Consider the following 56571-nt stretch of genomic DNA (forward strand, 5'->3'; position numbering starts at 1 on the left):
TGGCCGTCGATGTCGACGAACCCGTCGACGAGCGACGCGCGTCCCTGGCGCAGCGACTTCACCTCGGTGCCCATCAGGACGAGCCCCGCCTCGTAGGTGTCCTCGATGAGGTAGTCGTGTCGCGCCTTCTTGTTCTGCGCGATCAGCTTGCGCCCGGTCTCCTTGGCCATCCCACCATCTTCTCAGGTGACGGAAGTGGTGTGAGGACGGGACGCCGTCCGCCCGCGACCGCCGTCAGAGCCACTTCATCGGGTCGACGGCGTTGCCGTTGACCAGGATGGTGAAGTGGAGGTGGCAGCCGGTGGACCAGCCGGTCGATCCGACGTACCCGACGACCTCGCCCTGCCGCACCCGCTCGCCGACGCCGACGCGGTAGCCGGTGGCGTGGTTGTAGACGGCGGTGACGTTCTTGCCGTTGATGTTGCCGAGCGACACGTAGAGCCGGTTGCCGTAGACGTCGGACCAGTACTTCGCGATCACCCGCCCGCCGGCGACGGCCTTCATGCCCTCGCCGCAGGAGACGCCGAAGTCGGTGCCGTCGTGCAGGCCCCAGTAGCCGTAGATCGGGTGGATCCGAAAGCCGTACGACGACGTCACCGGTCCGGGCACCGGGCGCATGAGGAGCCCGTTGGTGGACCCGCGGTAGCCGCCGCGGGCGCGTCGCGCCTCGGCGAGGATCTGCTTGCGGACCTTCTGCTCGCGCTGCTTGGCGACCTGCAGGTCGTGCAGGTCGTGCTTGCGCGCGGCCCAGGCGGCCGACTTCGCGCGGGCGCTGCTGACGACGAGCGTGCGCACCTTCGCGAGCGCCGTGCCGGAGGCCTTGCGCAGGCGCTGCATGGTCACCAGGTGCTCGGCCGCGGAGCGGCGCTCGACCTCGACGGCGTCGCGGGCGTCCTGGACCTGTCCCTCGCGCACCTTGAGGAGCACCTCGGCGGCGTGCAGGTCGTCGTAGGCGTAGGCCTCGCGGCCGACGACGGCGGCGTTGTAGGCCTCCTGACGGGTCAGGTCGGTGGTGCTGCGCGACTTGAGGAGGCTCGAGAACGCCACCAGGCCGGGGTCGCCCTGCTCGTAGATGTCGGTGATCGTGTCGGTCAGCGAGAGCCGCTGGGCCTCCAGGGCCGCCTGTCCGTCGACCAGGTCCTGCTGCGCGGTGGCGAGCCGCTTCTCCGCGGTGTCGAGCCGCTTCTGCATCGCGTCGTCGCGCAGCTGCGCGGCGTGCAGCTTGGCGTTGGCGGCGCGCAGGTCGGCCTGGGCCGCCGCGAGCTCGGCGCGCGCCCGGTCGAGGGCGGCTGCGGTGCGGCGCACCTGCGAGCTGGACTCGTCGAGGTCCTGCTTGGCGTGCTGGATCTGTCGCTTGGCCTGGTGCTGGCGGTCCTTGAGGGCCTTGCCGTCCTCGGCCATGGCGATGGGTACGGCGAGCGCACCGAGCGCCAGGCAGCTCACGGCCGTGGCCGCTACCAGGCGACGGCGTGCGGTACGGGGGAAGAAACGCACCGGTCTGCCTTCACGTGTTCGGGGAAGTGAACGGCTCGACCGTAACCCGGGTAGTTCAGACTTTGAGGGATTTGCGGCTCACCAGGAGTGTCGGCACCAGCGTGAGGATCGGCGCGAGGATCGCGACCCGGATCAGGGCGTACCAGAGGTTGGACCAGTCGATCCACGGAATGAAGCCCACCGACTCGCGCAGCCGCTCCTCGACCCCGAAGTACATCGCCGCGGTCAGCGTGCCGCCGACCAGGACGACCGAGATCGCGGCGGTCACCAGCGCCTCGAGCAGGAACGGCAGCCGGATGTAGAGGCTGGAGGCGCCGACCAGCCGCATGATGCCGATCTCGCGGCGGCGGGCGAAGACCGCCAGCCGGATCGTGTTGGCCACCAGCAGCAGGGCCGCCACGACGAGGACGAGGGCCACGGCGGCCGCACCGACCTGCATCAGCCGCATGCTCTTGAGGATCGGCCCGACCACCTCGCGCTGGTCGCGCACGCTGCTGACGCCGTCGAGCCCGATGATCGCGCTGGTGATGCCCTGGTACTCGTCGGGGTCCTTCAGCGTGATCCAGACCGACTCGGGCATGTCGTCGGCGGTCGCGGCCGGGTTGGCTCCCTCGAACTTCTCCGGCCCGAGGAGCTCCTTGACCTTCTCGAAGGCCTCCTCCTTGGACTCGAAGCGCAGGTCGGCGACCTCGGGGTTGTCCTTGATCGCGGTGGCGATCGCGGCCTTCTGCGCCTCGGTGACCCCGTTGGCGCAGGCCGGGTTGTCGTCACGCTCCTTGCAGAGGAACGCCGTGATCTGGAGCTCCGAGCCCCACTGGTCCCGGGCCTTGCCGGACTGCTGGCTCATCAGGAGGCCGAAGCCGACCAGGGTCAGGGAGACGAAGAGGGTCAGGATCACCGCGATGTGCATCGACAGGTTGCGGCGGAGGCTCTGCCGGAGCTCGGAGAAGACGTAGCGCAGCTGCATGGGAGGTGAAGACTCTTTTCGATCAGGAAGGTCGCGGGCAGGTCAGTGCTGGCGACTCAGTGCTGGAACCCGTAGGCGCCCTGCGCCTGGTCACGGACCACGCGCCCGGTGTCGAGCTCGATGACGCGCTTGCGCATCTGGTCGACGATGCCGGCGTCGTGCGTGGCCATGATCACGGTCGTGCCGGTCCGGTTGATGCGGTCGAGCAGCTTCATGATGCCGACCGAGGTGGTCGGGTCGAGGTTGCCGGTGGGCTCGTCGGCGATCAGGATCTGGGGCCGGTTGACGAACGCCCGCGCGATCGCGACCCGCTGCTGCTCGCCACCGGAGAGCTCGTCGGGCAGCCGGTCGCCCTTGCCCTCCAGGCCGACCATCTCCAGCGTCTCGGGCACGACCCGCTTGATCTCGGCGCGCGACTTGCCGATGACCTGGAGCGCGAACGCGACGTTCTCGTCGACGGTCTTGTTGTTGAGCAGGCGGAAGTCCTGGAACACGGTGCCGATCTGGCGCCGCAGCCGCGGCACCTTCCAGCCGGCGAGCCGGTTGATCTCCTTGCCGGCGACGTACACACGGCCGCCGGTCGGGCGCACCTCGCGCAGCGCGAGCTTGAGGAACGTCGACTTGCCGGAGCCCGAGGTGCCGACGAGGAAGACGAACTCGCCCTTCTCGACATCCACCGAAACGGTGTCGAGCGCAGCGCTCGCCTGGCCTGGGTAGGCCTTGGAGACCTTCTCGAATCGGATCACGGGAATCGAGCCTAACCGCCGTTCCTGAGCGTCCTCGGCGCGAGGCCCTGCCGGGCGCGTCGCCCTCGGGGGGCGTGGCCTAGGTTGGCGGTCGTGTTCGTCGTACGCCGTGCTGCCGCCGCCCTCGCCGCCGGGGCGCTCGGCCTGGCGCTGAGCGGGTCGCTGGCGGGCTGCACCAGCGACGAGGACGCCCCCACGGCCGCGCCGACCCCCACCAGCACGCCGCTCGCCGACTACGCGACGGACACGGTCGTCATCGCCCGCGGCGAGTTCTGCGCGCGGGTGGCCCCGCGGGCCGTGACCGAGGCGCTGGGGGCCGAGGCGGCGACCACCGCCAGCTGGGCCAACGGCGACCGGGCCAGGCTCGCCGCCGGGGTGCGCGACGTCGCCCACGAGTACGGCTGTTCCTGGACCGCCGCCGACGGCACCGTCGCGCGCGCCTGGGTCTTCGCGCCGCCGGTCTCGGCCGACCGCGCCGACGCGCTCGTGCGGGACACCGGTCGGGGCAGGCGCTGCGAGAGGCTCACCGACGCGCCGGCGTACGGCGCACCGTCGGTCGCGGTCTCCTGCACGACCAAGCGCGGCGGGCGGACCACGGTGCAGGGCCTCTTCGGCGATGCCTGGCTCTCGTGCTCGCTCCAGGTGCCCGGCTCGCCCCCGGACATCGACCGGACCGGCCGGTGGTGCGTCGCGGTCGCCGAGGCAGCCAGCGCCTGAACCGCGCACGACCCGGGCACTTGGTCGATTACCCCACGCCAGGCGACGCCGGGCCACCAGAATGCCGACGTGACCCACCGTCTCGGGCGATTGCTCGCCCTCCTGCTCATCGCCGTCTCGATGCCCGCGCTGGCCACCACGCGGGCCACCGCGGCGGACGGTCGCGCCGGAGACCCACCCCCGGTGCTCGACGTCGGGGTCGCCGGGACGCCGACGATCGACCTGCCGCGCCCGGTGCACGGAGCGGCCGCCGTCCGCACGCTCGGCCCTGACCTTGCGGAGGCCGCCGAGCTCAACGACCTGACCGCCCCCGAGCTGAGCCGGCTGCTGCGCAGCGACCCGACGATGTGGCTGGACACCGACGGACGGCTGTACGCCGTCGACCCGGCACCGAAGGGAGCCACGACGGCGACGGCGACGCCCCCGGTCTCGGCCGCTCCCCGGCCGCTCGAGGAGACCTTCGCGCTGCACAGCCTGCCGGGCTCCCACCACACGATCTTCCTCGACTTCGACGGCACGACCGTGTCCGGCACGGGTTGGAATGCGGGGGCACTGCCCGACGGGAACTACGAGGCCTGGGACCCCAGGGGCGACGGCCCGGGGTTCAGCGCCGACGAGCGGGCGATGGTCCAGGACATCTGGAGCCGGGTCGCGGAGGACTACGCGCCGTTCGACGTCGACGTCACTACCGAGGACCCCGGCGTCGCCGCACTGCTCCGCAGCGGCGCCGGTGACGACGTCTTCGGCACTCGCGCGCTGATCACGGGGAGCGACGCCGCCTGGGCGGCCAACTGCGATCGCGGCTGCGGCGGCGTCGCGTACATCGGCGCGTTCGGCATGGTCGACAACGGCTACTACCAGCCCGCCTGGGTCTTCGGGATGCCCGGCTGGACGGCACCCAACATCGCGGAGGCGGCCTCGCACGAGGTCGGCCACACCCTCGGCCTCCACCACGACGGGACCGGGGCCGTGGGCTACTACGCGGGCCACGCGAACTGGGCACCGATCATGGGCGTCGGCTACGAGAAGCCGGTCACCCAGTTCAGCCCGGGCGACTACGCCGGGGCCAACAACGCGGAGGACGACGTAGCGATCATCGGCTCGAAGGTGGGCGTCCGCGGCGACGACCAGGAGGGCACCTCGATCGCGGACGCGGTGCCGCCGACCGGCCGGGTCGGCTACATCACCGACCGCAACGACCAGGACGTCTACGCCCTCGGCACCTGCACCGGCAACGTCACCGTGCGCGCCGACTCGACCAACAACTCGCCCGACCTCGACCTCCAGCTCACCCTGCTCGACGCGTCAGGCGGCGTGATCGCGACGGCGGACCCGGTCTCGGGGATGGCCGGCGCCAAGACCGCCACGGGGATGGCCGCGACGATCACCACGGACCTGGCCGGTGTCACCTTCGCCCGGATCGACGGCGTCGGCACGGGCTCGGCGTCGACCGGCTACACCGACTACGGCAGCCTCGGCGCCTACACGCTGACCGTCGCCGGCGACTGCGCGCCGTCGTACCCGGCCGGCTCACCGTCGGCACCCGGCTCGGTCGCAGTCACCGGGACGTCCCGGACCGAGATCACGCTCAGCTGGGCGCCCCCGACGAGCGGCCCCGCCCCGACGTCGTACGTCGTGACGGCGGCGGGCGGGCTCCCGACGACGGTCGACGCAGCGACCCGCAGCCACACCTTCACCGGCCTCGCCGGGGGGACGGCCTACGCCTTCACGGTGCGCGCCGCGAACGGGACCGGCGCCGGCCCCGGCGTGGCCAGGTCCGCGACGACGGCGCCGCCCATCGTGCCCGGCACGGTGCGCGACATCCACCTGGTGTGGGACCCGTCGGTCAGCAGGTTCGGCCCGGCCTGGACGCCCCCCGAGGACGACGGCGGCGCCGGCATCAGCGTGTACTACCTGAGCATCCACGCGGCCGGTGTCGGGACGTACACCTGGACGACCGCCGGCTCGGCGGTGAAGGGCAGCGACCTCGCGTCGTACTTCAGCGACCCGGGCACCTACCCCGCGACCCTCGACGCGAAGAACAGCGTCGGTCGGGGCACGAAGGTCGACTTCAACTACGTGGTGCCCCAGCTGCCGAGCGCCCCGACCTCCCTCACGTCGACGTGGAACGACGCGCAGTCCCACGTCGACGTCGACTGGGACGTGCCGACGACCAGCGGCTACGCCGACCTCAGCTACGACGTGTACGTCGACGACGTGCTCAGCACCACCGTCACGAGCACCGACGCCGCCGTGAGCGGGCTTGCCGCGGGCTCGCACACCATCACCGTGAAGGCGCGCAACGTCCTCGGCTCCGGGCCGGCTGCCTCGAGCACGGTCGAGACGCCGGTCCGGACCGTCGCCCCCGGTGCGCCGACCGACCTGGCCGCGACCTGGAACGGCGCGACCTCGGCCGTCGACCTGTCCTGGACCGCGCCCGCCGACGACGGCGGCGCCGCCGTCACGTCGTACCGGATCTACGTCGACGACGAGCTGGTGGACACCGTGGCCGGGACGACCGCGAGCCTGACCGGCCTCTCGTCCGGGAGCCACTCGGTCGGGGTCACGGCCGTCAACGCCATCGGCGAGGGCGACGCCGCGACCATCGACGCAGAGGTGCCCGCGCCGCCGTCCGCGCCGGTCGAGCTGAGCGCGACCTGGGACCAGGCCGAGCACACGGCCACCCTCTCCTGGAGCGCACCCCTCGAGCCAGGGACGGGCGATCTCACCTACCGGGTCCGCGTCGGAGACATCCTCATCGGCGAGGTGGACGGGACGACGGCGATCCTGCAGGGCCTGACCTCCGGCACGTTCGACATCTCGATCACGGCGGTCAACGCCGGCGGCGAGGGCCCGCCGGTCCACGTCGAGATCGTCGTACCCGACCTACCGGGCGCGCCGACGGCGCTCACGGCCGGCTGGGCCGGCGGGACCGGCGTCACCGCCACCTGGGCGGCACCGGTCGACAACGGCGGCGCGGTGGTGACGGCCTACCTGGTCTCCGTCGACGGTGGCGAGCCCGCCTCCGTCGCCGGCACCACCACCAGCCTCACCGACCTCGCCCCCGGCGGCCACACGATCTCCGTCGTCGCCCGCAACGTCGTCGGCGACGGCCCGGCGGCCCAGACCTCGGTCTCGGTCCCGGGGGTGCCCGCGGCACCGACCGCTCTCACCGCGACCTGGTCCGCCGGGACCGGGGCCTCGACGACCTGGGCGGCGCCCGCCGACGACGGTGGCTCCCCGGTGATCGGCTTCCGGGTCTACGTCGACGACGTGCTCGCGACCACGGTCACGACCGGCTCCGCGCACCTCGGCATCCTCGCGCCGGGCAAGCGCACCGTGTCCGTCGCGGCGTACAACGCGGCGGGCCAGAGCGCCCGGGCGACCACGTCCCTCGAGGTGCCGGTCGCGCCGATCGTCACCGTGCCCGGCGCCCCCCGGATCGGCCCGACGAAGCCGGGCGCGAAGGGTGGGCGGCTGACCGCGATCACGACCTGGCGGCCACCCACGACGACCGGCGGCGCAGCGATCGCGGGCTACCGGATCACCGCGACCCGGGTGGCCGGCAAGGGCAAGGCACCCAAGCCGGTGACCGTCGCCGTGTCCTCGCGGATCCGGCGGGCCGAGCTGCGACTCAAGGCCGGGACCTGGGTGGTCAAGGTCCGCGCCCGCAACACCAAGGGCTGGGGTGCCTGGAGCGCGGCGTCCGCGAAGGTCAAGCCTCGCTGACGGGCGACTCCCCGGCGGCCGCGTCGTGGCGCACCGGGCAGCCGGCGACACCCGGCACCGGGAAGGTCCCGAGCCGCTCGACGTCGTAGCCGTGGGGGTAGCTGCGGATCTGCGGCAGGTCCTCGACCAGCTTGGGCTCCCTGCGCGCGGGGAACGCGCGCAGCAGCAGCCCGCGAGCCCTGAGCGCGCCACGTGAGAGGGCGACGACGGCGGCCGGCGGGTCGTCGTACCCGAAGGCCTCGCGCAGCGGCGGATCCATCAGCGACCGGCTGAACAGGCCCATCACCGGCCGGGCGACGCGCGGCTGGAAGCCGACCATCAGCGCCAGCGTGGCGTCGGCGACCCGGCGTCCACCCTCGTCGTACGCGAAGTGCTCGGCCTCGTAGGAGTCCATCAGCTCCTCGAAGCCGGCGTAGGTCTCCGGGACGTCCTTGATGTTCAGGTGCCGGCCCAGGGTCCGGTAGTACTGCACCGACGCCTCGACCTCGTGGGCGCTGAGCGGGCGCTTGCCGAAGTCGTCGAGCCAGCGCTTGGGCACGACGACGAACGTGCTCAGCACGTAGCGGAGCTCGTGGCCGGGGATGTCGTAGGCGCGGTGCATCTGGTTGATCCGCCGGATCGCGGTCCTGGCCTCGGGGTCCTCGAACCCCAGCCGGGTCGGCGGCTCCAGCAGCAGCGCGGTGTCGTCGTACCGCTTCTGGGTCTGCTCGGTGAACTGGCCGGTCTCGTCGAGGAGCCGGCCGATGCCGGGCACGGCGTACGTGCGGAAGAGCGCGAAGCCGAGCGCCTGGTTCATGTCCCACGGGAACTCGTGGCCGACGACGTTGGCGTAGATCTCGACGAAGTCGGTGGCCGGGTCGAGGGCGTCGTTGCGCCGCCTCCAGTGGTCGCGCCTCATGGATGAGCAAACTAGAGCACCCACTCCAGTTCTGTACAGTGCCTCGGGTGCGTACCCCGGTGCAGACCCGCAGCACGTCGTCCTCCGACCGGATGCTCGACGCGACCCTCGAGCTGCTGGCCGTCGGCGGGCTGCAGGCGGTCACGGTGGCCGCGGTCGCCCGACGCGCCGAGACGTCGAACGGGTCGCTCTACCACCGGTTCGGCGGCCGGGCCGGGCTGCTGCGGGCGGCTCAGGACCGCGCGCTGACGGCGATCGAGCAGGAGACGGCGGCCTCCTTCGCCCGCGCCGACGCCGAGCCGGACGACGCCCGGGCGCTGCGACACCTGGCCCGGTCGGCGTTGGAGATCTTCGCCCGGCACCGCGGCGCGATGCGCGCCTTCCTGGTCGAGGGCCAGGGCGACGCCGCCCTCGAGGCGCGCAACGAGCGCAGCTCCCACCTGCTGGCCACGACGGTGACCCGCTGGCTGCGGGACCGCTTCGACGCCTCGCGCCCCGACGCCGAGGCGGCCTGGCGGCTCCTCTTCGCACTCGGCGCCTCGCAGGCGCTCTTCGACGACGCCCGGGTCTCCCCCGGGTCGATCAGCGGCGCCGACTTCGCGGACGCCGTCGCGCGAGCCGTCGGGGCCGTCGTGGCGGGCAGCCGCTAGTTGGCGTCGGCCTTCTCGGAGCCGCGGCGCCAGCGGATGCCGGCCTCGAGGAAGCCGTCGAGGTCGCCGTCGAAGACCGCGGTCGGGTTGCCCTGCTCGTAGCCGGTGCGCAGGTCCTTGACGATCTGGTACGGGTTCAGCACGTAGTTGCGCATCTGGTCGCCCCAGCTCGCCTGCACGTCGCCGCGCAGGCCGTCGAGGTGCGCCTTCTCCTCGGCCTTCTTCAGGGCGAGGAGCTTGGCCTTGAGGACGACCATCGCGCTGGCCTTGTTCTGCAGCTGCGACTTCTCGTTCTGGCAGCTGACGACCGTGCCGGTGGGCAGGTGCGTGAGGCGGACGGCGGAGTCGGTGGTGTTGACGGACTGCCCACCCGGACCGCCGGAGCGGTAGACGTCGACGCGGATCTCCTCGTCGGGGATGTCGATCTCGTCGGTCTGCTCGAGCACCGGCACGACCTCGACCGCGGCGAAGCTGGTCTGGCGGCGGCCCTGGTTGTCGAAGGGGCTGATCCGCACCAGGCGGTGGGTGCCGGCCTCGACGCTCAGCGTGCCGTAGGTGTACGGCGCGTGGATGGCGAAGGTGGCCGACTTGAGGCCGGCCTCCTCGGCGTACGACGTCTCGTAGACCTCGACCGGGTAGCCGTGCTGCTCGGCCCAGCGGGTGTACATCCGCATCAGGGTCTCGGCGAAGTCCGCGGCGTCGACGCCACCGGCGCCGGCGCGGATCGAGACCAGCGCCTCGCGGGCGTCGTACTCGCCGTTGAGCAGGGTGCGGACCTCGAGGCCCTCGACGACCTTCTGCACGCGGCCGAGCTCCAGCTCTGCGTCGGCCAGCGCGGCCTCGTCACCCTCGTCGCGGCCGAGCTCGACCATGATCTCGAGGTCCTCGATGCGTCCCCGGAGCGCGGTCACGCGGTCCAGCTCGCCCTGGAGGGCGGAGAGGCGGCCGGTCACGCGGGTGGCGTTCTCCTGGTCGTCCCACAGGTCGGGTGCGGCGACCTGCTCGCCGAGGTCGGCGATGTCGCGGCGCATCGCGTCGATGTCGAGCACCTGCTCGATGGTGTGCATCGTCGCCTGGAGCTGGCTGATCTTGGTGTCGAAGTCCGGTCCTGCCACAAGGAGCAAGGTTACGGGTCGCAGGCTGAGCGGCCTACTCCGCAGGCCGGTCGGAGATCGGCAGCTCGGCCCAGACCAGCTTGCCCCCGGTCTCGGCGACGTCCATCCCCCACGACGCGGCCAGGGCGCCGACCAGGTGCAGCCCGCGGCCGTGCTCCTCGTCGTCGGTCAGCGGCTGCGGCTCCGGCGTGCCGGTGCCGTCGTCGTTGACCTCGATGCGCAGCGCCGCGTCGCTCGAGGCCAGGCGGACCCGGTAGGACGAGTGCGCGTGGGTGAGCGCGTTGGCGGCGAGCTCGCTCACCACGAGCAGCGCGTCGTCGAGCGGGTCGACGATGCCCCACGCCGCCAGCTGCCGCTTCACGAAGCGTCGGGCGTCGCTGACGCTGCTGAGGTCGTGCGGCAGGTCGATGATCGCCTCGTTGTCCGCCGTCCGTCCGACGGACTCGAGCAGGTCGACGAGGTAGCCGAGGTCGGCGTCCTTGATCACGAATCCGGCCGCGTTGGCGTCGATCCAGGCACGGTCGACGGTCTCGAGGCCGGAGAAGATCACGACCTTGGAGCCGGGCGACATCTCCCGGACGCGCGAGAGGACCTCCTGCCCGGCGATGTCGGGCAGGCCGAGGTCGAGTACGACGACGTCGGGGTGCAGCTCGGCAGCGAGCTGGACGGCTTCGGCTCCGTCCGCCGCCTCACCCACCACCTCGAAGCCGCCCCGGACACGGAGCGAGGTGCGGACGAGCCGGCGCACCTCCACGACGTCATCCACCAGGAGGACGCGGATCGGCACGCCCGCAGCCTAGGCGGTGACCGACCGTTGTGGGCGCCTATCCGCAGCGCGTCTCAGGTCGCGTCGTCGGGAGCGGTCGCACCCGCGCGGGCGAGCCGGACGACGAACGCGCCGGGCACGTCGGCGACCGGGGGCCGGTAGGTGGCGTCACCGCCGTGGGCGCGCGCCAGCTGTCGGACGATGAAGAGCCCCAGGCCGGTCCCGCCGCGGGCCCGGCCGGTGGAGAACCGCTCGAAGAGCCGGTCCCGCATCTCCGGGGGCACGCCGGCTCCGGAGTCCTGCACCGTGACCACCACGTCGGGGCCGTCCTCCCCGGCCGTGACGGTCACCGGACCGGCGCCGTGCACGAGCGCGTTGCCGATGAGGTTGTCGAGGGCCTGCCCCAGTCGTCCGGCGTCACCGACCACCGCCAGGTCGGCGCCGTCGACGTCGGCCTCGATGACCACCCCGGGGTGCGTACGACGAGCCGCGGCGACCGACTCGACGACCACCCGGGCGACGTCGACCCGCTCGTGCCCGAGCTCGAGGCGGCTGGACTGGAGGCGGGAGGCGGTCAGCAGGTCGTCGAGCAGCCGCCGGAGCCGGGTGGCGCTGCTGCCCATGCCGAGCAGCAGCTCCTCACGCTCGACGTCGTCGAGCTCGGGCCAGTGGGCGACCAGCATGTCCGCCGTACCCCCGAGGACGGCGACCGGGGTGCGCAGCTCGTGCGCGGTGACGGCGAGGAAGTGGGTCTGGTCGTCGGCCGCCTGCTGGAGCCGGGCGTTGGCCTCGGTGAGGGCGGCCGCGGTGCGCTCCTGCTCCTCGAGCATCAGCCGACGCTCGGTGATGTCCCGGGTCACCTTCGCGAAGCCCACGTGCCGGCCCTGGGAGTCGTGCACCGCCGTGATGATGACGTTGGCCCAGAAGCGGGTGCCGTCCTTGCGGATCCGCCAGCCCTCCTCCTCGTAGCGACCGTCGCGCAGGGCCAGCTCGAGCTCGTCCTCGGGGTGCCGCGACTCCTGCAGCTCCGTCGGGTAGAAGGTGCGGAAGTGACGGCCGATGATCTCGTCGGCCGCGAAGCCCTTGAGGCGTTGGGCCCCGGCGTTCCAGCTCGCGACCAGCCCCTGGGGCGAGAGCATGAAGATCGCGTAGTCCGAGACGGTCTCGACGAGCAGCCGGAAGCGCTCCTCGCTGGCGCGCAGGGCCTCCTCCTGCTCACGACGACGGGTCACGTCGCGGGTGACCTTGGCGAAGCCGACATGGCGACCGTCGCGGTCACGGACCGCGGTGATCAGCACGGTCGCCCAGAAGCGGCTGCCGTCCTTGCGGATCCGCCAGCCCTCCTCCTCGTAGTGACCGTCGCGCAGCGCCAGCTCGAGCTCGCGCTCGGGGTGGCCGGACTCCCGGACCTCGGGCGGGTAGAAGGTGCTGAAGTGCCGGCCGACGATCTCGTCCTCGGCGTACCCCTTGATCCGTTGCGCTCCGGCGTTCCAGCTCTCGACCAGGCCCTCCGGGGACAGCATCAGGATCGCGTAGTCGTCGACGTTGTCCACGAGGAGACGGAAGCGGACCTCGCTGCGTCGCAGCTCCTCCTCGGCTGCTCGCTGCACGGTGACGTCCTGCACCTGCACGAAGAGGTAGAGGGGTCGGCGGCTGCTGTCGAGGACGGGCGCGAAGGTCGCCACGACCCGACGTCGACCCGTCGCCCCGGTGACCTCGTGCTCGAGCTGGCCGATCTCCTCGGTGCCGGTGAGGATCCCGCGGAGCAGGGTGTCGAGGGCGCCGCGCGAGGCGCCGGCGAAGGCGGCGTACGACGTGCCGACGAGCTCGTCGACCGAGCGGCCCACGATCGCGGCGAGCGACCGGTTGGCCCGGACGATCCGGCCCGCGAGCGTCACCGTCGCCATCCCGATGGCCGCGTCCTCGAAGACCTCCCGGAAGCGCTCGAGGTGCTCGCGCAGCACCCGGCGCTCGCCGTCCTCGGCCTCGGGCGGCGCCGCCGGGCTGACCGGCGGCGGTGACGCCTGCGGGTCGAGCAGCTGCACCAGCTCGGCCGCGAGGGTGTCGAGCGCGGTGGACTTCTCAAGGAAGGCCGAGGCGCCGAGCTCGGCGGCCCGGTGGGCCAGGCCCTCCTCCTGGAAGCCGCTGTACATCACCACGCGGCTCCCGGGCGAGACCTCGAGGATGCGCGGCAGGGCCTCGAGCCCGTCCATCACCGGCATGGAGACGTCGAGCAGCACCAGCGCGGGCTGCAGCTCGCCGGCGACCTCGACCGCCTCGGCGCCGTTGCCGGCCTCGCCGACGACGTCGAGCAGGCCCGACAGGCGGAGCCGGGTGCGGACCAGGGCGCGCACCTCGGCCGCGTCGTCGACCACGACGATCGTCGGTCGCGTCGTCGTCTCCCCGCCCGCGGCCACGGACGGAACCTAACCCACCACGCCGCCCGCTGTCGTGACCGGATCCGGACTACGCCGCCCAGCGGGCTCGGCCGACCAGCCGCACCCGCAGGATGCGCTGGGCGCCGTCGTTGCGGACGATGACGAGCCGGTCGACGGAGCGACCGGGCCGGGTGGCGCGGAAGACGACCCTGACCCGCAGCCGCTCGCCGGGGTCGAGCGCGAAGTGGCGGTGCGCCCCGCTCACCCGGAAGGGCGCCGCCAGTCCGCCGAGCCGACCGGAGACCCGGTGCTTGCCCGCGTTGCGGACCACGACGGTCCGCACGACCCTCGCACCGGGGCGGGTGGAGATCAGCCTGACCGAGGTCTTCGACAGCGTCAGCGGGACCGCACCCGTGACGCCGGGCGTCCCCTCGCTCGTCTTCGGCACCCGGGCCGCCACCACGACGTCGTCGAGCCCGACCGAGGCGGTGGCACCGTTGGTGTCGGTCACGGTGACGACGAACGAGTAGGCCCTGGCGGCACCCGTCTCGTTGGACGGCAGCTGGACCTGCGCGCCGTACGCCGCTTCGCCTCCGGTGCCGGGCAGCGAGGCGGCGCGCGTGCTGATGTCCGGCCCGGACACCGAGACCCTGACCGTCGAGACGTCGACGTCGTCGGTCGCCCGGACGCCGACGTCGACCACCCCGCCGTGGGCGGGCAGCGTGGTGGGGGTGACCGAGGCGCTGGTGATCTCCGGTGGGTCATCGACCGGCGGATCGGTGGGCGGGTCCGTCGGCGGGTCGGTGCCCGCCACCGTCACCTGCCCCGCGTTGACGATGCGCTCCTGCCCGATGTCGTCCTGGGCGTAGACGGTGATGTCGTAGACGACCGGGCCCGTCGTGCCGTTGCCGGGCGCGACCCAGGTGCCGGCGTACCTGCTCCCACCCCCGCCGGCCAGGTCGACGACGTACTCGCTGCCGATCTGGTCCCTGGCGGTCGCGTGGACCGACGAGACCGAGCGGTCGTCGCTGGCGTAGGCGGAGATGCTGACCGAGTCGCCCCCGGGCCCGACGGCGCGCGGCGACACGTCCTCGCCCCACACGGACGGGAGCTCGTCGAACGGCGTGACGCCCGCCTGCGAGATGTCACCCAGGAGCTCCTGCGTGGTGCCCTCGTGGTCGTCGACGGCCGTGACCTCGACGGACCAGCTGACCGGGGAGTCGGACGGGTTCGACGGCAGGTAGAGCCCGCCGGTCCAGGTGCCGCCCTCCGGCGGCCCGCCGAGCGTGGCGGCGACGGTCTCGCCGCTGTTGCTGGAGTACGCCGTCGCGACCACCGCCGTCAGCGAGCCGTCGGGGTCGGCCGCGGAGACGCTCAGCTCGACCGAGCCCCCGTCGGTGCCCACCGAGCCCGGCGACGCGACGAAGGAGCCCAGCACCGGCAGCGCGTTGTCCGGTGGCCCGTCGGCGAGCGCGGGGGCAGCCGTCACGGCGGCGGCCACGAGCGCGAGCACGACGACCAGCGGCAGCCGAGAGCCTTGAGCAGTCACGGGACCTCCACGGGCGCGGTCCTCCCAAGCTAGCCACGCGGGGAGGGGGCCGCATGACCCATCCGGGCCCCGGGTCGGCGCGTGGGGGCTACCGCCGACCGAACACCTGCGAGACCCACCAGAACCCGTCGCGGTCGCGGTAGGCGCCGATCCCCATCAGCCGGTACTGCGGGCGCAGGATGTTCTGCCGGTGACCCGGGGAGTGCATCCAGCCGGTGTTGACCACCGCCCGGCCGCTCCGGTAGCCGGCCGCGATGTTCTCCCCCGTCCAGGAGGTGTGGCAGCGCTTGGCGATGGCCCCCAGCGACTGGTGCTCCAGCTTGCCCGTGCGGGCCATGTGCCTGGCCCACCGCTTGGCCATCGTCGTCAGGCAGGCGGACTTCTTCAGCCGCACCCGGTCGTGCTTGACCCGCTGCACGTTGGTCGCCTTGAAGGCCGCGTGGGAGTACGTCGCCGCCGGGCTCGCCTTCGCGGCGACGGCCTGGACCGGGACGAGCCAGGGCGAGACCGCGAGGACGGCGGCGGCCAGCAGGAGGGTGGTGGATCGAAGAGCCGAGAACATGACACTCCAGACGAGTCGGCGTGGCGCAGGTGCGTCGTCACGCTAACCCGACTCATCGATCGGCAACCACCACGGCCGACCCGGTCGCGCCGATCGTGGCCACGCCCGGAGACCCCGGGACGGTGAGCGGCAGGTCGAGCGGCGCGGTGACGTGCACCGTCACGGTGGAGGTGGCGGCATCAAGGTCGACGTCGAAGGACAGGCCGGGATAGTCGGCGTACGCACCCGAGCCGGCGAGGAACTCCCGCACCGAGCCGCGGACCCGGTCGACGCTCAGGTCGAGCCGTCCCTGGGGCACCCCGCCGCCGTACACCTCCTCGCCGGTGGCGCCGAGGTCGGCGGCCCGCAGGGCGGCACCGTCGGCGACCGTGTCGAGGCTCTGCCGCTGGAGATACGCCGCCGACACGTCGACGACCGCGGCGACGGCCATCGCCAGGACGAGCGCCAACCCGACGATCAGGACGGTGGTCGCCCCGTCCTCGTCACGGCGCCCCATCGCCCGCCTCCACCTCTCGAAACTGCCCGATCGGGACGGTGTGCGTGGAGTCGAGCGCGAAGCTGGGCGCGCCCCCGCCGAGGATGTCGGGCATCAGCGGCAGGTCGACCCGCGACGCGACGACGACGGTGATGACGGAGGTGCCGCTGTGGCAGTCGCGCGGGTACGGCGTACAGGTGATGCGCACGTCGAGCGGGGCGTCTCGCACGCCCTGGTCGGCCAGCGCCTGGCGAGCCGCGGCCTCGGCCCGCGACCGGCCAGCGGCGTCGTCGGGCGCCTGCGCGTAGGCCCGCCCCGCCGCGCGAGCCGCACCGGACACCGCGAACGCACCGCGCTGGACCTCGAAGACCGAGACCACGATCCACAGCATCGGGACGAGCAGCAGGATGCCCAGCCAGCTCAGCTCGACCAGCGCGCTGCCGTCCTCGCCGCGACGCCGCCTCACGGTGCCTCCTCCTCCACGGCATGCCCGGACACCTCCAGGGCGACGCCCGGCCCACCGATCCCCAGCGCGGGCACCACGGCCCGTACCGTGACCTCGACGCCGGGCGCGCCGTCGACCGTCGCCGGCCGGGCCGAGACGTTGCGTGCGAACCGTCCCGACACGGCGCCGTCGATCTGCTGGCGAGTGCGAGCCGCGCCGTCGGCGGGGCCGCGGTCGAGGGTGGCGGCGTACCGCGCCCCCTCCGAGGCGGCCGAGGCCAGCGTGTTGCGCACGAGCAGCACCAGGGCGACCTGGAGGATGCCGAGGAAGACCGGCACGAGCACGACGAGCACCAGCACGAAGTCGACCACGGCCGACCCGCGCTGGCTGTGCCGCCCGCGCCGGTGGTGCACTACTTCACCTTGTTGAGTGCCGAGGACACCATGTCCTGCAGGGCCGGCCCGGCGATCGCAGTGATGCCGACGACGAGCCCGGCGGTCATCACGGTGATCATCACCCAGCCGGGCACGTCGCCGCGCTCGTCACGCGGTCGCGGTGCCACCACCGTGAGGCAGATCCTCGTCAGCGCGAGGGTGAGGTGTTCCATGGATCGCGTCCTTCCAGGTGAGGGAGTGGTCAGGGAGTGGTCAGGGAGAGGCCCACGACGCCGGGCCAGAAGGCGAAGAGCACGGTCACGGGCAGCACGAGGAACACGACGGGCACCATCATCAGGACCTCCTTGCGAGCGGCGGTCTCGATGAGCTCGCGCCGCCCGGCCTCGCGCACGTCGGCCGCCTGGGCGTGGAGCACGTCGGCCAGCGGGGTGCCTCGCTCGACGGCGACCGCGATGCCCTGCGCGAAGCGCGACACGATCGGCAGCCCGGTCGTCGCGGCCATCGCGTCGAAGGCGGAGCTGACCGGCTCGCCGGTCCTGATGGCGGACAGCACCCGGGCGAGCTCGCGCGAGAGCTCGCCGCCACTGCGGCGCACGACGCGGTCCAGCGCCATCACCGGGCTCTCCCCCGCGGCCACTGCGAGCGCCAGGAGCTCGGCGATGGTAGGGAACTCGGCGAGGATCTGGCGCTCGCGTCGGCGCACCTGGCTGGTCAGGTGGGTGTCGCGGGCGAGCACGCCGCTGACGAACGCGATCGCGCACGCGATCATCCAGAGGACGACCGACCCGGGATGGGTAAGCACGCGGAGCAGGGCGAAGGCCGCCACGGCGCCGAAGGCGACCAGTCCCCACACGACCTGCTCGACGCGGAGCTCCTGCACGGTCTTGTCGATCCCGGCCCGCTCCAGCCGGCGGCGTACCGACGTCGCGCCGCCCAGCACGCGTTCGACGGCCTCGGCCGCCGAGCGCAGCGGTGGTCCGAAGACCCCGACCGCCGCGGACGTCGCAGCCGGAGCGGTCCGCGGCCCGGACTCGTCGAGCTGCGGGAGGTCACGAACGTAGGGCAGCACCCGGAGTGCGAGCTGTGGACGCCGGATGGTGCGGACCCGGACGACGACCACCAGCAGACCGGCCGCGGCCGTGGCACCGAGCAGCGCGCCCCACACCGGCGGGCTCACGACAGGATCCGGCGCTCGACGGGCAGGCGACCGATCCGCATCATCAGCCGGTAGGCGACGACGCACAGCCCGGCACCGACCGCGAGCACGAACACGCCCGTGGGCGAGGCGTAGCGGTGGATGACGTCGGACTGGAAGGACATCAGCAGCAGGACCAGCCAGGGCGACGCGACGGCGAGGCGGGCGCCGTTGAGGGTCCAGGCCTGACGGGCCTCCATCTCCGAGCGGGTCCGCGCGTCCTCACGCAGGTAGGAGGAGAGGCTGCGCAGCAGGCGCCCCAGCTCGCCGCCACCGACGTCGCGGGCCACGCGCAGACCCTCGACCACGCGGTCGCCCACCGGGTCGGCCAGCCGCTCCTTGAGCCGGTCCAGCGACTCCCCGAACCGCCCGGTGACCTGGTAGTCCAGCGCGAACTGGTCGAACGCCTCGCGCAGCGGCGCCGGGCCGCGGACGGCGAGCCCGGCCAGCGCGTCGGGCAACGACATGCCGGCTCGTACGGCGGAGGTCAGGTTGTCGACCGCCTCCGGCCAGACCTCGGCCAGCTCCTGCTGGCGCCGTCGGGCCCGACCGGACACCACCGCGACCGGCAGGTAGCCGCCCATCACGCCGAAGGCGAGGGCCACCGGCGGCGTCCCCGACACCACCTGCATCACCAGGGCGGTGACCGTCGCGCAGACCAGGCACAGCAGCACGAACCCGGTCGCCGACACCTGGCCGAGGCCGGCCCGCGCCAGCAGGTCCGTCGTACGCCGTGACGTGGCGGCACCGCGAGGTCGGCGCGGCAGGAAGAACGCGCTCCAGACCAGCAGCAGGCCGATGCCCACGCCCAGTCCGACCAGCGCGCCCATCAGGCAGCTCCGGCCACGATCCGGTGGACGTCGATCCCGACCCGCTCGAAGCGCTCCAGGTGCGGCGGCATCCCACCGGCCCGGCGCAGCTCAGCGCCACGCCGCTCGAACACCGGCTCGGCCTCGATGACGTCCTGCTCGACGCGGCCGGGGACGCCGACGATCTCGTTGACCCGGCGTACGCCGCGCTCGTCGATGCCGAGGTGCACGACCAGGTCCACCGACGACGCAACCGTGGGCACGACGAACCTCGCCGAGATGTTCTCCCCGGCCAGCAGCGGCAGCGTGCACATCTTCACCAGGGCCTCGCGCGCGCTGTTGGCGTGGATCGTGCACATGCCGGGCAGACCCGCGTTGAGCGCGAGCAGCAGGTCGAGGCACTCCTCGGCCCGGACCTCACCGACGATGATCCGGCTGGGCCGCATCCGCAGGCTCTCCTTCACGAGGTCGCGCAGCTGGATCCGACCGGTCCCCTCGAGCCCGGACTGCCGGGTCTGCAGCGCGACCCAGTCCGGGTGTGCGAAACGCAGCTCGAAGACCTCCTCCGCCGACACCACCCGGTCCCCGCCCGGGATGGCCGCGGCCAGGCAGTTCAACATGGTGGTCTTGCCTGCCTGGGTCGAGCCGGCGACCAGGATGTTGAGCCCGGCGCGCACCGACGCCTCGAGGAAGGCCGCCGCCGGCGGAGTGAGGCTGCCCAGCTCGACCAGCTGGCCCAGGCGACCTGCGCGGAGGACGAACTTGCGGATGTTGACCGCCGAGAAGCCACGGCTGATGCCCTCGAGGACGACGTGGAGCCGGTGGCCCTCCGGCAGCATCGCGTCCACGAACGGGCTGCTCATGTCGATGCGGCGCCCGGACGACTTGAGCATCCGCTCCACCAGCTCCTGGACCTGGGCGCTGGTGAGCACCAGCGTGGTCAGCTCGTGCCGGCCGTTGCGCGCGATGAACACCCGGCTCGGGTCGTTGATCCAGATCTCCTCGACCGAGTCGTCGTCGAGGAAGGGCTGCAGCGGACCGAAGCCGGAGACCCGGGCGACCAGCTCGCCCACCATCGACCCGACGTCGGGCACCGGGGCGACCGCGCCGGTCAGGCTGCGGTCGTCGTGGTCGCGGACCACGCTCTCCGCGATGCGGCGCACCAGCGCCGACTCGCGCTGCGGGTCGACGCCCTCCCGGCGTACGAGCTCACGCACCTGCTGGTCGAGCCGCTCGACGAGTTCGTCGTGCGCGCCGGCGCCGTCGTGCGTACGGCGAGCCGCGGGATGAGCCAAGGACATGGAGACCCCCGAGATGGAATCCTTCGCCGCCAGTCTTGCCGGGAAGCAGGCCGGTGAAACAGCCCCCTCCCGTGATCTGTGGACAACGAAGCCGCCGCAGGATGGTTCCTGCGGCGGCTCCGTGATGCGATCCGTCAGTCCAGTACGCCGGGGGCTGCGCCCTCGTCGTCGACCCAGTCCTCACCGACGTCGAAGAGCTCGCGCTTCTTGCCGTCCTTGTCGTCCTTGCTGCGCCCGGAGCGGCCACTGGGCCCGGCGCCGCCGCGGCCACCCGAGCCACCGCGACCTCCGGCGCCCGTGCCTGCCCGACCACCGGAGCCGGAGCGCGCACCCGAGCCGGTGCCCGCGCCCTTCGCGGCGCCCTTGCCGGCACCTGCACCCGCACTCTTGCCGCCGGCTCCGGCACTGCCCGCGCCCGAGCGGCCTGCGGCCGAACCGGGAGCCGCGCCGGAGCGCCCGAGCGTGCCGGACCCGCCGCTGCGCGCCGAGCTGCCGATGCCACGCACGGCGTTGGCGGCCGTGCCGCGGGCTGCCGCGCCGGCCCTCGCCCCGCCACCGGCGGCGGTGGACGGGAAGAGGCCACCCTTGAGCGCCCCGGTGAGCTTGGCCCCGATGAGGCCGGCGGCCGCGCCGCCGGCGGTCAGGCCGGCCGCGCTGACGCCGGACCCGGCGGCACCGCCACCGCCACCGGTCGAGCCGGCGCCGGCACCACCGATCTCACCGGCGCCTGTGGAGCCCGAGTAGTCCACCGGAGCGGCGGTGCCCGGGACGCCGGACGTCGTGCCGGACCCCGACCCGGGGCCCTGCGGCGTCGGGTCGGCGCCGACGTGCGGGCCCTGAGCGACGTGGCCGATCGCGTAGTGCGGACCGGGCCCGCCGCCGGTGCCGGACATCGGCGTGTAGACGGCGCTGCCGGTCATCCCGCCGGAGGAGCCGCCGCTGCCGCCCGTCGAGCCACCCGACGTCGGGGGCGGCGGAGGCGGCGGCGGGTCCGGCTCACCGTGGATCTTCTTCATCGTGGTCGTCGCCTTGGCGAACTCCACGTCGAGCTTGTCGGCGTGCGCCCGGGCGGTCTCCTCCTGGTCGGCGTAGCTCGCGGCGAACTGCTGCTCGCGGGCCTTGCTCTTCGCCTGGTCGTGCAGCTCCTCGTCGGTGGGGTTGCCCACCGGGGCGCGGTACGGCGTCGGCGGCGCCATGTCCTTGAGCTTGGCCTCCGCCTCCTTGGCGGTCACGATCGCCGCGCTCGTGTCGGCGAGCGCCGTCGCCCCGTCCCCGAGCACCAGCGCCTTCTTCTGCATGGCCTCCGCGGAGCGCTTGAACGCCTCGTCGACCGCGGGACCGGTCTCGCCGCCGATGGCCCAGCGCACGGTGCTCGACGCGCCGGTCAGGTAGTCCCCGACCTGCTGGAGCACCTCGGCGCACCGGACCCACTCGCGCGCCGCGGCGCCGACCATCATCTCGTCGGCCCCGGTGACCGCCGTGGTCAGCCGCTCGGCCTGGGGACCCCGCACCATCAGCCCTCACCCCCGCCGGAGTTGTGGAAGTTGGTGGAGTCGAGGTTGGAGGCGATGTCGGCGAGCTCGGCCTTGCGGCTCGGCGTCAGGTCGGCGGCCGCCTGCAGGTCACGCTCCTGCAGGTCCCTGCTGAACTCGTGGAGGTTGGTGGCGTAGCCCTGCAGGCCCGCGACCATCTGGTTCAGCGCATCGGCGACGTGCTGGTGGGCGATGCTCGTGTGGTGCTCCAGCGTCGCGCCGTGCCCGGAGCCACCGAAGACACTGCCGACGGTGGGCGGCGATGCGCTGTGGATGGTGGCCGCATGCTCCTCGAGGATCTCTCGGCACGATTCGACCAGAGCGTCAGGCAGCCCCAGCATCGTCAGCACGTCCAGCGTTCCCATTTATCTGACCTTCCCCCGAAATGAAGATTCGTCTCGCTCCGTCGAGCCGTCGTACGGCCACCTCCCCCGTTGGCGCGGAGGCAAAACATCTCGGCCCGCACGAGCTCGGGCGGACGCCGACCAGCGCACGTTTCGCGACCCGGGCGCGTGGCTAGAGTGACCACGACGTTCTCGGAACCGCAGGAGGCCCCGCGTGTCGCGCTCCGCCCATCCCCAGCTGACCGCCGCGGCGGTGGCGGCCGGCCTGGTCCTGACCCTCGCCGGTTGCAGCGACGACGACCCGAAGGCCGACCCGAGCTCCAAGCCGTCGCTCTCCGCGTCCTCGTCGGCCCCGTCCGGGTCGACCTCGCCGACCGCGACCGCGGAGGCGAGCCCGTCGGTGTCGCCGGCGACAGGACCGCTGCTCAAGATGCCCAACGCCACGATCAAGGCGCCGAAGGACTGGATCCAGGCGTCGGACCTGATCGACATCGCCACGGAGGCCAACCCGCCGTCAGCCAGCCTCTCGGCCGTCCGGCTCGGGTCGATCGAGTACACCGGGCCCACGATCCCCCTCGACCTGCAGGCCGAGTCCGCGATCGACTCCTACGCCGAGCGCGGCACGCTGAAGCGCCTGCCCGACGTCGAGCTCGACGGCGTGACGCTCTTCCACGTCGCCGGCAGCCCCCGCAAGGGGATCCACCTCGACGCGTACGGCGTCCGGCAGGACGGCTGGGACACCGACGTGCAGTTCCGGTTCGACCGGGCGTTCACGCCGGCCCAGCGCAAGGAGATCATCGCCCAGAGCCTGGCGACCTTCGACTGGACCGGCTGAGCCTCAGCGGTGGCGCAGGGTGCCGGCGAACCAGGAGTTCGTCCACACGGCCTCGGTGCGCACCCGCGACCCGGAGTACGGCGCGTGCAGCACCATCCGGCGTCCGTGGGAGCGACCGACGTACACGCCGACGTGGTAGACGCGGCCGCCGCCGTTGAAGAAGATCAGGTCGCCGCGCCGCAGGGACTTGCGGGAGATGTGCCTGGCGTAGCCCGACTGCGCCGCCGCGGTGCGCGGGATGTGCGAGAAGCCCGCGTGCTTGAAGCTGTAGTAGGTCAGCCCGGAGCAGTCGAAGCTGCCGGGACCGGCCGCGCCGTAGCGGTAGGGGTCGCCCTTCTGGTGGCCGGCGACGCGCATCGCGTGGCGGACCTGCTTGAGGCGCTCGAGCCGGGCGGCGTGCCAGTGCTTGGCGCGCGACCGGGCCTTGGCCTTGGCCCTCGCCTCGGCCTTGGTCAGCGTCTTCGCGACGACCTTGGAGGAGGTCGCGGTGGCGCCGTGGGCGTCGGCGATCGGGGCGGAGGTCAGGAGTCCGACGGCGAGCGCGCCGCAGAAGGCGAGTCGCGCTCCGGCGCGGATCAGGGTGGTGGGCAGGGCAAGAGTCATCGCGTGGTTTCCTTCCCACGCCTGTGAGGTGAGCTGTCGGGTTCGGGCGAGGAAGGTGCCCGGCCGCCAATTCGGCGGCTTCACCCCGAGCGACCACTGGTCGTGGCCGCGAAGGTGGTTCCCCCACTCCTGCCCGTGCAGATCAGATCGTCGGCCGGCTGATTCGTCCGACCTGGCGGACCGGTCCACGAGTCGGGCAGGACTCGGCGTGCTCGGGACCGGGTGTGTTTGGTTCAATCGTCAAAGACAGTAGCCGTCCGAAAACGAGGATCAAGATTCCTCGGCGTGCCGGCCGGTGATCCAAGTCACATCCCCCGCCTGGGACGACGCCCCGGATGGACGCAGATCACACCGTCGGACGGCGTGTCTCAGCCCTGGACCCGACCGTCGGCCAGTCGTACGACGCGGTGCGCGACCTCCCAGACGCGCTGGTCGTGGGTCGACACGAGCACCGCCGACCCGGCCCGCGCGGCACCGGCGAGCGCCTCGATGACCTGTCCGACGTGGTCGTCGTCCTGGTGCCCGGTCGGCTCGTCGAGCACGGCCAGGCGCGGGTCCAGGACGAGGGCGCGCGCAACGGCGACGCGCTGCTGCTCGCCCAGGGAGGTCTCGGTGATGCCGCGGCGCAGGAAGCCCGCGATGTCGAGGGCCGCCGCGAGCCGGGCCAGCGCCTCGGTCGCGTCGATCCTGGCCCGCAGCGCGGGCAGCGCGATGTTGTCCTGCACGGACAGCCCGGCCAGCAGCCCGTGCTGCTGGGGCACGACGGCGACCTGGGACCAGTCGGCGATGTCGGCCGTCGGCCGTCCGTCGAGCGTCACGGCACCGCGATCGGGTCGCTCGATGCCCGCGGCCAGGTGGCAGGCGGTCGACTTGCCCGAGCCGGAGGGGCCGGCGAGCGCGACGAGCTCGCCCGGCTCGACCCGCAGCGAGACGCCGTGCAGCACCTCGACCCGGCCACTGCCGGCGGCGTACCCGTGGTCGACGTCGACCAGCTCGAGGGCGGTCACGGCTCGACCTCCGGTGCTCGCAGGCGTACGCCGTCGTCGCCGACCTCGACGATGACCCGGCGCGAGGGGAAGAGGTCGAGCACGGTCGGCGGGAGCTGGAGCCGGCCGGTCCCGTCGATCACGGCGGTGGTGTCGCGGCTGGTCGTCTCGCTGGAGACCACGCCGTGGCGCAGCCGCAGCAGCCGGTCGCCGCGGTGCATGATCCGCTCGTCGTGGCTGCTGATCAGGACGGCCGCACCGGCCGCGGCAGCGGCCAGCAGCGCGTCGACCACGAGGTCGGCGTTGGCGTGGTCGAGCTCGGCCGTCGGCTCGTCGGCGACCACCAGCGAGGGCTCGCCGACGAGGGCGATCGCGACGGCGAGCCGCTGCTGCTCACCGCCCGAGAGCGCGGAGGGCAGGTGGTCGGCCCGGTGCCCCAGGCCCACCGCGTCCAGGGCGTCGACGACGTGGTCGGCCGACCCGCGCCACGACGCCACCTGGCGCAGCTGGTCGACCGCGCGCAGGTGCTGGAAGACGCTCTCCGAGGACCGCTGCGGCACGTAGCCGATGCGCTTGCGCCGCAGGGCGCTCAGCTGACGGGTGGACGCGGCACCGACGTCGCTGCCCAGGACGGAGAGCCGTCCGGCGCTCGGGCGGTCCCGCGCCCCGAGCATGGTCAGCAGGCTGCTCTTGCCGGAGCCGGACGGGCCGGCGACGACGGCCAGCGCGCCGGCGTGCACCTCCAGCCCGATGCCCCGCAGGGCGTGGGTCTCCCCGGTCGCGGACCGGAAGACCTTCACCAGGTCCTCGCAGCTCACGGCAGGGCCGGCCACGGTCTCAACCTCCGGCACGCAGCACCTCCGCGGGATGGCGCCGGCGCGCCCGCCAGGCACCGAGCAGCCAGGCGATCAGCACGGTGACGACGAGGACGGCGACGAGGACGAGGACGTCGTCGGTGTCGGGGCGGGGCCGGGTCAGGGGAGGTACGGCGGCCGTCGCGTCGATGATCGTCGGGATCGAGACGAGCACCGCGCCGGCGATCACCGCGGCGACCACGGCGGTCGCGAGGGCGTAGCCGACCTCCCACGCACGGGAGCGGGCGAGCTCGGTCGGACCCCAGCCCATCCGGGAGAGCAGCACGTCGGAGACGGCGTCGCGGTCGGCCAGGCGCAGCGCCAGCAGGAGCGCGCCGGCCACGGCCAGGACCAGCACGACGACACCGAGCGCGAGCACGTAGCCCGCCGCCCAGGTGGCTGCCACCAGCCCGCCGCCGACGGCCGCCTGGGAGGCGGTGGCCACGTCGCCGGTGGTCGAGACGTCGGCGTCGGCGAGCGAGCGTCGCAGCTCACCCGCGGTCCCGTCCGACCAGACCGCCGAGGTGAAGGCGCCGGCCTCGGTGCTGGTGGCGCCCGGGCGCCCGGGGTTGACCGGCGGCGGCACCAGACGGAAGAGGCGGTCGGTGGCCGTGACCACGGTGGTCCGACCGGTCTCGGTCTCGGACCCCGGGAAGGCGTCGACCACGCCCACCACCTGGAAGGGGATCTGGAACTCGGCGTTGAAGTCCATCGTGCCCCGGTCACCCACCGAGAGGTCGGTCTCACCGACCAGGATCACGGCCAGGCCGCGCGCCTTGCGGTCGATCTTCGAGACCAGCGCGCGGCCGGCGTCGAGGTCGCCCGAGGCGCCCCAGTCGGCCACCTCGGCGAAGGACGCGGGGTCGATCGCCATCAGCGGCTCGTCGCCGAACTCGGGCGGGAGGGTCACCGTGCGCCGCCAGACGATCGACGTCCCGTCCGCCGGCGGCTCGCTGAGCAGCACCCGCTCGCGCCGCTTGAGCCCACCGCCGCGGAAGTCGTCGGCGACCTGGATGGTCGTGGTCGCGCCGGCCAGGACCGCGGTCTTGTCGGCCACGCCCTCCCCGATCCCCCGGTGCACCGTCAGGGCGTAGCCGAAGAGCCCCAGGCTGACGGCGACCACCGCGGTGAGCGAGGTGACCTCGCGGACCACCAGGCCCGTACGACGGGTGGCCAGCCACCGCGGCCGGCCCGGTCGGGTCCGCGCCGGGCGCCGGGAGCGCAGCCAGGCGGCAGCCCGCGCCACCAGCACGGCGACCGCCCCGGCGACGAGTACCGGGAGCAGCATGGTGAGAGGAGCGGCGCTGCGGTCGCCGACGTCGATCGTGTAGACCGCCGCGGCGATCGCCCCGGTCGCGACGAGCAGCGCCGCGGTCCAGGGCAGCGAGCGGCGGCTGCGGCCGAGCAGCGACAGCCGCGCCGACCGGTCGGTGCCGACCGCCGTCAGGGCCGCCGTCACGAGCACCAGCAGCAGCCCCGCGGCCGCGGCCAGGACGGCGCGCACGACGTCGGCCTGCGTGTAGGCCAGGCTCGCGTCCGTCGGCGGTCCGGCCGTGACCAGACCCAGCCCGGCCAGTCCGAGCCCCGCGGGGACGGCGAGCACCAGGACCGGCAGCGCCTCGAGGCCCGCCATCGCGGCGAGCTGCGTGGGCCGCAGGCCCAGGCCCGACACGAGCAGCTGCTCACGGCGGCGGCTGCGCCCGAGCATCACCCACGCGGCGAGCAGCAGGAAGCCGGCCAGCGCCTGCCCGGCGACGGCGTACGGCCGCACCTGGTCCCGGGCGCTGGTCGCCGTGCCGTTCGCCTCGAACGCGATGTCGGGCAGACCGGTGTTGACGTCGAGCTGGGCGCCGCCCAGCGGGAGCGCCGAGCCCAGGGCGACGTAGAGCTGCGAGCGGGAGTCGTAGGCGTCGTCGGCGATGCGCTGGACCTGGGTGACGGCGGTCGAGGCGTCGTCGGGGCTGATGACGGGGTCGATCTGGAGGTCGGCGAGGTAGAGCGGTGACTCGGTCGTCTTGAGGACCAGCCGGTCGAAGGCCGCGCGGCCGGCGATCGCCAGGGGCGTGGACCGGCTGGGGTCGTCGGGGTCGACCGGGAGGAACCACCGGTCGGCGTCGGGGTCGTCCGCGATCGCGGCGGGCAGGACCGAGTCGGGTGCGGTCTTGTAGGTGCCCGCGAGCACCGTCTCGGTCATGTGCGGTCGCTTCTCGGTCACGAAGGTCTGCACGAGTCCGAGGCGGACCGGGTCGCCCGTCTTGATCCCGAGCCGGGAGGCGACGTCCTCGGCGAGCCAGACGCCGTCGGCGTCCTCGTCGCCCCCGATCGCCTCCACCGCGCCGTCGCGATACCACAGCTCGGAGCCCTCGTCGCGGGTGCCGACCCGGGCGACGGCTCGTCGGGTGCGGTTCTGCGCGACCCCGGCCGCGGTGAGGACCGGTGGGCCGTAGCCCTTGATCGCCGACAGCCTCGACATCACGAGCTGGTCGCCGGCGGGGCCCAGGACCCCGCTCCAGGTCACGCGCAGGTCGGCCGAGTCCCCGCCGTACGGCGCGCCCGCGGCCGCACCCAGGCTCTCGGCGAGCGCCGTCGACCGGGCGGAGGAGCTGAACATCGGCGGCGCCACGAAGGAGGCGACCAGGAGGGTCGCGGCGACCAGCAGGAGCACGAGCCAGCCGGGGGTCCGCAGCAGCCGCAGGGGCGCGGCGCGCCAGAGGGCTCCCCGTCGGGGGCGGACGGCGCGGCGGCTCACGCGGTCAGGGTACGGGTGTGGGAGCGCTCCCGCCAGTCACTTCGCCCACCAGGTCCGCGATCGAGTCGACCACCCGGGTGGGCCGGTAGGGGAAGGTCTCGATCTGCCCGGGCCGGGTCGACCCGGTGCTCACCAGGATCGTGCGCAGGCCCGCCTCGAGCCCGCTGATGATGTCGGTGTCCATCCGGTCGCCGATCATCACCGTGGTCTCGGAGTGCGCGTCGAGCCGGTTCAGTGCGCTGCGCATCATCAGCGGGTTGGGCTTGCCGATGAAGTACGGCGTCCGCCCGGTCGCCGTGCTGATCAGCGCCGCCACCGAGCCGGTCGCCGGCAGCAGGCCGTGCTGGCTGGGCCCGCTCGGGTCGGGGTTCGTGGCGATGAAGCGGGCACCGGCCGCGACCAGCCGGATCGCCCTGGTGATCGCCTCGAAGGAGTAGGTCCGGGTCTCGCCCAGCACCACGTAGTCGGGGTCGCGGTCGGTCATCACGTAGCCGATGTCGTGCAGGGCGGTCGTCAGCCCGGCCTCGCCGACCACGTACGCCGTGCCGTGCGGGCGCTGGTCCTGGAGGAACTGCGCGGTGGCGAGCGCCGAGGTCCAGATCGCCGCCTCGGGCACGTCGATGCCGCTGCCGAGCAGGCGCGCCCGGAGGTCGCGCGGGGTGAAGATGGAGTTGTTGGTGAGGACCAGGAACCGCCGGCCCGAGGCCTTGAGCGCCTCGATGAACTCCTGGGCGCCGGGGATCGGCACCTCCTCGTGGACGAGGACGCCGTCCATGTCGGTCAGCCAGGTCTCCACGGGGCGCGAGGTCATGACGCCATTGTGTCGGCTCGGGCTCAGCGTTGGGGCAGCAGGACTTCGATGCCGTCGGCGGGGTGCTCGCCGATCAGCCGGCCGCCGAGCGCCTCGACCACCGCACGGACCTGGCTGAGACGGTCGACCGTCTCACCGCCGAGCTCCGACTCCGGGGTGCGCCCCGCGCACAGCACGGTGATCCGCAGATGGCCGTCGGCCCCCGCGTTGAAGACGATCCGGACGGCGCCGGTGCCACGGCGTACGACGTCGGCGAGCAGCAGGTCGGTCGCGTGCTCGACCGGGCCGGGGGTGTAGCGCAGCGTCAGGTCGCCCTCCACGGCCGCGGTGAGCGCGCGGTTGCGGGAGCCGAGCCGGTCCGCCCAGCGCTGCGCCAGCTGCGCGGACAGCTCGGACAGCGGGACCTCGGCGCCGATGACGAGGCTGCCCCGGCGGGTGATCTCGACCAGCTCGGCCGCCACGGCCGAGACCTCCTCGACCCGGGCCAGGCAGCGCAGCACGGTCTCGTGGGCGTCCGACGGCAGGTCGTCGCGCAGGCTGAGGTCCTCGAGCTCGAGCCGGATCCCGGTCAGCGGGGTGCGCAGCACGTGCGAGGTGTGCTCGGCGAAGGCGCGCTCGCGGTGCATCCGGTCCTCGAGCGCGAGGGCGCTGGAGCGCAGGGCGTCGGCGATCGCGCTCGCCTCCGGGATCCGGGTCCTCGGCAGGTCGAGGTCGAAGCGACCGCGACCGAGCGCGGCGGCCGCGATGGCCAGGCGCTTGAACGGCGCGGACAGCGCCGTGGCGATGAGGAAGCCGACGATGCCGGCGGCAACCCCGATCAGCAGGAAGAGCGCGGCGATCGACCCGATGTCGCGTCCGATGACGTCGCGGATCACCGACGAGGACTCGCTGACGGTGACCTGCCCGGTGCCGTCGACGACCTCGGTGGCCGAGATGTCCTTGCCCGGGTCGCCGTCGCCCTGGTAGTCCTTGCCGGTCACCACGACGGTCGCGTCGCCGGCGACGTCGTACTCCAGCCGGTCCTCGGGGCCGACCAGGGTCTGCAGGAACGCGGCGTCGACGGTGCCGCCGGACGCCTCCCGGTCGGTGACGATCGCGGCGACCAGGTCGGCCTCCTGACTGAGCTGCCCGGCGACCTGCTCACGGATCAGGTCCTGGAGCACGTAGGTGCGCACCAGACCCGCCCCCAGCAGGAGGACGATGCTCAGGACGATGAAGGCAGCGGTGAGCCGCTCACGCATCGGTGGGGCCGCCTTCGAGGCGGAATCCCACACCCCGAACGGCCACCACGCGGTCAGTCACGCCGACAGACTCGAGCTTCTGGCGCAGCCGACCGATGGTGACGTCGAGCGTCTTGGTCGAGCCGTACCAGTTCTCGTCCCACACGTCGGCCATCAGCCGACCGCGCGAGACCACCTTGTCCCGGTTGGCGGCAAGGATCGCGAGGACCTCGAACTCCTTGCCCGTCAGCGGGACCTCCTCCGTGCCGGCGTAGACCCGGCGGGCCTCGACGTCGATGCGGACCCCGTCCGGGGACACCTCGTCGACGCTCTGGGCCAGAGGTGAGGCGGTACGGCGCAACAGGGCGCGCACGCGCGCCTGCAGCTCGGCCAGGCCGAAGGGCTTGGCCAGGTAGTCGTCGGCCCCGTAGTCCAGGCCGACCACCCGATCGAGCTCCCCGGCCCGCGCGGTGACGATGATGATCGCCCCCGTGTAGCCGGCCTCACGAGCCCGACGACAGACCTCGAGCCCGTCGATGTCCGGGAGCCCCAGGTCGAGGATCACGAGCTCGGGCCCCGACGCCAGGGTGTCGAGAGCCTTCTGCCCGCTCTCGACCCACTCGACGTCGTACCCCTCGCGCTCCAGGGTGCGAACGAGGGGGAATGCGATGTCCTCCTCGTCCTCGACGACCAGGACACGTTGCGCCATGGGTGGGAGCATAGGGCCACGGAGGTCCGACTCGAGCGCGGTGTTCACTGTTTCGCCTCCCGGGTGCCCGACTTCACTCCCGCACCGCTCGTCCCAGCCCCCGTGGGCCACGGCGTCGCCCCGGCCTCCGGCGCGGCCGATGCCCGCAGCGTGGGCGCAGGTCGTCGCAGGCGACGTGACAGGAGCACCACGAGCACCACCGCCGAGGCCACCGTCAGCAGCCACGCCTGGTGGTGGCGGAGCCCGAGGTAGGCCCACCCGACCCACGGGACCGTCAGCTCGACCCGCGACATCGTCGGCCCCTCGGTGCGCAGCACCCACGGGTCCGGGGCCGCCACGGCGTCGCCCTTCGTCCGGATGCCGTCCGGCTCGATGGCGATGATGCGATGGGTGACCATCGCGTCCTGCTCCGAGTCACCCGGCGCCCGGAACGTCACGACGTCGCCGACGCGGAGGTCGCTGACGGGGACGACGCGCTCGAAGACGATCGAGCCGCGATCGATGCTGCCCGCCATGGAGTCGCTGGACACGACGTAGCGCTGGAGACCGAGACCGATCGGCAGCAGCACGAAGAGGGTCACGGGAGCGAAGAGCACCACGAACAGCAACCAGCGCCCCCACGGCGTAGGCGCCGGGAGGCGGGAAGCGGTTTCGATCTCCATGGTCCGTGCTTTCCGAGAGTGGGGGGTGGATCTGTCGGCCCGAGCGCTCCCCCCCAAGCGCCGGACCGACAGCTCCGTCTCGCAGAACGACCTGCGCGGCACTCCCCCAGATGCGCCGCACGGTCGTCCGAATGTGGTGTGACGGTGACCGTCCGCGTTCCCCCCAGACGCGCGGGCGGCCACCGTCATCCCAGGGACCGGGTCGGCCAACAGCCCGATCGGTCCCAGCTCTTCAGTTGTGGGTCAGCTGCTACTTCTCCCTGGTCACGGTGTTGACCCAGGTGTAGGTCGCCGTGGCGGGCTTCCCCTGGTCCGCGAACGGTGCGTCGTCGGGCAGCGACACGGTGAACGCGAACTTGCTGGACGCGCCGGGAGCCAACGAGCCGACATCCTGGGTGACGTCGTTCATCTCCCCGAACGGGCCGCGGTAGATGGTGCGGCCGTCCTGCTGGATCCGGAGCTCGAGGGCACCGCCGGCGAAGGCGGACGCCTCGGCGTTCTCCTCGAACGTCAGCCGGGACTGGCCGGACGCCGAGTTGCGGATCGTCACGACCTTGGTCGCGGAGTCGCCCGGCTCCAGCTCGGTGATGGTGAGCTTGGCGCCCTGGCCGGGCTCGGCGTGGAGGCTGACCCCGCTCGCGGCCTGGCTGGCACCCGTCCAGGGGATGCCGGCCACCGACGCGAGGACCGCGAGGCCGGCGACGACGGCGACCGGGATGATGAACCGCTTCGCCTGCGCTACCGACGGACGCGTCGGTGCGGTGGTCGCGATGGTCATCTGTGGGTCTCCCGGCTGCGGCTGTGTGATCTGGTGATCACGCTAGGAGTCGGGCACCCACGACCCGTCCACACCCGGGCCACCGTTTGGTAACAGAATCCGAGGCGCTACCCCGCAGCGGTGAAGAGGTCGCCGTGCTCGGCGACCCGCGCGAGCACCTGCTCGGGGCTGAACTGCTCCAGCGCGAACGGGTCCTCCGCACCCTCCTCGACCTCGGCCCAGGTCACCGGCGTCGCGACGGCCGGCCGCTCCCGACCGCGCAGCGAGTACGGCGAGATCGTGGTCTTCGAGCCGGCGTTCTGCGACCAGTCGAGGAAGACCTTGCCGCCCCGCCGGGCCTTGGTCATCGTCGCCGTCACCAGCTGGGCGTGCTCGCGCTGGAGCTCCTCGGCGACCTCCTTGGCCAGCGCCGTGGACTCGTCCGAGGGCAGCCGCTTCGGCAGGTCGGCGTACAGGTGCAGGCCCTTGCTGCCGCTGGTGACCGGCCGGGCGGTCAGGCCGCGCTCCGCGAGCTTCGCGCGCACCATCAGCGCCACCTGGCAGCACTCGTGCAGCCCCGCCGGCTCGCCGGGGTCGAGGTCGATGACCAGCCGGTCGGCGTTGCGCGGCCGGCCGTTGCGGCCCACGGTCCACTGGTGGACGTGCAGCTCGAGGGCCGCGAGGTTGGCCAGCCAGGTCAGGGTGGCCAGGTCGTCGACGATCGGGAACACCAGCGTGTCGCTCGTCGACTGGGCCCGCGAGCCGGTCGTCGGCACCGTGGCCGTGCGCACCCAGGACGGCGTGCCGGGTGGCGTGTTCTTCTCGAAGAAGCTCCCGTCCTGCACCCCGTGCGGCCAGCGGATCCGGGTGACGCACCGGTCCCGGAGCAGCGGCAGCAGCACCGGCGAGACCTGGGCGTAGTAGTTGAGGACCTCACCCTTGGTGAAGCCGGTGCGCGGGTAGAGCACCTTGTGGAGGTTGCTGATCGTCAGGGTGCGTCCGCCGACGTCGACCCGCACCTCCTCCTTGTCGGCCTTGCCCGGGGAGGCCATCAGCGGCCGATGGCGATCAGGGGACGGCTGTCCGGGTCGAGCCGCGTCATCAGCGACCTGATGAACCAGCGCGGTGCGCTCACGCACCCGGCCGTGGCGCCGGAGCCGTTGACGTGCAGGAAGATCCCGGAACCCCGGTGTCGCACCTGGCGGCGGTTGAAGTCGATGACGATCGACCACTCGTACTGCGTGCGGTAGTCGGTCAGGCGCTCCGACGCGTCGTCGTTGCTCGGACCGAGCCACCAGCGGAACCCGCCCTGGCTCTGGTTGCGGAAGCGGTTGTAGTAGCGCGACCGGTTGTCCTGCACCCAGAAGTCACCGGAGCGGACCTTGCGGTAGGGCAGGTCGAAGGTGGAGGCGCGCCGGTGCATGCCGAACGCCCACGGCAGGGCGAAGGTGCCCAGCGGCGTGGCGCCGGTGCCCTGCTTGCGGCGCTTCGCCGCGACCAGGCCGCCGTACCCGATGCGGGCGTCGGTCGACCGGATGCGCTTGTGCCAGTGACCCTTCTCCAGGCGCCACAGCGTGATCCGGGCGTGGTGGCCGCTCGTGCGGTTGACCGTGACCACCTGGTGGGTGCCCTCGCGCAGGGACACCACGACGCCGTCGAGGCGGACCTTGCGCCCGGCCGCGTCGGCCGACGTCGGCACCAGGAAGGTCGTGAGCGCCAGCGTCATCGCGAGCAGGATGCGGAGCTTCACGTCAGGTCCTCCGGGGACAGGTCGGTGCGGATGCCCTGGTAGGAGGGCTGTCGCAACCGCTCGTACCCACGCCCGTGCGTGTCGATGTCCACGACGAGCACCGGCTCCAGCCAGCGCGTGCCCTGGGTGTCGACACGGGGCACCTCGTCGGCGAACGGGCTGTCGGCGCGGCCGATGGTCGCGACGAGCTCGGCGAGCACCGCGCCCTGCCTCGCCCCGATGCCGCTGCCCACCCGGCCACGGTAGAGCAGCCCGTCCGGCGTCGGCTCACCCACGAGCAGCGCGGCGAGCCGGTCGGTCGTGCCCTCCTGTGGCCGCCAGCCACCGACGACGTACGACACCCGGTGCCGGTGGGCGAACTTCAGCCAGTGCGGGCTGCGCTCCCCCGGTCGGTACGGCGAGGCCCGGCGCTTGCTCACGATGCCCTCGAGCCCCTGCTGCAGGGTGGCGTCGAAGAGCATCGCGCCGTCGTCGTACGGCGCCGGCACCTGCCAGGACCCGTCGAGCCCCAGTCCGGCGAGTGCGTCGCGGCGCTCCTCCTGCGGCCGGCCGGTGAGGTCGCGGCCGTCGAGGCGGAGCAGGTCGAAGACCATGTAGATCGCCGGGACCGCCTCGGCCAGGCGGGCGGCCGTCGTCGCCTTGCGGACGTGCATCCGCTCCTGCAGCGTCCGGAAGTCCGGCAGCCCGCGCTCGTTGAGCGCGATGACCTCGCCGTCGACCAGCAGGTCGCGGTCACCGAGGGGGCTGGTGGCCAGCTCGGGCCAGGCGATCGTGATCGCGTTCTCGTTGCGGCTGGTCATCCGCACGACCCCGTCCCGCACCTCGGTGAGGGCCCGGACGCCGTCCCACTTCACCTCGTGCGTCCAGGCGTCGCTGCTCGGCACGTGGGTGCCCCGGGTGGCGAGCATCGGTTGCATGCCGCCATCATGCCTAGGTGAACTCGACCGGACCACTCGACAATCCTGGCGACGAGACGGCGTCGTACGCCGTGATCGGTGCCGGTCCGTCGGGCCTCGCGGCGGCCCGCAACCTGCAGCGGTCCGGGATCCCGTGGGCCGGCTACGAGCTGGCCTCGGGCGTCGGCGGGCTGTGGGACATCGACGGGCCGCGCAGCACCGTCTACGAGTCCGCGCACCTGATCTCGTCGAAGCGGACCACCGAGTTCGCTGAGTTCCCGATGCGCGACGAGGTCGCCGACTACCCCTCGCACCGCGAGCTCCTCGCCTACTTCCGCGACTTCGCCTCGGCGCACGACCTGGCGTCCGGCTTCTCGTTCCGGACCGAGGTCGTCTCGGCCCGCCCGTCCGGCGACGGCGGCTGGATCGTCGTGAGCCAGGGCCCGGCCGGTCGGGTCGAGCGCCGGCACGCCGGCGTGATCGCGGCCAACGGCACCCTCAGCGAGCCGTCGGTGCCGACCTTCGAGGGCAGCTTCGACGGCGAGATCCTCCACACCAGCGCCTACCGGTCGCCGACCGTCTTCGCGGGCAAGCGGGTGCTGATCATCGGCGCCGGCAACTCCGGCTGCGACATCGCGGTCGACGCGGTCCACCACGCCGCGTCGGTCGACCTGTCGGTGCGGCGCGGCTACTACTTCGTGCCGAAGTACCTCTTCGGCAAGCCGTCCGACACGCTCAACCAGGGCAGACCGCTGCCGCCGCGGATCAAGCAGGCGATCGACTCGCGGGTGCTCAGGGCGTTCACCGGCGACCCGGTGCGCTTCGGCTTCCCCCAGCCGGACTACAAGATCTACGAGTCGCACCCGATCGTGAACACGCTGGTCCTGCACCACCTCGGCCACGGCGACCTGTCGGTCCAGCCGGACATCGCCCGGCTCGACGGGGACGGCGTGGTGTTCGCGGACGGGTCGAGGCGGGCGTACGACGTCATCGTGCTGGCCACCGGCTACCACCTGCACTACCCGTTCCTGAGCCCCGAGCTGCTGCGGTGGTCGGGGCGCGGCAGCGCGCCGGACCTCTACCTCAACATCTTCACCCAGGAGGACCCCAACCTCTTCGTGCTCGGCATGATCGAGGCGTCGGGCATCGGCTGGCAGGGGCGCTACGAGCAGGCCGAGCTGGTGGCGTCGTACCTGCGAGCACGTGACACCGCGCCGACGGCCGCCCGGGCCCTCGAGGCCCGCGTCGCCGGTCCGCGCCCCGACCTGTCGGGCGGCTACCACTACCTGGGGCTCGAGCGGATGTCGTACTACGTCAACAAGGACGCCTACCGCAACGCGGTGCGTGCTGAGACCGAGAGGCTGCACTGATGCTCCCGCTGCTGACCACCCTGGCGACCGACCTCGACGACATCACGATCGACTTCGACTCGGGGTCGCTGACCTTTTTGAAGATCGTGATCGCGCTGATCCTCTTCGGCGTCGCGCTCGACACCAAGCTCGAGGACTTCACGGCCGCCATCCGTCGTCCGGTCCCGATCGCGATCGGCGTGGTCGCGCAGTTCGTGCTGCTGCCCGCCCTGACCTTCCTGCTCACGATCGCGCTGGACGTGCGCGGCTCCGTCGCGCTGGGCATGATCCTGGTGGCCTGCTGCCCACCGGGCAACGTCTCCAACATCCTCACCCACCGCTCCGGTGGCGACGTGGCGCTGTCGGTGTCGATGACCGCGGTCAGCAACGTGCTGTCGATCTTCCTGCTGCCGATCAACCTGGCCTTCTGGGGCGGTCTGTCCCCCCACGGCGACGACCTGCTGCAGTCGGTCGACATGAGCATCTGGGAGACCTTCGGCGAGATCGCGCTGGTGATCGGGCTGCCGTTCGCCGCCGGCATCGCGATCACCCGGCTGTGGCCCCGCGTCGGGGAGCGCGCCCACCAGATCGTGGGTCCGGTCTCGTTCGTGCTGCTGGCCGTCATCATCGTCCTGGGCTTCACGACCAACTTCGACATCTTCCAGGACTACATCACCGTCGTGCTGCTGGCCGTGTTCCTCCAGAACGCGCTGGCCCTCGCCCTCGGCTACGTCATCGCGCGGGCGACCCGGCTGCCGGTCCGGCAGCAGAAGGCCATGACGTTCGAGGTCGGCGTGCGCAACACCGGCCTCGGGCTGCTGCTCGTCTTCACCTACTTCGACGGCCTGGGCGGGATGGCGCTGGTCGCCGCGTGGTGGGGGCTCTACGACATCATCACCGGGCTGGTCGTGGCCACGGTCTGGCGACGGCGGACGACGCTCGCGCCCGAGCCGGCCGTGACCGCATGAAGGTGCTGGTGACCGGCGGCGGCGGGTTCCTCGGGCGGTCCGTGGTCGCGGGCCTGACGACGGCCGGCCACGAGGTCGTCAGCGCCGACCTGCGTCCGCCGTCCGTGGTGATGGACGTGACCTCGCGGTCCGCGGTCGACGCCGTGATCGGGGCGGAGCGACCCGAGGTCGTCGTCCACCTCGCGTCGATCGTGACGCCCGGGCCCGACTCGACGCGCGAGCTCGAGTACGCCGTCGACGTCACCGGGACGCGGCACGTCCTGGACGCGTGCGTGGCCCACGGCGTACGCCGCGTGGTGGTGTCGTCCAGCGGCGCGGCGTACGGCTACCACGCGGACAGCCCGGCGTGGATCACCGAGGACCAGCCGGTGCGCGGCAACGAGGAGTTCGCCTACAGCCACCACAAGCGGCTCGTCGAGGAGATGCTGGCCGAGCTCAGGCACCGGGAGCCCTCGCTCGAGCAGGTGGTGCTGCGGATCGGCACCATCCTCGGGGCCTCGGTGGACAACCAGATCACCGCGCTCTTCGAGCGCAAGCGGCTGCTGAGGATCCGGGGCGCCGAGTCCCCCTTCGTCCTCGTCTGGGACACCGACGTGGTGGCCGTGATCCAGCAGGCCGTCACCGGCTCCGTGACCGGCGTCTTCAACGTGGCCGGCGACGGCGCGCTGCCGATCACCGAGATCGCGGCGCTGCTCGAGAAGCCCGTGCTGACGATCCCCGAGCCGGTCCTCCGGGCGGCGCTCGCCGTCGGCTCGAGGCTCGGCCTGACGGCGTACGGACCGGAGCAGACGATCTTCCTGCAGTACCGCCCGGTGCTCGACAACACCCGCCTGAAGACCGTCTTCGGCTACACCCCCTCGCGCACGTCTCGCGAGGCGTTCGATGAGTGGCGCGCGTCCCGCCGGTCATACTGAGACCATGCGAGCAATCTGGAAGGGCGCCGTGTCGTTCGGGCTGGTGAGCGTGCCCGTGAAGCTGTACGCCGCGACCGAGTCGCACGACGTCTCGTTCCGCCAGGTGCATGCCAAGGACGGCGGCCGGATCAAGTACCAGCGGGTCTGCTCGCTCGACGGCGAGGAGGTCGCGTACGCCGACATCGCCAAGGGCTACGAGACCGAGGACGGCGAGATGGTCATCCTCAGCGACGACGACATGGCCGAGCTGCCGTCGACCTCCTCGCGCGAGATCTCGGTCGAGAAGTTCGTGCCGTCCGACCAGATCGACCCGCTGCTCTTCGAGAAGAGCTACTACCTCGAGCCCGAGTCGACCGGCGCGAAGCCCTACTCGCTGCTCCGCCAGGCCCTGCTGGACGCCGACCGGATGGCGGTGGTCACCGTCGCCCTGCGCCAGCGCACCACCGTGGCCGTGCTCCGGGTCCGCGACGACGTGATCGTGCTCCAGACGATGATGTGGCCCGACGAGGTCCGCACACCCGACTTCTCCGTCGAGGCGGGCGAGGTCAAGCCGGCCGAGGTCAAGATGGCCAACATGCTGGTCGAGACCCTCGCCGGCGACTTCGACGCCTCGGAGTTCGAGGACGACTACGCCGGCGCCGTCGAGGCCCTGGTGAAGACCAAGATCGAGGGCGGCGAGGTCAAGCGCACCGCGACCTCGACCAAGTCCTCGGGTGAGGTGGTCGACCTGCTCGCCGCCCTGCAGCGCTCGGTGGACGCAGCCAAGAGCGCGCGCGGGGAGTCGTCGTCGGAGGCCGACGACGAGCCGGCGGCGAAGAAGACCGCGAAGAAGGCTCCGGCCAAGAAGGCCGCCGCCAAGAAGACGGCGAAGAAGGCCCCTGCCCGGAAGGCCGCGGCCAAGAAGGCGAGCTAATCAGGCCGTCCCGACGAGCAGGCAGAACGGGTGTCCCTCGGGGTCGCCGAGGACGTACAACGGCTCGTCGAGCTCGTCGGTGCGGTCGAGCAGCAGCGACGCCCCGAGCTCCTGGGCCCGCCGCCGGTGCCGCTCCAGCTCCTCGACGCTCGGCACCCGGAAGTCGAGGTGCAGCTGCATCGGCACGTCCGCGCTCGGCCACGTCGACCGCGTCAGCGCCGGCTCCTCCTGGAACGCCAGCACCCGACGGCCCCGGGCGTCGACCAGCACCAGCCAGTCTGCGTCGTCCTCGCCGACGGGCACCTCGTCACCCGCCCGGTAGTGCAGCCCCAGCAGCTCGCGGTAGAACTCGGCGAGCCCGCGGACGTCCACGGCGTCGAGCACGGTGTGCATGAGCACCGGGTGGTCGGGCATGTCTGCCTCCCGAGGCGAGCGTCTGGGGTGGGCCGGTGGCTGCGGCGCACGAGACGCACCGACGGGACCAGCCTCTCACCCGGCGGCGACGGTGGCACCTGGACAGACCCGCCGGATCGAGTCGAGGCTGGTCTCAGTCCAGCCGACCACCGGAGGAGCTCCCCATGTCCGACCACCTGCCCGGCCGCCCGATCTGGCTCGAGCTCTACACCGCCGACACGGACGCCGCGAGAGCCTTCTACGGCGGGCTCTTCGGCTGGACGGTGGAGGACTCCGGACCCGAGCTCGGCAACTACGCGCTCTTCCTGCGCGACGGCGCACCGGTCGCAGGGCTCATGCAGAGCAGCGGGGAGACTCCCGACGCCTGGTCGGTCTACCTCGAGAGCGACAACGCGGAGGACACGGTGGCGATGGCTGTCGCCAACGGTGGCCAGGTGATCGTGGAGGCGATGCAGGTCGGCGACCTGGGACACATGGCGATGGTGGCCGACCCCGGCGGGGCGGCCGTCGGGATCTGGCAGCCGGGCGCGCACCCCGGCTTCGCGGCGCTCGGCGAGGAGCACGCACCGGGCTGGTTCGAGGTGCTGAGCAACGACTACGACGCGACCGTGTCCTTCTACCGCAACGCCTTCGGCTGGGACACCCACACCATGAGCGACACCCCCGAGTTCCGCTACACGACGCTCGGGGAGTACGACCACTCCCTCGCCGGCATCATGGCCGCCGACGGTCCGTCGCACTGGAGCGCCTACTTGATGGTGGGCGACGCCGACGACGCGGTGGCCCGTGCCGTGGGGCTCGGCGGCAGCGAGGTCGATGCGCCCGCGGACACGCCGTACGGCCGGCTCGCGACGATCGCCGACCCGAGCGGGGTGCCCTTGAAGCTGATGGGGCCCAACCGGGGCTGACTACCAGCCGGGCAGCACGAGCGCCGTCCACACCAGCAGCGGACCGACGAGCACCACGATGACGCTGTAGGTGAGGATCTGCTTGTAGTAGGTCTGCTCCTCGATCGTGTCCGGCCGGTTGGCCAGCATCAGCGCCCCGTTGGTGGAGAAGGGGCTGACGTCCACGATCGTCGACGACACCGCGAGGGCCGCGACGAAGAAGCCCGCGCTGACGCCGCCGTCGGCGATCAGCGGGATCGAGATCGGGATGATCACCGGCAGCAGCGCCGTGGATGACGCGAACGCCGACACGACGCCACCGACGTAGCAGAGGATCAGCGCGCCGATCACGGCCGCACCAAGCCCGGCCGCCCAGTTGCCGACGAACTCCGGGGAGCCGGCCGTGGTCAGGATGGTCGCGTAGGTGCTGACGCCGGCGACCAGGAGCACCGTCGGCCAGGCGATCTGCTTGACGGTGTCCTTGTTCTGCTGCGGCGCGAGGATCGACAGGATCACCGCGGCGGTGATCGCGACGAACCCGATGTTCTTGTCGAGGATCAGCGACACCAGCGCCACCCCGACGAACGCGATCAACGTCAGCACCTGGTCGCGTCGTACGCCGGTCTCCACGGCGACCCCGGTGCCGCCACCGGCACCCGCACCGGTCGGCTCGTCGTCCTCCGTCGGGTCGATCCGCCGCGACATCAGCTCGCGGCCGCCGAGGACGACGAAGAGGATCGCGGCCAGGATCGTGTTGACCACCAGGCTCGACAGGAAGATCGTGATCTCGCTGTCGGGCAGGTCGTTCTCCCGCATCACGGAATTGGTGATCGTGCCGTAGATGCTGATCGGCGAGAAGCCGCCCGCCTGGGCCCCGTGCACGACGAACATGCCCATCATCAGCGGGCTGATCCGGTAGCGGCCGGCGAAGCCGAGAGCGATCGGCCCGATGATCGCGCAGGCCGCCGGACTCACCGCGCCGATCGCCGTGAGCAGCGCCGTGACGGCGAACATCACCCACGGGATCAGCGCGACCCGGCCACCGACCCCCTTCACCGCGGATCTGACGATCAGGTCGACCGTGCCGTTGTTGCGCGCGATCGCGAAGAGGTACGTCACCCCGATCAGCGTCAGGATCAGGTCGCCGCTGACGCCGGCGAGGATCTCCTTCTCGTCGAGGTGGAGGGAGTACATCCCGACCAGCCAGGCGGCGACGTACGCCAGGGCTCCCATGTTGATCGGGAGCACCGTGCCGACGACGAACAGTGCGACGAGGGCGATGATCGCCACCCATTCCGGTCCCACGAGGACCCTCCTTCGCGTGCCGCTCGCCGGGTGTCCCGAGTGACCCCGCTCACACGAGCGCCTGATCTAGGGTTACCCGATGCACGGCTGGGAACACATCGCGGTGCTCGCGACCGGCCTGGGGGCGGGCGTGATGACCTCGACCGTGGGCGTGGCGTCGCTGCTCAGCTTCCCGGTGCTGCTCGCCGTCGGGCTCCCTCCCGTCGTCGCCAACGCGTCCAACACCGTGGGGCTGACCCCCGGCGCGATCACCGGCTCCTTCGGCTACCGGGCCGAGCTGCGCGAGCACCCGGTCGTCACGGCCACCGTCATCGGGACGTGCGCGGTCGGCGCGGTCGGTGGGGCCGTGCTGCTGCTCGCGCTGCCGCCGGGGGTCTTCGAGGCGGTCGTGCCGTGGCTCATCCTCGGCACCTGTCTCCTGGTCGGCGCCCAGCCGCGGATCAGCGGCTGGCTCAGGAGGGCTGCGGCCGCCGCCCCCGACGAGCGCACCCGCCTGTCCCCCGCCACGACGTTCTGCTGCACCCTCGTCGGCGGGTACGGCGGCTACTTCGGCGCCGGGTCCGGCGTGATGATGATGGCGGTGCTGGGCTTCGGCTCCCACCTCGACTTCCGGGTCGTCAACGCGCTCAAGACGCTGGCGATCCTGGCCAGCAACCTGGTCGCCAGCGTCATCTTCATCGTCGCCGCCGAGCTCGACTGGGCGGCGATCGTGCTCCTCGCCGCAGGCTCGGTCGTCGGCGGGTACGCCGGCGCGCGCATCGGTCGCCGGCTCGACCCGACGCTGCTCCGCGGCCTGATCGTCGTGGTCGGCGTCAGCGCCGCGGTCGTGATGCTGGTGTAGCCCCGGTCAGGCAGCGACCAGCGGCCAGCATCGCGTCATGCGGCGACCCTAGCCCGACGCCAGCAGCCCCCGGACGACCCGCAGCCCGACCGAGAGCCGGGCCAGGTCGGTGTGGTCCTCGGCGCAGATCTCGTCGAGCGTGGCGGTCGCCCGCGGCACGACGACGGCCTCGGCCTCCTCCCAGGCGGCGATCCGCGCGGCCGCGGACTCATCGGACGAGGTCCGCGCCAGCACCTGCCCGGTCAGCTGCGCGTGCACCGCGTGCAGGTCGTCGCGCAGCGCCGCCCGGGCCATGGTCTGCCAGCGGTCGGCGCGCGGCAGCGACAGGATCCGCTGCACCAGGGCGGGCAGCCCCAGCCGCTCGCCGAGGGTGAAGTGCAGCCGGGCGACCTCACTGGGCTCGAGACCCTCGCGGTTCGCGACCTCGATCACGCCCAGGAGCATGTACGCCGGTGGCAGCACCGCGATCCGCGACGCCAGCTCCGCCGGCACGCCGGCGGTCTCGAGCGAGTCCTTGCGCTCGACGTACGCCGTCAGCTCATGGCCGCTCATCAGCTCCGGCAGCTCGGCCATGGTGCGCTGCACCGGGCCGGAGAACTGCTCGACGGTGCCGGTCGTGTCCAGCGGCGGCCGGCGGTTGTTGACCAGCCAGCGCGACGCCCGCTCGACCAGCGTGCGCATCTCCAGGCGCATCCGGGTCTGCACCGCAGCGTCGAGCCGGTTGTCGAAGGTCGCCAGCTCCCGGCGCAGGTCGAGCGAGCCGAAGATCTCCCGCGCCACGAAGTTGGCCCGGGTCAGCTCGCCCGCGGTCGCACCGGTCTCGCCGGCGAGCCGCGGCCAGTACGTCATGCCCGCGCCGTTGACCAGGTCGTTGCCCACCTGGGTCACGATGATCTCGCGGCGCAGGGGGTGCTGCTCGACCTGCGTCCCGAAGCCGTCGCGCACCTGGGCCGGGAAGTAGGCCCGCAGGTCGAGGTCGAGGTACGGGTCGTCGGGCAGGTCGGAGTCGAGCAGCTCCTGGGCCAGCACGATCTTGGTCCAGGCGAGCAGGACCGAGAGCTCCGGTGCCGTCAGGCCCTCGCCGGCGTCGCCCCGGCGCTTCATCTCCCGCGACGGAGGCAGCCCCTCCAGCTCGCGGTCGAGGAAGCCGTCGCGCTCGAGCCGGCGCATCCACTCCTCGTGGACGTGCAGCATCGACGGCGCGTGGTCGAGGGCGTTGGCGAGCGCGAGGTTCTGCTCGTAGTTGTCGCGCAGCACCAGCTCGGCGACCTCGTCGGTCATCTCGGCGAGCAGGTGGTTGCGCTGCTTCTCGGTCAGGTCTCCGTCCTTGACGACCCGGTCGAGCAGGATCTTGAGGTTGACCTCGTGGTCGGAGGTGTCGACGCCGGCGGAGTTGTCGATGAAGTCGGTGTTCATCCGACCGCCCGTGCCGACCGCACCCTCGCGGGCGTACTCGATGCGTCCGGCCTGGGTCAGCCCGAGGTTGCCGCCCTCGCCGATCGACCGGGCCCGCACCTCGCGACCGTCGACCCGGATCCCGTCGTTCGCCTTGTCGCCGGCCGCCGCGTGCGGCTCGGTCGACGCCTTCACGTAGGTGCCGATGCCGCCGTTCCACAGCAGGTCGACGGGCGCCCTGAGGATCGTGCTCATCAGCTCGGCCGGCGTCATCGTCTGGACGGAGCCGTCGATCCCGAGGGCCGCGCGCACCGGCTCGGTCAGCACGATCTTCTTCAGCGACCGCGAGTAGATCCCGCCGCCCTCGGAGATCAGGTCGTGGTCGTAGTCCTGCCAGCTCGACCGCGGCAGCTCGAAGAGCCGCTTGCGCTCGGCGTACGACGTCGCCGCGTCGGGGGTCGGGTCCAAGAAGATGTCGCGGTGGTCGAAGGCGGCCACCAGGAGGGTCTTCTCGGAGCAGAGCAGGCCGTTGCCGAAGACGTCGCCCGACATGTCACCGATGCCGACGCAGCTGAACTCCTCGGTCTGGCAGTCGATGCCGCGCTCGCGGAAGTGCCGCTGCACCGAGACCCATGCGCCCCGCGCGGTGATCCCCATCGCCTTGTGGTCGTAGCCCACCGAGCCACCGCTCGCGAACGCGTCGCCGAGCCAGAAGCCGTAGTCCTTCGCGACGCCGTTCGCGATGTCGGAGAAGGTCGCCGTGCCCTTGTCGGCGGCGACCACCAGGTAGGCGTCGTCGCCGTCGTGGCGCACGACGTCGCTCGGCGGCACCGTCCGGCCGTCGACCAGGTTGTCGGTGATGTCCAGCAGGCCCGAGATGAAGGTCGTGTAGCAGGCGATGCCCTCGGCCAGCCAGGCGTCGCGGTCGGAGGGGTCGGGCAGCTGCTTGCAGAAGAACGCGCCCTTCGCGCCGACCGGCACGATCACGGTGTTCTTCACCATCTGCGCCTTGACCAGGCCCAGCACCTCGGTGCGGAAGTCGTCGCGACGGTCCGACCAGCGCAGGCCGCCGCGCGCGACGGCGCCGAAGCGCAGGTGCGAGCCCTCGACCCGGGGCGAGTAGACGAAGATCTCGTACTTGGGGCGAGGTGCGGGCAGGTCGGGGATCAGGTCCGGCTCGAGCTTGATCGAGATGTACGACCGGGGTCCGCCGCCCGCGGCCGGCTGGAAGTAGTTGGTGCGCAGCGTCGCCCGGACGTGCGTGAGGTAGGAGCGCAGGATGCGGTCGTGGTCGAGGCTCGCGACGTCATCGAGCGCGCGGGCGATGCGGGCCTCGACGACCGCCTCCCCGTCGTCGGAGGACCGGTCGAGCGTCGGGTCGAACCGCTTCTCGAAGAGCTGCACCAGCAGTCGGGTGATGTCGACGTTGTTGCGCAGCGCCTCCTCGATGTAGTCGAGCGCGAACGGCGAGCCGCCCTGACGCATGTACTTCGCGTACGCCCGCAGCAGCGTCGCCTGCCGCCAGGTCAGCCCCGCCGACAGCACCAGCGCGTTGAAGCCGTCGATCTCGTTGTAGCCCTCCCACACCGCTCGGATCGCGTCCTGGAAGAGCTCGCGGGCGTTGTCGGGCAGGCCGCCGGCGTACCGCAGGCCGAACTCGTAGATGTACGTCGGGCGGTCCAGGCCGTCGAGCTCGTAGGGGCGCTCGTCGACGACCTCGACGCCCATCGACGACAGCATCGGCAGCACCTGCGACAGCGAGAGCGGCGGCCCGATCCGGAAGACCTTGAGCCGCGCCTCGCCGCGTCCGGCGTCGAGGTCCTCGTAGAGCGACAGGTCGATCCCGGCGTCGCCCGCCGGGACCTGCATCGACTCGAGCCGTCCGAGGTCGACCGAGGCGACGCGGGGCGCGAAGTCCTCCTTGTACGCCTCCGGGAAGGACGCGTGGTAGCGCCGGGCCAGGCGGGCGCCGACCTCCTCGCCGTACGCCGCGATGACGGCGCTCGTGAAGTCGTCGCGCCACGACCGGGAGGCCTCGGCCATCCGGCGCTCCAGGTCGGCGGTGTCGACCTCCTGGATCGCGGAGCCCTTGGGCGGGTGCACGACGAAGTGGACCCGCGCGGTCGTCGACTCGGTGAGCCGGACCGTGAACTCGACGGACTCGCCGCCGAGCCGGTCGCGGAGGATCTCGGAGAAGCGCTCACGGACCGTGGTGTTGTAGCGGTCGCGAGGGAGGTAGACCAGCACCGAGACGTAGCGGCCGTAGGTGTCACGGCGGATGAAGAGCCGCAGCTGGCGACGCTCGCGGGCGTGCATGGCCTGCTCGGCCATCGGCGCGAGCTCGTCGACCGTCGTGTGGAAGAGCTCGTCGCGCGGATAGGTCTCGAGCGTGTCCAGCAGCGCCTTGCCGTCGTGGCTCTCGGGGGAGAACCCGATGCGCTTCAGCACGGCGACGGCTCGCTCGCGCAGCAGCGGGATCCGGGTCAGCGACTCGGTGTACGCCGCGCTCGAGTAGAGGCCGAGGAAGCGGCGCTCGCCGACCACCTCGCCGTTCTCGAACTTCTTGACGCCGACGTAGTCGAGGTACGCCGGGCGGTGCACGGTCGAGCGCGAGTTGGCCTTGGTCAGCACCAGCACGGTCTTCTCGCGGGCCTTCGCCGCCGCGGCGGCCGGCAGCCGTCCGGAGGTGGCCGCCATGTCCTGGTCGGCGCGCAGGATGCCCAGGCCGGTCCCGGCGACGCCCCGCAGGAACTCGTCGTCGCCCTGGGACTCGAGGCGGTACTCGCGGTAGCCGAGGAAGGTGAAGTTGCCCTCGGCCAGCCACTGCATCAGGTCCCGCGCCTGGTGGACCTCGTCGGCCTCGACCCCGGCCGGCGGGGCGGTCGACAGCTCGTGCACGACGTCGGCGACCTGGGCGTTCATCTTGCCCCAGTCCTCGACGGACTCGCGGACGTCGCGCAGCACCCGCTGGATCGACTCCTCGAGCCCCGTGACGTCCTCGTCCTCGGGGATGCGGTCGATCTCGACGTGCATCCACGACTCGCGGACGCCCTCGCCCTCGTCGACCTCGGCGTCGCCGTCGGCGACCGGCCGGACCTCCTGGACCGCACCGGTGATGTCGCGGACGACGTCGAAGAGCGGGTGGATCACCAGGTGCACGTCGTGCAGCTGGCGGGAGAGCTCCATCGTCAGGGAGTCGACGAGGAAGGGCATGTCGTCGACGACGACCTCGACGACCGAGTGGCCGTCCGCCGACCAGCCCTGCTCGCTCGGGCCCGGGGTGAAGACCTTGACCCGCGCAGTGCCCTGGGGCCGGCTGCCCGCGAGCCGGTAGTGCGAGGCGAAGGCGCCGTACACGTCGATGTCGGAGCGCTCGGCGATGTCCTCGACCGCGACCCGCCGGTAGTAGGCGTGCAGCAGCACGTCGACGAGGTCGTGCGGTGGCCCGCCGCTGCCCCTCCCTCCGCGGGCGGCCTCGATGGCCTGGGTGAGGAGAGCGGACTTGTCTACATCGTGCGTCGTCGTTGACACGGCTCCGACACTAGGACGCCGAGGCGCGAGGGGCCAAGGCGGGGGCGGTCGGACGGGTCACAGCGCGCTGCGCAGCTCCCACAGCAGCGGGTAGTACTGCACCGGCAGCCGTGAGCGGAGGTACGTCGCGCCGCTCGACCCGCCGGTCCCGGACTTGGCGCCGATCATCCGCTCCACCATCACCACGTGCCGCGCGCGCCAGCTCGCGGCGAGCTCGTCATGCTGCAGGAGCGCCTCGGCGAGCGCCCACACGACGGCGTGCTGGTCGCGATCGTGCGCGACCGTGCGCAGCGACGCGGTGACCTCCTCGTCGCTGCCGGTGGCGAACCCGGAGGAGTCGAGGACGTGGAGGAAGGCGTCCCACAGCGTCGGCTCGGCCAGCCGCGCATCGAGGTGCTGGCGCTCCAGCTCGGTGATCCCCTTGAAGCGCTGCAGGTACGACGAGTCCTTGGCGCCCGACATGAACTCGAGCTCGCGGAACTGCACCGACTGGAAGCCGCTCGCCGGCGCCAGCTGCTGGCGGAACTCCAGGAAGTCCTGCGGGGTCATCGTCTCCAGGACGTCGACCTGCTGGATCAGCGTCCGCTCGATCACGTGCACCCGTGCAAGCAGGTGCTGGGCCCACCACAGCCGTCCGCCGTCGACCCCGCCGAGCATCGCGTCGCGCGCCGCGGTCACCTCGTGCAGCAGCTGCTTGAACCACAGCTCGTAGACCTGGTGGATCGTGATGAACAGCAGCTCGTCGTGCGCGGGCGGGTCCGACTCGAGGTGCTGGGAGTCCAGCAGCTGCGGCAGCCGGAGGTAGCTGCCGTAGGTGAGCTGCGCGCCCTGCTCGCCAAAGGACACAAAGCTCTCGTCGGTCATGGGTCGAGACTAACGAGGCGTTTCGGTCGGGCCGTTGCCCGGCATGATGGCGCCCATGAGCCTCCGACACGAGCTGACGTACGACGCCACCCCGGCCGAGCAGCGCTCGGGCACCGCCCACCGGGAGGGGCGACGATGAGCACCCAGCTCACGCACACCATGACGTACGACGCACCGCTCGCCGCGGTCAGCGCGATGCTCGACGACCCGGCCTACCGCCACGAGGTCATCGTGGCGCAGGGCTGCACCGACGGCAGCTTCACGATCGAGACCGCCGGCGACGTGACGACGGCCGTCGTCGACCAGGTGCGGCCGGCGGCGGGGCTGCCGTCGTACGCCACCAGGCTCGTGGGCTCGGAGATCAACATCGTGCAGCGCGAGGAGTGGACGTCGGCGGAGTACGCCGACCTCCACGTGTCCATCCCGGGCAAGCCCGGTCAGATGGTCGGGTCGAACACGCTCGTCGAGGACGGCACCACGACGACGGAGACGCTCGAGGTGGCCATCTCCGTCAGCATCCCGCTGGTGGGCGGCAAGGTCGAGAAGCTGATCGCCGACATGCTGCGCAAGGCGCTGCGCGAGGAGGAGAGGGTCGCGCACGCCTACCTGTCGCGCTGAGTCTCGGCGCTCTCCGGGTCGTCCTGCCGACGACGGTGCACGATGACGCCCCCGAGCACCAGGAACGGGCCGAACGCCAGGGCGATCGTCAGCGCCTGCTCGTAGGGGTGCATCGCCCCCATGTGCATCGGGAGGATCACGGTCAGCCCAGGTAGGGGTAGCGGTAGTCGGTGGGCGGCACGAACGTCTCCTTGATCGACCGCGGGCTGGTCCACCGGAGCAGGTTGACCGCGGCACCGGCCTTGTCGTTGGTGCCGGACGCCCGGCCACCGCCGAAGGGCTGCTGACCGACGACGGCGCCGGTGGGCTTGTCGTTGATGTAGAAGTTGCCGGCCGCGAAGCGCAGCTCCGCCTGGGCCCACGCGATCGCCCGGCGGTCCTGGGCGATGATCGAGCCGGTCAGGGCGTACGGCGCGATCGACTCCATCGCGAGCACGACCCGCTCGAAGTCGGCGTCCTCGTAGACGTGGACGGCCAGGATCGGCCCGAAGTACTCGGTCGTGAACATCTCGTCGGTGGGGTCGCCGCCCTCGACCACGGTCGGGCTGACGAAGTAGCCGACCGAGTCGTCGAGCGTGCCGCCCACGAGGATGTCCAGCTTGCGCGAGCGCTTGGCGCGGTCGACGGCCTTCTGGTGCTTGGCGAAGGCCCGGTCGTCGATGACCGCGCCCATGAAGTTGGTGAAGTCGGTCGGGTCGCCGATGGTGATCGACTCGATCTCGGAGAGGAACGAGTCCTTCATCCTCTTCCACACCGAGCGGGCGACGTAGGCCCGCGAGGCGGCCGAGCACTTCTGGCCCTGGAACTCGAAGGCACCGCGGATCATCGCGGTCCGCACGACGTCGGGGTCCGCCGACGGGTGGGCGACGATGAAGTCCTTCCCGCCGGTCTCGCCGACGATGCGCGGGTAGGCGCGGTAGCTCTCGATGTTGTTGCCGACCTCGCGCCACAGGTGCTGGAAGGTCGGCGTCGATCCGGTGAAGTGGATGCCGGCGAGGTCCGGGCTGGCGAGCGCGACCTTGGAGACCTCGAGGCCGTCGCCGGGGAGCATGTTGATGACGCCGGGCGGCATCCCGGCCTCCTCGAGCAGCTCCATCGTCAGCGACGCGGCGAGCTGCTGGGTGGGCGACGGCTTCCAGATCACGGTGTTGCCCATCAGCGCGGGAGCCGTGGGCAGGTTGCCGGCGATCGCGGTGAAGTTGAAGGGCGTGATCGCGTAGACGAAGCCCTCGAGCGGGCGGTGGTCGGTGCGGTTCCAGACGCCGGGGCTGTTGGCGATCGGCTGGTCGGCGAGGATCTCGCGCCCGTAGGTGACGTTGTAGCGCCAGAAGTCGATGAGCTCGCAGGCCGAGTCGATCTCCGCCTGGTACGGCGTCTTCGACTGACCGAGCACGGTGGCCGCGTTGAGGCGCTGGCGCCAGGGACCGGCCAGCAGGTCGGCCGCCTTGAGCAGGACGGCCGCGCGATCGTCGTACGACATCGCGCGCCAGCCGGGCGCGGCGTCGGCCGCGGCCTTGACCGCGGCGCGGGCGTCGGCCTGCGTGGAGTTCTTCAGGACACCCAGCACGTGCTGGTGGTCGTGCGGCTGGACGACCTTGATCTCTTCGCCGCCACCGGCCTTGCGGCGCCCGCCGATGTGCGCCTTGAGGTCCTTCTGCTTCCGCTCCAGCTTCTCGATCTCGACGAGCAGCTCCGCACGCTCGGCAGAGCCGGGCGCATAGTTGAGAACGGTCTCGTTGATCGGGGCGGGAGGAGTGGTGACGGCGTCCATGCTTGCGATGCTCTCACTCCCGGTCGTGGGCCCCAAACCGGTCGCTAGAGGAGGTGCGGGATCTCCGCGATCGCGTACCACCCGAGGTCCTCGTCGGGATCGGCGTCGGCCGGGCGGTCGGCCTCGTCGGCGTGCACCGCGACGATCCGTCGCAGCGGGATCGTCCAGCCCGTCTCCGGCTCCTTCTCCAGCTCGGCCACGACGACGACCCGACGACCGCCGCCGTCCAGCAGCGCGGACGAGGCGTCGGCGGCGGTCATCAGCGCGGCGTACTCCCCCTCCTCGCTGTCGTCGGGGGCGAGCACGGCGTCGTCGGTGACGGTGAGCTCGCCCGAGGAGTGCAGCTCGGCCAGCAGGGCGACGGTGAGCGGGACGTAGACCCGGGTGGTCATGACTTCTCCGGGGTCCGGCGCTTGCGGCGACCGCGCGGTGCACGGTTGCGGCTGGGCGAGGCCGAGTCGACGAGCTCGTCGAGCGCCTCGCGCACGCACTGCCCGATCAGGTCGGCGTCGGGCAGCATCACGCGGTCGGCGTTGAAGCCGTAGAAGACCGACCCGTCGTACGACGTCACGCCGATCGCCAGCGGCCGCCCCTCGAAGAGCGGCGGCACGGGGTAGGTGGCGACCATCCGGGCGCCCGCGGCGTACAGCGGCGCCTGCGGACCCGGGACGTTGGTCACGCAGAGCTGGTAGCCCTTGCGGCGCTCGGCGCCGGCCACCCGCGCTCCCAGGGCGTGGAAGGTCGCCGGAGCGAAGCCGGCCATCCCCGCGAGCCGCGACGCCGGGATGCTGCGGCCGGTCTCCTTGTGGGCGAGGAAGGAGTACGACACCTGGTGCAGCCGCACGAGCGGGCTGGCCTCGCCCACGGGCAGGTCGACGAAGTGCGCGGCGATCTGGCTGCCGAGCGAGGTGGGCTCGAGCTCGTCGTCGATCACCGAGACCGGCACCAGCGCCCGGATCCTCCGGATGCCCCGCATCGACTCCCCCCGGGTCATCAGCCAGGCCCGCAGGCCGCCGGTGATCGCCGCGAGCACCACGTCGTTGACCGTGCCGCCGTGGGCCTCGCGCACCTTGCGGTGGTCGGCGAGGTCGGTCCGGACGGTCACCACGCTGCGCTGCTGCGAGAGCGGCCCGATGATCGGCGAGTCGGAGCGCGGCGTCCGGTTGGTGAGCGCGTCGACGACCCGGCCGGTCGTCCGGGCGCCGGCCGCCGCGCCCCTCACGACGGCGCCGGTCGTCGTCCGCACCGTGTCGACGACCACGTCGGTGTCCGTCGCGGAGTCCTTGACCGCCCCGGCCATCAGCGAGAAGGGCGACAGCGAGCGACGCGGGCGCCAGTCGTCGGAGCCCAGCTCCTTGGGCTCCGCGCTCGTGTCGAGCAGCACCTGACCGAGGTCGACGGTGTCGATGCCGTCGACGAGCACGTTGTGGGACTTGCTGAGCAGCGCGACCTGGCCGTCGGCGAGGCCCTCGATGACGTACACCTCCCACAGCGGCCGGCTGCGGTCGAGCGGGCGCGAGACGATGCGGGAGACCAGCTCGCGGAGCTGGTCGAGGCTGCCGGGACGCGGCAGCGCGGAGCGGCGTACGTGGAAGCCGATGTCGAAGTGCTCGTCGTCCACCCACACCGGGTTGGCGATCCGGCCGGGCACGACCTGGACGCGCTGGCGGTAGCGCGGGACGAAGGAGATCCGGTCCTGCACCAGCTCGACCAGGCGCGGGTAGTCGAAGCCGGAGGCACCGGGCTCGAAGATCTCCACCGTCGCGTTGTGCATCGGCGTGGAGGGCGACTCCTCGGCGAGCAGGGCCACGTCGCGCGGGCGAAGCCGCTCACTCATCCGCTGCCCTTTCGTCTCCGCCGACCTTCCGAGGGGTCGCGCTGCCGGCACTTGGTGCCACGTGGGATTCTGACAGACGTCATCGTCGGTAGGTCCGCCCTGCCCGGAACAGACGGGAAGGATCCACCATGCGTCGTACCCTCGCGGCCGCTGCCGTCGTGCTGGCGACTCTTACCCTCACCACCGCGTGCGGTGACTCGGACAGCCCGTCGGACGCGGGCTCGTCCGACCCGAAGGTCATCACGGTGACCTTCGACGGCGACGCGGTGACCCCGAGCGGCGAGCGGGTGGAGGTCGCCTCGGGTCAGGACATCGAGCTCGACGTGACCGCGGACAAGGCCGGCGAGATCCACGTGCACTCCTCGCCCGAGCAGGAGCTCGAGTACGAGGCCGGCGAGTCCACCGTGACGATCACGGGCATCGACCAGCCGGGCACCGTCGACGTCGAGTCGCACACGCTGGACAAGGTCATCGTCCAGCTCGAAGTGCGCTGACGGCCGGCCGAGGTGTCACCCGACGGCAGCACGCTCGCCCACGGCATCGGCGGCGCCAAGGACCTCCCGATCTCCCCGGAGCTGGCGATCGCGGGAGCGACCGCCGCCCTGGTGATCTCCTTCACCGTCCTGGCGGTCGCCTGGCGCACGCCGCGCTACGACGCCACGACCTCCGGTCGACCCGCGCCGGCCCGGCTGGGCGCGGTCGTCGACTCCACCGGGTGGCGCGTGCTGTGGCGGGTCCTGGGCCTCGCGCTCTTCCTGTACGTCGGGACCGCCGCGATCCTCGGCAAGGACCTGGTGATCAACCCGCTCTTCGGGGTGTTCTACGTGTGGTGGTGGGTGGGACTGGTCCCGCTCTCGCTCCTCCTCGGACCGGTGTGGAAGGCGATCAGCCCGGTCCGCACGATCAACCTGGCCTTCGCGAAGGTCTCCGGCAGTGACCCCGAGCGCGGTGTCTTCACCTACCCCGAGCGGCTCGGACACTGGCCCGCCGTCCTCGGCCTCTTCGCGTTCGTCTGGCTCGAGCTGGTCTACCCGTACTCCACCGAGATCGGGCCGGTGCGGCTCTGGGCGGCGGCGTACGTCGCGGTGATGCTGGTCGGTGGCGCGCTCTTCGGCAACGTCTTCTACGAGCGGGCCGACCCGTTCGAGGTCTACTCCACGCTGGTGTCGCGGATGTCCGCCTGGGGCCGCCGCGACGGCGTGCTCGTGGTCCGCAGCCCGCTCGCCAACCTCGACACCACTCCGGCGCTGCCCGGACTGGTCGGCGTGGTCGCGGTGCTCTTCGGCAGCACGGCCTTCGACTCCTTCAAGGACTCCACGCGCTGGGTGCAGTTCGTCCAGGCCCGCGACGTGTCGCCGTACCTCCTGAACAACCTCGCCCTGCTCACCTTCTGCGTCGGCGTGGGGGCGATCTTCGCGGCCGGCACGATGCTCACCGGTCTCGGCGACGACCTCCAGCGCAGCCAGCTGCCCAACCTCTTCGCGCACTCGGTGGTGCCGATCGTCGTCGGCTACGTCATCGCGCACTACCTGAGCTACCTGGTCGAGGTCGGGCAGCTGACGCTGATCCAGCTGAGCGACCCGCTGAGCAACGGCAGCAACCTGCTGGGCACCGGCAACCTCGACGTGAACTACTGGCTGAGCTATCACCCCACGCTGCTGGCCAACATCAAGGTGCTCGCGGTCGTCACCGGTCACGTGCTCGGCGTGGTCGCCGCGCACGACCGCGCGATCCGGATCCTGCCGCCGCGCCACCAGCTGACCGGTCAGCTGCCGCTGCTCGCGGCGATGATCGCGTTCACCGTCGGCGGGCTCTACCTGCTGTTCGCCGCCTGACAGCTGCTGGCCCCTGCTGGAGGCTGCTACACGGCCGTCGGGCCGGCCGCGATCCCGGCGTGCCACGGCTCGCTGGCGGCGGCCACCAGGTCCTCCTCGACGACGTCGGCGAGGATCACGGCGGCGGCTCGCAGCCGGGTGGCCCGGAAGACGGGGCTGCGCCGTACGGTCGCGCTCGAGACGGCGGTGACCCGGGTGACCATCCGCAGCGCGGACTGACGGCCGGTGACGGCGGCGGTGGCGAGGAACGTGTCGGCGATGCCGTCCCAGTAAAGCTCCGGGCGGGCGATCCACGCCTCCGTCACCGCCCGGACCCGGCGGGCACTGCCCGTGAAGTCGGCGATGCCGTGGAGCACGTCGAGCACCTCGTCGTACGCCGGCCCGAACCCGAGCTCCTCCTCGGGACCGACCAGCTGGCGCAGCGGGCGCATGGTCTCGGTCGCGACCCCCGGCTGGATCCAGCGCTCGAGGTGCAGCACGGTGGCGACGTCACAGAGCGCGTCGACGCCGTTGCGGTGCATCCGCTGCAGGCCGGGCATCAGGTCGAGGTAGTAGCGCACCAGGTTGGCCCGGACCCGGACCTGGCTCACCAGGAGGTCGGGGGGTGCGCCGGCGGGCAGCACGGTCGGGCTGACCGGGCCGCGCATCGTGCCGAGCATCTCGAGCTCGACGCGCGACATCCGCGGCAGCAGCGCGGGGACGACCGAGCCCAGCAGCGGCGACACCGCAGGGGTGCGCCGCCCGTTCGGGTACAGCAGGCGCGCCTCCATCTCGGCGGCCGCCGGCTCCAGGTCATCAAGTTCCCACAGAGGAAGGTTCGGCCGTCGCGGCCCGCGCCTGAGGGATCCGGGCGGGTGGCTTTGTCCCGTCGGCCCTCAGCCGACGGTCGGGAGCAGCCCGTCGGTGAGGCGGGCGACGGCGCGACCGAGGTCGGAGTCCCCCACCTCGACGAGGGTGCGCCCCGAGACCAGGGCGCGGTCGACGGTCGGCTGGTCGTCCGGGAGGAAGTGCACGGCGCTGGGGCGCGCGAACTCCGAGACCATCGCGACGATCTCCCGCTCGGTCCAGCCGAGGGTGGGTCGCATCCGGTTGACCACGACCTGGACGGGACGGCCGCCGCGCCGCTCCCGGAGCTCCACCAGCGCACGCGCCAGTCGGGACAGCCCGACCGGGTCGGCGCCACCGACGACGAGCACGTCGTCCGCCGCGTCCAGCGCGTCCATCGTCATCTGGTTGCGACCCGGCCGGCCGCTCAGGTCGGGCACCGTGTCCTCCTCGATGCTGAAGCCGGTGTCGACCACCACCTCGGCCCCGGTGCTCACCAACGACAGCAGGTGCTCGAGGGTGCCGGCCCGGATCTCGACCCAGCGGTCGGCGCGGGGCAGTCCCGTCACGACGCTCAGGTGCTGGTCGAGCCCACGCTGCACCGAGCCCAGCCGCTGCTCGAGCTGGCCGGCCGCATCGAGGCGGACCGCGGCGAGCAGTCCGGAGACCTCGTCGAGGATCCCGAGCTGCTGCGCGATCGCCCCGCCGTACGGGTCGGCGTCGACGAGCACGACCCGCCGTCGGCGCCGCCCGATCTCGGCGGCGACGGCCGCGGCGAGGGTGGTGCGGCCCGATCCGGCCGGTCCCCAGACGGCGACGACCCGGCCGGCGACCGCCGCGGTGCGCTGGACCGGCGGACCATCCGGAGCCGGCTCGGCGGGACGGCGTACGACGGTCTGCGGCCGGTCGTCGGCGCAGATCGCGTCGGCCAGCGTGTCGAGCCGGTCGTCGGGCACCACCACCGGGATGCCGACCCGTCCTGCGCGCAGCCGGCCCCCGTCGAGCGTGGCCCCGCTGGAGGCGATGGCCACGGCGCGGACGGCGTGCGCGCGGAGGTGGTCGACGGCCGCGCGGTCCAGGCCGGGCGCGTCCAGGCCGACGACCGCCACGTCGGCCTGCCCGGCAGTCGCGGCGGCGAGCAGGTCGTCGACGTCGACGCACCGTTTGAGCACGACGATGCGGGGGTGGTCGCTCATCAACCTGAGCGCCTCGGGCTCCCATGCCGCCCCGGAGGCGACGATCAGGACGACGACCCGCTCCGCCATGCTCAGCCCCGGCGCACCACGGTGAGCAACGGGCTCTCCAGGGAGGCGACCGCCGCGAAGTACGCCGCGGCGTCGTCCTGCGGGACGGCCAGCACCAGCTGACGACGCCCGGTGGCGCCACCGAACCCGTCGTCCGCGCT

General features: G+C 72.3%; 55 protein-coding genes and 1 riboswitch (2 of these 56 only partly in view). Of the genes, 13 read left to right on the forward strand and 42 right to left on the reverse strand.

Translation table 11 applies throughout. The features are described 5' to 3' along the window. From smpB to ftsE, 4 genes are all read right to left on the reverse strand, one after another. Positions 1-170, reverse strand: partial view of an SsrA-binding protein SmpB gene (smpB, locus tag N542_RS0104960; protein WP_028642976.1) — the start only. 310 nt of this gene lie to the left of the window's left edge; 170 of the gene's 480 nt are visible here — the first part of the coding sequence; the start codon lies at positions 168-170; the stop codon falls past the left edge of the window. Positions 171-234: 64 nt separating this feature from the next. Beyond that, positions 235-1443 (reverse strand): M23 family metallopeptidase, encoded by a 1209-nt coding sequence (locus N542_RS26400; protein ID WP_028642977.1) that lies wholly within the window; start codon positions 1441-1443, stop codon positions 235-237. Positions 1444-1549: 106 nt separating this feature from the next. Further along, positions 1550-2461, reverse strand: a complete 912-nt coding sequence (ftsX, locus tag N542_RS0104970) for a permease-like cell division protein FtsX (RefSeq protein WP_028642978.1) — start codon at positions 2459-2461, stop codon at positions 1550-1552. A 56-nt stretch (positions 2462-2517) separates the two neighbouring features. Further along, positions 2518-3207: a cell division ATP-binding protein FtsE gene (gene ftsE / locus N542_RS0104975; RefSeq protein ID WP_028642979.1), complete on the reverse strand. Its 690-nt coding sequence runs from the start codon at positions 3205-3207 to the stop codon at positions 2518-2520. A gap of 93 nt (positions 3208-3300) precedes the next feature. Here ftsE and N542_RS0104980 point away from each other — a divergent pair, with 93 nt between their 5' ends. Both N542_RS0104980 and N542_RS26405 read left to right on the forward strand, forming a co-directional pair. Beyond that, on the forward strand, positions 3301-3924 hold the full coding sequence (locus tag N542_RS0104980; protein WP_028642980.1) for a hypothetical protein: 624 nt from the start codon (positions 3301-3303) through the stop codon (positions 3922-3924). A 69-nt stretch (positions 3925-3993) separates the two neighbouring features. Then, a complete protein-coding gene (locus N542_RS26405) occupies positions 3994-7653 on the forward strand; it encodes a fibronectin type III domain-containing protein (protein ID WP_155992855.1) in 3660 nt (1219 codons plus the stop codon). On the opposite strand, the gene N542_RS0104990 is transcribed toward N542_RS26405, so the two are convergent. Then, positions 7640-8551 (reverse strand): oxygenase MpaB family protein, encoded by a 912-nt coding sequence (locus N542_RS0104990; protein ID WP_028642981.1) that lies wholly within the window; start codon positions 8549-8551, stop codon positions 7640-7642. The two genes, N542_RS26405 and N542_RS0104990, sit on opposite strands and share 14 nt — an antisense overlap. 47 nt (positions 8552-8598) lie before the next feature. Here N542_RS0104990 and N542_RS23475 point away from each other — a divergent pair, with 47 nt between their 5' ends. Then, positions 8599-9201, forward strand: coding sequence for a TetR/AcrR family transcriptional regulator (locus tag N542_RS23475; RefSeq protein WP_197025861.1), 603 nt, complete (start codon positions 8599-8601; stop codon positions 9199-9201). Here the strand turns inward: N542_RS23475 and prfB are convergent. From prfB to N542_RS0105065, 14 genes are all read right to left on the reverse strand, one after another. After that, a complete protein-coding gene (gene prfB / locus N542_RS0105000) occupies positions 9198-10316 on the reverse strand; it encodes a peptide chain release factor 2 (RefSeq protein WP_028642982.1) in 1119 nt (372 codons plus the stop codon). The genes N542_RS23475 and prfB overlap by 4 nt on opposite strands. 34 nt (positions 10317-10350) lie before the next feature. Beyond that, positions 10351-11103, reverse strand: coding sequence for a response regulator (locus N542_RS27050; protein WP_028642983.1), 753 nt, complete (start codon positions 11101-11103; stop codon positions 10351-10353). Between the two features lie 53 nt (positions 11104-11156). Further along, positions 11157-13499, reverse strand: coding sequence for a PAS domain S-box protein (locus N542_RS26415; protein ID WP_051551409.1), 2343 nt, complete (start codon positions 13497-13499; stop codon positions 11157-11159). Between the two features lie 49 nt (positions 13500-13548). Continuing rightward, positions 13549-15009: a hypothetical protein gene (locus N542_RS0105015; protein WP_155992856.1), complete on the reverse strand. Its 1461-nt coding sequence runs from the start codon at positions 15007-15009 to the stop codon at positions 13549-13551. A gap of 88 nt (positions 15010-15097) precedes the next feature. Further along, positions 15098-15571, reverse strand: a complete 474-nt coding sequence (locus N542_RS26420) for a CAP domain-containing protein (protein WP_051551410.1) — start codon at positions 15569-15571, stop codon at positions 15098-15100. A 52-nt stretch (positions 15572-15623) separates the two neighbouring features. Continuing rightward, entirely contained in the window at positions 15624-16067 is a 444-nt protein-coding gene (locus N542_RS0105025; protein WP_028642985.1) for a pilus assembly protein TadG-related protein, read from the reverse strand. Further along, complete coding sequence (locus tag N542_RS23490; protein ID WP_036506500.1) at positions 16054-16512, reverse strand: hypothetical protein; 459 nt, start codon at positions 16510-16512, stop codon at positions 16054-16056. The genes N542_RS0105025 and N542_RS23490 overlap by 14 nt, the downstream gene beginning before the upstream one ends. Then, positions 16509-16904, reverse strand: a complete 396-nt coding sequence (locus N542_RS0105035; protein ID WP_028642986.1) for a TadE/TadG family type IV pilus assembly protein — start codon at positions 16902-16904, stop codon at positions 16509-16511. Before N542_RS0105035 ends, N542_RS23490 begins: the two co-directional genes overlap by 4 nt. Beyond that, positions 16904-17098, reverse strand: a complete 195-nt coding sequence (locus N542_RS23495) for a hypothetical protein (RefSeq protein WP_036506503.1) — start codon at positions 17096-17098, stop codon at positions 16904-16906. Before N542_RS23495 ends, N542_RS0105035 begins: the two co-directional genes overlap by 1 nt. Before the next feature lie 29 nt (positions 17099-17127). Beyond that, positions 17128-18063 (reverse strand): type II secretion system F family protein, encoded by a 936-nt coding sequence (locus N542_RS0105045; protein WP_028642987.1) that lies wholly within the window; start codon positions 18061-18063, stop codon positions 17128-17130. Continuing rightward, positions 18060-18911, reverse strand: coding sequence for a type II secretion system F family protein (locus N542_RS0105050; protein WP_028642988.1), 852 nt, complete (start codon positions 18909-18911; stop codon positions 18060-18062). Before N542_RS0105050 ends, N542_RS0105045 begins: the two co-directional genes overlap by 4 nt. Continuing rightward, on the reverse strand, positions 18911-20191 hold the full coding sequence (locus tag N542_RS0105055; protein ID WP_051551411.1) for a CpaF family protein: 1281 nt from the start codon (positions 20189-20191) through the stop codon (positions 18911-18913). The genes N542_RS0105050 and N542_RS0105055 overlap by 1 nt, the downstream gene beginning before the upstream one ends. A gap of 134 nt (positions 20192-20325) precedes the next feature. Then, a complete protein-coding gene (locus tag N542_RS0105060) occupies positions 20326-21705 on the reverse strand; it encodes a hypothetical protein (RefSeq protein WP_028642990.1) in 1380 nt (459 codons plus the stop codon). Next, entirely contained in the window at positions 21705-22088 is a 384-nt protein-coding gene (locus N542_RS0105065) for a hypothetical protein (protein WP_028642991.1), read from the reverse strand. Before N542_RS0105065 ends, N542_RS0105060 begins: the two co-directional genes overlap by 1 nt. A 193-nt stretch (positions 22089-22281) precedes the next feature. Between N542_RS0105065 and N542_RS0105070 the strand changes: the two genes are divergently transcribed. Further along, positions 22282-22902 carry a hypothetical protein gene (locus N542_RS0105070; protein ID WP_028642992.1) on the forward strand — a complete coding sequence of 207 codons (621 nt, stop codon included), beginning with the start codon at positions 22282-22284 and terminating at the stop codon, positions 22900-22902. Between the two features lie 3 nt (positions 22903-22905). Here N542_RS0105070 and N542_RS26425 read toward each other — a convergent pair whose 3' ends face one another. The 12 genes from N542_RS26425 to ligD (N542_RS0105130) form a co-directional block, all read right to left on the reverse strand. Further along, positions 22906-23505, reverse strand: a complete 600-nt coding sequence (locus N542_RS26425) for a C40 family peptidase (protein ID WP_051551412.1) — start codon at positions 23503-23505, stop codon at positions 22906-22908. A 3-nt stretch (positions 23506-23508) separates the two neighbouring features. Next, positions 23509-23671, reverse strand: a riboswitch (cyclic di-AMP (ydaO/yuaA leader). Between the two features lie 202 nt (positions 23672-23873). Beyond that, complete coding sequence (locus N542_RS0105080; protein WP_028642993.1) at positions 23874-24512, reverse strand: ABC transporter ATP-binding protein; 639 nt, start codon at positions 24510-24512, stop codon at positions 23874-23876. Beyond that, a complete protein-coding gene (locus N542_RS23505) occupies positions 24509-25324 on the reverse strand; it encodes an ABC transporter ATP-binding protein (RefSeq protein WP_197025862.1) in 816 nt (271 codons plus the stop codon). Before N542_RS23505 ends, N542_RS0105080 begins: the two co-directional genes overlap by 4 nt. 4 nt (positions 25325-25328) lie before the next feature. Next, a complete protein-coding gene (locus tag N542_RS0105090; RefSeq protein ID WP_028642994.1) occupies positions 25329-28094 on the reverse strand; it encodes a hypothetical protein in 2766 nt (921 codons plus the stop codon). A gap of 4 nt (positions 28095-28098) precedes the next feature. Further along, positions 28099-28905 (reverse strand): HAD-IIA family hydrolase, encoded by an 807-nt coding sequence (locus N542_RS0105095; protein WP_028642995.1) that lies wholly within the window; start codon positions 28903-28905, stop codon positions 28099-28101. 23 nt (positions 28906-28928) lie between these two features. Continuing rightward, positions 28929-30146 (reverse strand): HAMP domain-containing histidine kinase, encoded by a 1218-nt coding sequence (locus N542_RS0105100; protein ID WP_028642996.1) that lies wholly within the window; start codon positions 30144-30146, stop codon positions 28929-28931. Further along, positions 30139-30834, reverse strand: a complete 696-nt coding sequence (locus tag N542_RS0105105) for a response regulator transcription factor (protein ID WP_036506508.1) — start codon at positions 30832-30834, stop codon at positions 30139-30141. The genes N542_RS0105100 and N542_RS0105105 overlap by 8 nt, the downstream gene beginning before the upstream one ends. Before the next feature lie 44 nt (positions 30835-30878). Then, positions 30879-31433: a signal peptidase I gene (locus tag N542_RS23510; RefSeq protein WP_051551414.1), complete on the reverse strand. Its 555-nt coding sequence runs from the start codon at positions 31431-31433 to the stop codon at positions 30879-30881. Positions 31434-31746: 313 nt separating this feature from the next. Next, positions 31747-32274 carry a hypothetical protein gene (locus N542_RS0105115; protein ID WP_028642998.1) on the reverse strand — a complete coding sequence of 176 codons (528 nt, stop codon included), beginning with the start codon at positions 32272-32274 and terminating at the stop codon, positions 31747-31749. A 107-nt stretch (positions 32275-32381) separates the two neighbouring features. After that, the gene (gene ligD / locus N542_RS0105120) at positions 32382-33305 is read right to left on the reverse strand and encodes a non-homologous end-joining DNA ligase (protein ID WP_028642999.1); all 924 of its coding nucleotides are present in this window, start codon (positions 33303-33305) and stop codon (positions 32382-32384) included. Further along, positions 33305-34003 (reverse strand): L,D-transpeptidase family protein, encoded by a 699-nt coding sequence (locus N542_RS0105125; RefSeq protein ID WP_028643000.1) that lies wholly within the window; start codon positions 34001-34003, stop codon positions 33305-33307. Before N542_RS0105125 ends, ligD (N542_RS0105120) begins: the two co-directional genes overlap by 1 nt. Further along, positions 34000-34920 carry a non-homologous end-joining DNA ligase gene (ligD, locus tag N542_RS0105130; protein WP_028643001.1) on the reverse strand — a complete coding sequence of 307 codons (921 nt, stop codon included), beginning with the start codon at positions 34918-34920 and terminating at the stop codon, positions 34000-34002. The genes N542_RS0105125 and ligD (N542_RS0105130) overlap by 4 nt, the downstream gene beginning before the upstream one ends. Positions 34921-34937: 17 nt before the next feature. Here ligD (N542_RS0105130) and N542_RS0105135 point away from each other — a divergent pair, with 17 nt between their 5' ends. The 4 genes from N542_RS0105135 to ku are packed head-to-tail and all read left to right on the forward strand — an operon-like array spanning position 34938 to position 39043. After that, entirely contained in the window at positions 34938-36269 is a 1332-nt protein-coding gene (locus N542_RS0105135) for a flavin-containing monooxygenase (RefSeq protein ID WP_051551415.1), read from the forward strand. After that, positions 36269-37216: a bile acid:sodium symporter family protein gene (locus N542_RS0105140; protein WP_028643003.1), complete on the forward strand. Its 948-nt coding sequence runs from the start codon at positions 36269-36271 to the stop codon at positions 37214-37216. Before N542_RS0105135 ends, N542_RS0105140 begins: the two co-directional genes overlap by 1 nt. After that, the gene (locus N542_RS0105145) at positions 37213-38130 is read left to right on the forward strand and encodes an SDR family oxidoreductase (protein ID WP_028643004.1); all 918 of its coding nucleotides are present in this window, start codon (positions 37213-37215) and stop codon (positions 38128-38130) included. The genes N542_RS0105140 and N542_RS0105145 overlap by 4 nt, the downstream gene beginning before the upstream one ends. Positions 38131-38134: 4 nt before the next feature. Continuing rightward, positions 38135-39043 (forward strand): non-homologous end joining protein Ku, encoded by a 909-nt coding sequence (gene ku / locus N542_RS0105150; RefSeq protein WP_028643005.1) that lies wholly within the window; start codon positions 38135-38137, stop codon positions 39041-39043. On the opposite strand, the gene N542_RS0105155 is transcribed toward ku, so the two are convergent. Next, on the reverse strand, positions 39044-39457 hold the full coding sequence (locus N542_RS0105155; protein ID WP_028643006.1) for a VOC family protein: 414 nt from the start codon (positions 39455-39457) through the stop codon (positions 39044-39046). Between the two features lie 164 nt (positions 39458-39621). Between N542_RS0105155 and N542_RS0105160 the strand changes: the two genes are divergently transcribed. Next, on the forward strand, positions 39622-40365 hold the full coding sequence (locus tag N542_RS0105160) for a VOC family protein (protein WP_028643007.1): 744 nt from the start codon (positions 39622-39624) through the stop codon (positions 40363-40365). On the opposite strand, the gene N542_RS0105165 is transcribed toward N542_RS0105160, so the two are convergent. After that, complete coding sequence (locus N542_RS0105165) at positions 40366-41649, reverse strand: SLC13 family permease (RefSeq protein ID WP_028643008.1); 1284 nt, start codon at positions 41647-41649, stop codon at positions 40366-40368. 79 nt (positions 41650-41728) lie between these two features. On the opposite strand from N542_RS0105165, the gene N542_RS0105170 reads away from it, so the two are divergent. Then, positions 41729-42490 carry a sulfite exporter TauE/SafE family protein gene (locus N542_RS0105170; protein ID WP_028643009.1) on the forward strand — a complete coding sequence of 254 codons (762 nt, stop codon included), beginning with the start codon at positions 41729-41731 and terminating at the stop codon, positions 42488-42490. Between the two features lie 48 nt (positions 42491-42538). On the opposite strand, the gene N542_RS0105175 is transcribed toward N542_RS0105170, so the two are convergent. Next, positions 42539-47416: an NAD-glutamate dehydrogenase gene (locus N542_RS0105175; protein WP_028643010.1), complete on the reverse strand. Its 4878-nt coding sequence runs from the start codon at positions 47414-47416 to the stop codon at positions 42539-42541. 57 nt (positions 47417-47473) lie between these two features. Further along, entirely contained in the window at positions 47474-48280 is an 807-nt protein-coding gene (locus tag N542_RS0105180; protein ID WP_028643011.1) for a tryptophan 2,3-dioxygenase, read from the reverse strand. Between the two features lie 135 nt (positions 48281-48415). Here N542_RS0105180 and N542_RS0105190 point away from each other — a divergent pair, with 135 nt between their 5' ends. Further along, the gene (locus N542_RS0105190; protein WP_028643012.1) at positions 48416-48898 is read left to right on the forward strand and encodes a DUF2505 domain-containing protein; all 483 of its coding nucleotides are present in this window, start codon (positions 48416-48418) and stop codon (positions 48896-48898) included. On the opposite strand, the gene N542_RS27395 is transcribed toward N542_RS0105190, so the two are convergent. From N542_RS27395 to N542_RS0105210, 4 genes are read right to left on the reverse strand one after another with little or no spacing between them, the layout of a single operon-like run. Then, entirely contained in the window at positions 48883-49038 is a 156-nt protein-coding gene (locus N542_RS27395; RefSeq protein WP_155992857.1) for a hypothetical protein, read from the reverse strand. The genes N542_RS0105190 and N542_RS27395 overlap by 16 nt on opposite strands. Positions 49039-49040: 2 nt before the next feature. Next, entirely contained in the window at positions 49041-50669 is a 1629-nt protein-coding gene (gene pruA / locus N542_RS0105200) for an L-glutamate gamma-semialdehyde dehydrogenase (protein ID WP_028643013.1), read from the reverse strand. Positions 50670-50713: 44 nt separating this feature from the next. Beyond that, positions 50714-51061 (reverse strand): DUF6912 family protein, encoded by a 348-nt coding sequence (locus N542_RS0105205; protein WP_028643014.1) that lies wholly within the window; start codon positions 51059-51061, stop codon positions 50714-50716. After that, positions 51058-52506: a WS/DGAT/MGAT family O-acyltransferase gene (locus N542_RS0105210; protein ID WP_028643015.1), complete on the reverse strand. Its 1449-nt coding sequence runs from the start codon at positions 52504-52506 to the stop codon at positions 51058-51060. The genes N542_RS0105205 and N542_RS0105210 overlap by 4 nt, the downstream gene beginning before the upstream one ends. Before the next feature lie 128 nt (positions 52507-52634). Here N542_RS0105210 and N542_RS0105215 point away from each other — a divergent pair, with 128 nt between their 5' ends. Next, positions 52635-53000 carry a hypothetical protein gene (locus tag N542_RS0105215; RefSeq protein ID WP_028643016.1) on the forward strand — a complete coding sequence of 122 codons (366 nt, stop codon included), beginning with the start codon at positions 52635-52637 and terminating at the stop codon, positions 52998-53000. A gap of 12 nt (positions 53001-53012) precedes the next feature. Continuing rightward, on the forward strand, positions 53013-54341 hold the full coding sequence (locus N542_RS0105220; RefSeq protein WP_028643017.1) for a hypothetical protein: 1329 nt from the start codon (positions 53013-53015) through the stop codon (positions 54339-54341). Between the two features lie 26 nt (positions 54342-54367). Here N542_RS0105220 and N542_RS0105225 read toward each other — a convergent pair whose 3' ends face one another. From N542_RS0105225 to N542_RS0105235, 3 genes are all read right to left on the reverse strand, one after another. Continuing rightward, complete coding sequence (locus N542_RS0105225; protein WP_028643018.1) at positions 54368-55111, reverse strand: hypothetical protein; 744 nt, start codon at positions 55109-55111, stop codon at positions 54368-54370. Positions 55112-55216: 105 nt separating this feature from the next. After that, the gene (locus tag N542_RS23515; protein WP_051551416.1) at positions 55217-56431 is read right to left on the reverse strand and encodes an AAA family ATPase; all 1215 of its coding nucleotides are present in this window, start codon (positions 56429-56431) and stop codon (positions 55217-55219) included. A 2-nt stretch (positions 56432-56433) separates the two neighbouring features. Next, on the reverse strand, positions 56434-56571 hold the end of the coding sequence (locus N542_RS0105235) for a hypothetical protein (protein ID WP_051551417.1). 576 nt of this gene lie beyond the right edge of the window; the window shows 138 of its 714 coding nt (coding positions 577-714); its start codon lies beyond the right edge, outside the window; the stop codon is at positions 56434-56436.

The organism is Nocardioides sp. URHA0020 (assembly GCF_000620705.1).
Lineage (GTDB): Bacteria > Actinomycetota > Actinomycetes > Propionibacteriales > Nocardioidaceae > Nocardioides.

Bases quoted from the DNA above. Each gene is read 5' to 3' on its own strand.
- N542_RS0105065 (WP_028642991.1), bottom strand. From the start codon at position 22,088: ATGGGAACGCTGGACGTGCTGACGATGCTGGGGCTGCCTGACGCTCTG.
- N542_RS26420 (WP_051551410.1), bottom strand. From the start codon at position 15,571: ATGTTCTCGGCTCTTCGATCCACCACCCTCCTGCTGGCCGCCGCCGTC.
- N542_RS0105170 (WP_028643009.1), top strand. From the start codon at position 41,729: ATGCACGGCTGGGAACACATCGCGGTGCTCGCGACCGGCCTGGGGGCG.
- N542_RS0105105 (WP_036506508.1), bottom strand. From the start codon at position 30,834: ATGGCGCAACGTGTCCTGGTCGTCGAGGACGAGGAGGACATCGCATTC.
- N542_RS23515 (WP_051551416.1), bottom strand. From the start codon at position 56,431: ATGGCGGAGCGGGTCGTCGTCCTGATCGTCGCCTCCGGGGCGGCATGG.
- ligD (WP_028642999.1), bottom strand. From the start codon at position 33,305: ATGGCCTCCCCGGGCAAGGCCGACAAGGAGGAGGTGCGGGTCGACGTC.
- N542_RS26425 (WP_051551412.1), bottom strand. From the start codon at position 23,505: ATGACTCTTGCCCTGCCCACCACCCTGATCCGCGCCGGAGCGCGACTC.
- N542_RS0105060 (WP_028642990.1), bottom strand. From the start codon at position 21,705: ATGGTGCGGGGTCCCCAGGCCGAGCGGCTGACCACGGCGGTCACCGGG.
- N542_RS0104990 (WP_028642981.1), bottom strand. From the start codon at position 8,551: ATGAGGCGCGACCACTGGAGGCGGCGCAACGACGCCCTCGACCCGGCC.
- N542_RS0105095 (WP_028642995.1), bottom strand. From the start codon at position 28,905: ATGACCTCGCGCCCCGTGGAGACCTGGCTGACCGACATGGACGGCGTC.
- N542_RS0105100 (WP_028642996.1), bottom strand. From the start codon at position 30,146: ATGCGTGAGCGGCTCACCGCTGCCTTCATCGTCCTGAGCATCGTCCTC.
- N542_RS0105210 (WP_028643015.1), bottom strand. From the start codon at position 52,506: ATGAGTGAGCGGCTTCGCCCGCGCGACGTGGCCCTGCTCGCCGAGGAG.
- ku (WP_028643005.1), top strand. From the start codon at position 38,135: ATGCGAGCAATCTGGAAGGGCGCCGTGTCGTTCGGGCTGGTGAGCGTG.
- N542_RS0105155 (WP_028643006.1), bottom strand. From the start codon at position 39,457: ATGCCCGACCACCCGGTGCTCATGCACACCGTGCTCGACGCCGTGGAC.
- N542_RS23495 (WP_036506503.1), bottom strand. From the start codon at position 17,098: ATGGAACACCTCACCCTCGCGCTGACGAGGATCTGCCTCACGGTGGTG.
- N542_RS0105225 (WP_028643018.1), bottom strand. From the start codon at position 55,111: ATGGAGGCGCGCCTGCTGTACCCGAACGGGCGGCGCACCCCTGCGGTG.
- N542_RS0105145 (WP_028643004.1), top strand. From the start codon at position 37,213: ATGAAGGTGCTGGTGACCGGCGGCGGCGGGTTCCTCGGGCGGTCCGTG.
- ligD (WP_028643001.1), bottom strand. From the start codon at position 34,920: ATGCAACCGATGCTCGCCACCCGGGGCACCCACGTGCCGAGCAGCGAC.
- N542_RS0105025 (WP_028642985.1), bottom strand. From the start codon at position 16,067: ATGGGGCGCCGTGACGAGGACGGGGCGACCACCGTCCTGATCGTCGGG.
- N542_RS0105180 (WP_028643011.1), bottom strand. From the start codon at position 48,280: ATGACCGACGAGAGCTTTGTGTCCTTTGGCGAGCAGGGCGCGCAGCTC.
- N542_RS0105215 (WP_028643016.1), top strand. From the start codon at position 52,635: ATGCGTCGTACCCTCGCGGCCGCTGCCGTCGTGCTGGCGACTCTTACC.
- N542_RS0105160 (WP_028643007.1), top strand. From the start codon at position 39,622: ATGTCCGACCACCTGCCCGGCCGCCCGATCTGGCTCGAGCTCTACACC.
- N542_RS0105140 (WP_028643003.1), top strand. From the start codon at position 36,269: ATGCTCCCGCTGCTGACCACCCTGGCGACCGACCTCGACGACATCACG.
- N542_RS0105190 (WP_028643012.1), top strand. From the start codon at position 48,416: ATGAGCACCCAGCTCACGCACACCATGACGTACGACGCACCGCTCGCC.
- N542_RS0105115 (WP_028642998.1), bottom strand. From the start codon at position 32,274: ATGACCATCGCGACCACCGCACCGACGCGTCCGTCGGTAGCGCAGGCG.
- N542_RS0105205 (WP_028643014.1), bottom strand. From the start codon at position 51,061: ATGACCACCCGGGTCTACGTCCCGCTCACCGTCGCCCTGCTGGCCGAG.
- N542_RS0105050 (WP_028642988.1), bottom strand. From the start codon at position 18,911: ATGGGCGCGCTGGTCGGACTGGGCGTGGGCATCGGCCTGCTGCTGGTC.
- ftsX (WP_028642978.1), bottom strand. From the start codon at position 2,461: ATGCAGCTGCGCTACGTCTTCTCCGAGCTCCGGCAGAGCCTCCGCCGC.
- pruA (WP_028643013.1), bottom strand. From the start codon at position 50,669: ATGGACGCCGTCACCACTCCTCCCGCCCCGATCAACGAGACCGTTCTC.
- N542_RS0105055 (WP_051551411.1), bottom strand. From the start codon at position 20,191: ATGTCCTTGGCTCATCCCGCGGCTCGCCGTACGCACGACGGCGCCGGC.